Consider the following 57,671-nt stretch of genomic DNA (forward strand, 5'->3'; position numbering starts at 1 on the left):
CCAGGTCCCCGGCGCCGAGCAGGCCCAGCAGGCTCTGGCCCAGCACCGAGCGCGACTTCGACAGCCGTCCCCGCAGCCGTTCGAGCCGCCCGGTGGTCGGTGCGATCTCCTCCCGGGGCGCGGGCACCTCGGGGGCCGCCGGAACAGCGGGGGCTTCGGGGGCTTCGGCTTCCGGCCTGGCGGTCTCGGTTTCGGGCACGACCGGGGTCTCGGGCTCGGTGACGGTCGCCGCCTCCGCATCCGGCAGGACCACGTCGACGATGCCACGCCGGGGCGCGTCCCTCGGGACGGAAGCGTCGTCGCCGACGCCGGGCTGGCCGTCGACCTCGGTGCGCTCACCGGCGGGGTGCGGTGGGGCTGTCGCCTGTTCACCACCAGGCGCCAGGGCGATACCGCCGCCCGCCTGGTAGCCACCGCCTCTCGGCTTGATCTCACCCTTCGGCGGCTCGGGCCTGCGCAGGCTGATCCGGCGCCGCCGCGCCACGGTCAGGCCCGTGACCAGCGCGATCGCCAGCAGTACCGCGACTACCAGGAGGATCCAAAACCACAGGTTGGGTGTCACATCGCCATCCTCGCATCCGCCTTCCGACCGGCGGGAACGCCCCGCCCCCGGATGCGTCCAAGGACCGGAAAACTATTCGGACAAGTTCTCACCCGATGCCTTGCATCCTGGTCAGTAAAGGACTAGACCACTCGCTCATGACCATGCGCGTGATGGGGCTCATCTCCGGCACGTCGATCGACGGGATCGACGTGGCGGTTGCCGAGCTGTCCCGGCACAGGGAGGAAATCCGCCTCACCCCGCTGGGCGCGCTCGAGGTCGCCTACCCCGAGGACCTCCGCTCCGCACTGCTCGCCGCGCTCCCGCCCGCCCCCGCCAGCGCCGAGTTGCTGACCCGGCTCGACACCCGGGTCGGCCAGGCCTTCGCCGAGGCCGCGCGGCAGGGCCTCGACCACGCCGGGCCCGCCGCCCTCGTCGCCTCGCTCGGCCAGACCATCTACCACTGGGTGGAAGATGGCCGGGCACTCGGCACCCTCCAGCTCGGGCAGCCCGCTTGGATCGCCGAGCGCACCGGCCTGCCCGTAGTGTCCGACCTGCGGGCCCGCGACGTGGCGGCGGGCGGCCACGGCGCCCCGCTGGCCAGCACCCTGGACCGCCTGTGGCTGCGCTCGCTGGCCGAATCGGACGGCAGGCCCGCGGTGGCCCTCAACATCGGCGGGATCGCCAACATCACCGTCGTCCACCCCGACGGCACCACGATCGCCTACGACACCGGGCCCGGCAACGCCCTGCTCGACCTCGCGGCGCGGCGTACGACCGGGCAGCCGAGCGACCTCGACGGCGCCCTGGCCGCCCGGGGCACCGTCCGCGAGGACCTGCTCGCCCGGCTGCTCGCCGAGCCCTACTACGCGGCCGAGCCCCCCAAGTCCACCGGCAAGGAACTGTTCCACGCCGGTTACCTCGACGACCTCGGCGACCCCGGCACCGAACCTGCCGACCTGCTCGCCACCCTCACCGCGCTGACCGCCCACACGATCGCCGACGCCTGCCTGAAGCACGGCGCCGGTACCGTGGTCGCTTCCGGCGGCGGCGTGGAAAACCCGGCGCTGATGCGGGCCCTCGACGCCCGCCTGCCCGGTGTCCGGCTGCTGACCAGCGACGAACTCGGTCTGCCCCGGGCGTCGAAGGAGGCGTACCTGACCGCCCTGCTCGGCTGGCTGACCTGGCACGGCCTGCCCGCCAACGTGCCAGGCGCCACCGGGGCACGCGGCCCCCGCCTGCTGGGCAGCATCACGCCCGGTGACGGTCCCCTGACCCTGCCCCGTCCCCACGCCGGACCCGTCACCCGCCTGCGGGTCGACCGCGGTTCGCCCGAAGAGTAGGAGAAACAGATGCATCCCGCTGATCTGGCCATCATCGTGGTCTATCTGGCGGCCATGCCCGCCATCGGCGTGCTCGTCGGGCGCAAGCAGAAGTCGGCCGCCGACTACTTCATCGGCGAGCGCAGCCTGCCGTGGTGGGCCGTGTGCTTCTCGATCGTGGCCACCGAGACCTCGACCCTCACCGTGATCAGCACCCCCGGCCTGATCTGGGCGGCCTCCGGCAACTACAACGGCTTCACCTACCTGCAGTTGCCGTTCGGCTACATCCTCGGCCGCACGCTGGTGTCGTTCGTGCTGCTGCCCCGCTACTTCAAGGGCAAGCAGTCCACCGCGTACGCGTTCCTCGGGGAGCGGTTCGGCCCGGCCATGCAGGGCGTGTCCTCGATCGCGTTCATCGTCACGCGGCTGCTCGCCGAGGGTGTCCGGCTGTTCGCGGGCGCCATCCCGATCCAGCTGATCCTCTCCCACTACGGGCTGCACACCCAGTACTGGCAGATCGTGGTCGCGCTGACCGCACTGACGGTGGTCTACGCGCTCGTCGGCGGGATCAAGGCGGTGGTGTGGGTGGACGTCATCCAGCTGACGGTCTACGTCGGCGGCGCGATCATCGCCATGATCGTGCTGGCCACGAAGCTGCCCGCGGGCTGGACCTCGAAGGCCGCCGACGCGGGCGTGTTCAAGCTGTTCGATTTCGACTTCTCCGGCCTGCACCTGCTGACCAGCCAGTACGCCTTCCTGACCGCGGTGGCGGGCGGGGCGATCTTCACCATGGCCTCGCACGGTGCCGACCAGCTGATCGTGCAGCGGTTCCTCGCCTGCCGCAGCGTCGCGGACGGGCGCAAGGCCCTCATCGGCAGCGGGATCGCGGTCACCCTCCAGTTCGCGCTGTTCCTCATGGTCGGCGCGATGCTGTGGGCGCACAACGGGTTCCGCAACCTCAAGCAGCTCGGGGTCAAGAGCGACGACATCTTCACCAACTTCATCACCAGCGAACTGCCGGTCGGCATGGCCGGGCTGCTCATCGCCGCGATCCTCGCCTCCACCATGGGGGCGCTGGCCTCGGCGCTCAACGCCCTGTCGAACTCCACCGTCGCCGACCTGTACCAGCGGTTCACCAAGCGGAAGCCGGAGGACTCGAAGCTGCTGCGGCACGGCCGGATCTGGACGCTGGTGTGGGCGGTGGTGTTCGCGATCTTCGGTTCGGCGTTCAGCAGCCGCAACAACCCGGTCATCGAACAGGGCCTGTCCATCACCGGCTACACCTACGGCGCGATGCTGGGCGCGTTCTTCCTCGGCATGTGGGTCAAGCGGGCACGCCAGCTCGACGCGATCATCGCGTTCGTGGTGACCGTCGCGGCGATGGCGGTGGTGGTGCTCGCGGTGAAGATCCCGCCCGCCCCCGGCGCCAAGCCGGTGGGCCTGGCCTTCCCCTGGTACACGCTGCTCGGTGTGCTGATCACCCTGGTGGTCGGCGGCGCGCTGTCGCTGCGGCACCGCAGCGCCGACCCGAGGATCGGCGCCGAGCCGGAACCGGCCCCGGAACCGGCCGGTTCCTGACCTGCTCGGCCCCGGTTGCGCAGGCACCGCTACGTAAGCTGCTCCGCAACAGGCCTATCAGTGCGTGAAGCGGCGGAGCCGCTTGCTGCGGGCCGTCAGCTTGCACCGCCGCGGGTTCTGAGGCGGTTCCTGGCGAGGACCGCACTGCTACCCAAGCCGCTCCGTTATGGATTTCGCCCGCAAGGGGGCGCTGACCGCGTGCAGGTGCCGCAGCACCTGCAGGTAGGAGCTGAAGGCGCTGGACTGGTGGTAGGGCAGTCCCAGACGGCGGCAGAAATCCTCCACCAGCGGCTGCGCGCGCCGCAGGTTCGCGCGCGGCATGCTGGGGAACAGGTGGTGCTCGATCTGGTAGTTCAGGCCGCCCAGCGCGAAGTCGGTGATCCGCCCGCCCCGCACGTTGCGCGAGGTGAGCACCTGCTTGCGCAGGTGGTCCAGCTTCTCGCCCGCCTTCAGCGTCGGCATGCCCTTGTGGTTCGGCGCGAACGAGCAGCCCATGTACAGCCCCCACAGCCCCTGGTGCACCGCGATGAACGCCAGCGCCTGAAGCGGCGTCAGCACCAGGAACACCGCGGCGAGGTAACCGGCGAAGTGCGCGGCGAGCAGCACCGCTTCGAGCCGGCGGGCCTTGACGCGGCCGCGGAGGACGGCCACCGCGCTGGAGTTGTGCAGGCTGAGCCCTTCCAGCAGGAGCAGCGGGAAGAACAGGAAGGCCTGGTACTTGGTCATCCAGCGAGAGAATCCGCGCTTGTCCGCGGCCTGCTGCTCGGTGAACGCGAGCACCGCGATGTCGAGATCGGGGTCGTCTTCCTCGTGGTTGGGGTAGGCGTGGTGGCGGTTGTGCTTGCTCACCCACCACGCGAAGCTCATCCCCACGAGTGCCCCGAGCAAATAGCCCGCGACGTCGTTGGCGCGCCGCCCGGCGAAGACCTGCTTGTGCCCGGCATCGTGTCCGAGGAAGGCCAGCTGCGCGTAGACGAGCGCGAAGAACGCGCCGGTCAGCAGGTTCCACCAGGAAGCCCCGACGAGGGCGAAGGCGACCCAGCCGAGGACGAACAGGGTGGCGTTGAGCGCGAGCTTCCAGGCGTAGTCACCGGGGCGCCGCCGGAGCAGGCCCCGTTCCTTCACGGCACGCATCAGTTCGGCGAAATCGCTTCCACGGCGGACGAAGCTGTACGTCAATTCAGTGATCACCGGTTACCGGTCGGGGACGCGGAGGTCGCCGATCCGATCGGCCGGTTTGTTCCGTTCGTCCGAGTGGGCTCCTGATGCGGCCACGGTACCCCAGGAGGTTTGCGGTCAGTCGGCGGGTGGCGCCGCCGCACCTACCTGTGAGTAGATCGTGTACCGCGCGCTCGACCAGGACGGTGCCCCGCCGATCGGTTCGATCCTCACCTGCACGGCCTGCTTCCCCGCGGTCGCCCAGGCCGGCACGTCGAAAGCGTCTTCCAGCCAGCGCGAGAACGCGTTGCCCAGCGGCTGGTACCACTCGCCGACCAGCCGGTCGTCGACGTAGACGTTCGCCTGCTGGAAGGGCAGGGCCTGATCGGAGGTCCGGCGCAGGCGCAGCCCCCGGTTACCCGGGTCGGTCTTCGCGGTGAAGCGGATCGTGCCGGTGGCGTAGGTGACGCCACCGGTCACCGGCGTCCGGTCGCCCTTGCCCTCGAAGGTGGAGGTCAGTGTGGTGCGCGTCTCCCCTTCGGCGGAGTACCCGTGCGTGGCGCGGCTGCCGTCGTCGGCCAGGTCCACCGTGTCGCCGCTCCGCAGCGACAGGTCCGCCTGCCCGTACCAGTAGGCGGTGGAGCTGTACTCCGCGGGCATCGACGAGCGGTCGCCGTGTTCGATGTCGAACTCCACACCGTCGCCGAAGGGGACGGCGTCGGCGATCATCAGCCGGTAGGCGCCGAGGCAGACGTACTGGCAGCCGTCGGCCGCCGTTTCGTGCCCGACCATACCGGCCTGCGGCATCGCGTACGGCACGCCTTCGACGGCCCCGTCGCGGGCGTCCTGGAAGTACCAGCCGGACTCGTAGAAGTCCTCCGAACCGGTGCCGTACATCGCCGGACTCGCCGAGCCGTCCGGGTACATCCGCTCGTCGCCTTCGAGGTAGTTCAGCTGCGAGACCGGCCCCGGCGGGATGTGCCCGCGCATGGTCGTGGTGACCCCGTAGAACAGGCCGCGGCCCGAGGCGTTCAGGAAGGACCAGTCCTGGCCGTCCACCGTGTCGCCCCGGCGTGCGGTGGCGTGGAAGTAGCCGAGCGCACCGCTGCGCAGGCCGTCCACAACGGACGGATCGGGAGCGGAGGTCACGGCGAGCCGCCCGTCGCCGATCGCCACCCCCGAACCGTTCACCAGTTCCACCGTGGCCTCCCGCGCGTAGGGCATGGGCCACCAGGACGTGAAGGCGCCGTCTTCGGCGGTGTCGATGGAATGCAGGAGTGTGCGGGAGGCGTACTTCCCGAGGCCGGAACCGAAGAACTCGCCGACCGGGGCGTCCACCGTCGTCCTGCCGTCGAAGGTGATCCGCAGCCGCAGCCCCGCCAGTACCGCCGCCGAGGCGGCGACCCGGTCCGCGGGCACGGGATAGCGGAACCAGCGCAGGCCCGCCCAGGTGGCGCCGGTGATCCGGTAGCCGTGCACGGCCTCGTCACTGACGTGGTTCGGCCCGACGTCCATGACGTCCGTGCGCACCCACTGGCCGCCGATCCTGCTGTGGATCTCGTAGCGGAACTCGTTGAAGTCCACGTCGGAGGAGACGAAGGTGTTCGTCAGGCGCAGGCTCGACCGCCCGGCGGTCATCGACGCCGGGATCTCGATGGTCTGGTCGGCCCAGGTGCCCGGCGCGGCCGCGCCCGGCGCCCAGTCCCCCGCCTGCCGCCCGTCCACGGCCAGGCTCGCCCGCTGGTTCCCGATTCCCGCGTCGTACCTCCTGGTCACCCGCACCCCCTGGTTGCCGGGGGCGATGGCCGCGGTGAACTCGCTGCGGCCCGGCCCGAAGGCGCGGCCGTCGTCGTACACCGCCGGGGCGGCGCTCACCTGGGGCAACCGCAGCTCAAGCCGGGTCAACTGCCGGGCACCCCCGGTCACCGGCAGGCTCAGCGAGGCCCCGGGAGCCAGCGCCACCCCACTGTCCTGTGTGGATGCTCGCGGTGCGGGCGGTTTCGGATCACGGATCCCGTACCCGCGCAGGCGGGCGAGCACGTCGAGCGCCTGGTCGCTGGGATCGAAGGTGTGTACCCCGGTCGCGTCGGCGAACTGGCGGTAGGTCACGTGGTAGAAGTGCGGATTGTTCTGCGTGGTGATCCGCATCGAATTCGTGTACGGCATCGGGACCTTGATCACCGATCCGCCCATGGTGTCGGCCGGATTTCCCACCAGCGGCCAGACGAACGGCGCGCCCTTCCGCCCGTCGACGATGTCCTGCAACGATCCCTGCAACACGACACGGCCGTCGAGTTCCACCGTGATGCCGCCGATCGCGGCCACCGAATCCGCGGCATAGGTGAACCACATCGAGGAGATTTCCCCGGCGCCGTGCGCTTCGGCGATCACGCATTCACCGCCGGGCTCGTGCCGCAGGCACGAATAGGTGCCGTTGAAGCCGTCGTCGTTGCCGCCGGTGCGGTCGAAGCTGGAGAACTGCTTCACCTGCTCCCCCGGCCGCAGCCGCGCCAGGCCCGACAGCGACCGGTAGGTCTCCCAGCCGACCGGCCCCTTGTCCGCCCCGGCGGCGACAGTGGCGCTGTCGGCGCTGTCGGCGCTGTCGGAGCCGTCGGGACTGTCGGAACCGCGGGCCACGGCGGGCATCGCCGCCGTGAGCCCCGCGACGAGCAGCAGCCCGAGGGCGACCAGGCTCGGCCTTCGCCAGTTTTCCGGCATGACAAAGGAAGGCTTCGGCATGGGAAGGGCTCCTGGCTCGACACGGGTAATCGATTGCCGAGCCAGTAAAGGCCACCCTGGGCCGGGCTGTCCATCGGCCACGCGAGTGGTTCGGACAACCACCCGGCCCGGGGAACCGGAGGAGACCGGGACGGGTGAAACCGAGCGTCAGACCGGCGTGTCTGCGCGGGCTTCGATCTTGTCGGCGCGCAGCCGCTGCGAAATCACCTTCGTGATGCCGTCGCCCTGCATGCTCACCCCGTACAGCGCGTCCGCGATCTCCATGGTCGGCTTCTGGTGGGTGATGATGATCAGCTGCGAGGACTCGCGCAGCTGCTCGAGCAGGCTGATCAGCCGCCGCATGTTCGTGTCGTCCAGCGCGGCTTCGACCTCGTCCATCACGTAGAACGGTGAGGGCCGGGCACGGAAGATCGCCACCAGCATGGCGACCGCGACCAGCGATTTCTCCCCGCCCGAAAGCAGCGAGAGCCGCTTGACCTTCTTGCCCGGCGGCCGCGCCTCGACGTCCACGCCGGTGGTGAGCATGTCGCCGGGCTCGGTGAGCACCATGCGGCCGTCACCACCCGGGAACAGCACCGAGAAAACGATCTCGAACTCGCGTGCCACGTCGTGGTAGGCGGCGGTGAACACCTCGAGGATCTTGTCGTCCACCTCTTTGATGACCGTCAGCAGGTCCTTGCGGCTGGCCTTGAGGTCCTCCAGCTGCGTGGAAAGGAACTTGTAGCGTTCCTCCAGTGCCGCGAACTCCTCCAGCGCCAGAGGGTTGACCTTGCCCAGCAGGGACAGGTCCTTCTCGGCCCGCTTCGCGCGGCGCTCCTGCGTGGCCCGGTCGTAGGGCATCGCGGGCGGCGCGCTCACCTGCTCGCCGCGCTCCCTGGCCTCGGTGTACTCGGCCATCTCCCCGGCGCTCGGCGGCACCGGCACGTCCGGCCCGTACTCGGCCACCAGCTCGTCGAGCGCGATGCCGAAATCGTCGGAGATCTTGGTCTCCAGCTGTTCCAGCCGCAGCCGCTGCTCGGCGCGCAGCACCTCGTCGCGGTGCACCGCGTCGGTGAGTTTCTCCAGTTCACCCGCCAGTTCGCGGACCCGGCTGCGGATCTGGGCGAGAGCGGTCTCCCGCTGCTGCCGGGCGGCCTGCGCCTCGTCCCGTTCGGCGGCGGCACGCTGCACGGACAGCTCGATCCGCTCCAGCGCCAGCTCTCCGGCGTCGACCACGGCGGAGGCGATGGCCGCCCCCTTCTCGCGGGCGACCCTGGCCTTTTCCGCCCGCTCCCGCGCCTGCTGCTCGGCGTGGGCCGCGCGCCGCAGCGACTCGGCCCGCCCCGCGATGCTGCGCGCCCGCTCCTCGGCGGTGCGCAGCGCGAGCCGCGCCTCGACCTCCTCCTGGCGGACCACGGCGAGCTCTTCGGCGACCTGGTCGCGCTCACTGGTGTCCGGATCCTCGTCGACCGGCTGGTCGGCCACCGCGGCCAGGCGCTCTTCGAGTTCGGCGAGCTTCACGACCGCTTCCTCACGGCCGGCCTCGACCTTCGCGCGCTGCTGGTGCAGCCTGCTGACCTCGGCCTCCGCCGAGCGTGCCGCCTGCTGCAGCCGGTTGAGCCGTTCCGCCGAGCGCGCGTTGCGCACCCGGGCCTCCCCCAGCGCCTCCTTGGCCTGGCCGACCTCGTCGCGGCGGGCCTGCTGCTCGGCCCGCGCCCCTTCCAGCTCGGCGGCGGTCCGTTCGAGGAGGCGTTCCGCGGCGAGCAGCCGGTTCTGCGCCTCGTCGACGGCGGCCTGCACCTCGATCACGCTTTCGCTGCGCGCCGCGGACCCGCCCGCCGCCCAGTGCGCACCGAACACGTCGCCCTCGGCGGTGACGGTGCCGACCTCGGGGTGCACGGCGACCAGCCGGCGCGCGGCGTCGAGAGTGTCCACAATGGCCACCAGCGCCAGCGCCCGCTCCACGGCGGGACGCAGCACTTCCGGCGCGCTGACCACCTCGCGCGCCCAGCGCGCACCCTCGGGCAGCGCGGGCCACGAGGAGGTGTCCACTGTGTACTCTTGCCCGCCGAGCAGCACACCGGCCCGCCCGGCATCGTTGTCCTTCAGGTACTTCAGCGCGGCGAGCGCGTCCTCACCGCCCCGGACCGCGACCGCGTCGGCCACCGGTCCCAGCGCCGCGGCCAGCGCGACCTCGTACCCCGGTTCGACCGTGAGCAGCGCGGCCACCGAACCCAGCAGGCCGGGCAGGCGCTCGCTCACGGCGAGCAGCGCGCCCGCACCGTCCTTGCGCTTGAGCCCCAGGGAAAGCGCGTCCACCCGCGCCTTCTCCGACGCGATCTCCCGCTCGGTGGCCCGCTCGGCCTTCACCAGCTCCTCGACCCGGGCCTTGGCGGCGTTGTTCGCCTCCACCGCCCGATCGTGACGCGCCTGCAACTCCGCGTCGCCGGACTCTTCGGCGCCGCCCGCGGCCTTCGCCTCTTCCAGCTCCTCCACCGCGATCTCGGCGCGGGCCGCGGCCTCGTCGATGGCGGCGGTGAGCCGGTCGACCTCGTCGGAGGTGGCACCGTTCTTGCTGCGCAGCGCCTCGACCTGCCCGGAGAGCTTCGCCAGTCCCTCGCGGCGGTCGGCGATCGCCCGCACGGCCGCCATATGCGCCTTCTCCGCGGCCCGGACCGCGTGTTCGAGCTGCTCGCGGCGCTGCACGGTCTGTGCCAGCAGTGCCCGTGCCTCGACGACCGCCTCGTTGAGTTCCTCTTCGCGCTCGGCGACCTGCTCGGCCTCGGCGAGCAGCTCCTCCGGATCCCGGCCGCCGGAATGCGCCTCCACCGCCGACGACAGGTGCCGCTGGCGCTCGACCGCCAGGCGCACGGTGCCCCGTAGCCGCTCGGCGAGCGCGGACAGCTTGTACCAGGTGTCCTGCGCGGCGGTCAGCCGCGGCGCGTCCTCGGCCAGCAGGGCCTCGAGCTGGGCCTCCTCCGCGGAGACGATCTCCAGCTCCTGCTCGACCTCGGCGCGGCGCGCCCTGGCGCGGTTCTCGTCCGCCTCGTCCCTGGCGATCGCGGCGCGCTGGGTCACCAGATCGTCGGCGAGCAGCCGCAGCCGCGCGTCCCGCAACTCGGCCTGCACCGTCTGCGCCTTGCGCGCGATCTCGGCCTGCTTGCCCAGCGGTTTGAGCTGGCGCCGGAGTTCGGCGGTCAGATCGCCCAGCCGGTCCAGGTTGCCCTGCATCGCGGTGAGCTTGCGGAGAGCCTTTTCCTTGCGCTTGCGGTGTTTGAGCACCCCGGCCGCCTCTTCGATGAAGGCGCGGCGCTCCTCGGGCTTGGACTCCAGGATCTGCGCCAGCTGGCCCTGCCCCACGATGACGTGCATCTCGCGGCCGATACCGGAGTCCGACAGCAGTTCCTGGATGTCGAGCAGACGGCAGGTACTGCCGTTGATCTCGTATTCGCTGGCCCCGTCCCGGAACATCCGGCGGGTGATCGAAACCTCGGTGTAGTCGATGGGCAGGGCACCGTCGGCGTTGTCGATGGTGAGCGTGACCTCGGCACGGCCGAGCGGGGCGCGCCCGGAGGTGCCGGCGAAGATGACGTCCTCCATCTTGCCGCCGCGCAGGTCCTTCGCCCCCTGCGTACCCATCACCCAGCGCAGCGCGTCCAGCACGTTGGACTTGCCGGAGCCGTTCGGGCCCACCACGCAGGTGATGCCCGGCTCGAACCGCAGGGTGGTAGCCGAGGCGAAGGACTTGAAGCCCTTCAGCGTCAGACTCTTCAGGTGCACGAGGCGGGGACCCCTCCAAACCGCTGAAGACCGTGGAAAAAGCGCTGCCAGTCGGGTGAGTCTAGCGGCCCACCCGCTGTGGGCGAGGGACGCGCCGCGTGTCCCCCGTTCAGCGGCGCGCTTTCCCCGCCCGGCGGCGCACTTCCCGCGTCCTGGCTACTTCTCGTCGAAGCCGGTCAGCCCGCCCCGCGCGGCCGACCAGTGCTCGACGACCTGATCCACACTTCCGGGTGAGGCGCCGGAGCGCAGGGTGGCCAGAAGCTGCTCACAGTGGTTCCGGCGACCCTCCGCAATCACCTCGACCCGGCCGTCGGGCAGGTTCTCCGCACTGCCCACCAGACCGAATTCGAGCGCCCGGCACCGGGTCCACCAGCGAAAACCGACCCCTTGCACGCGGCCGCTCACCCAGGCGGTCAGGCGAACCGGCTCATTTCCCGTCTCCACGGCCCCCATCGTGCCGTACGCCGGCGATTGCGGAGTGTCAACCCTGAGCACCGCATCGCTCGCCGCCCGTCAGGCCACAGTGCTACCGTGCCTGCCGATCAGCCGCTTGGGCTAATAGACTCCCCCTATCCCACAGGCGGATTTTCCTCGGCAAGGAGCCACCATGACCCAATCGGGGTCACGTCCGGGTCGGCGCACGGAAGTGGCGCCGCCGCGCGATTCCGCGTCGCGGGCCAAGCGCAACGGCTACGCCCTGCTCGCGATGAGCGGTGTCGTCCTGGCCACGGCCTTCGGCGGCCTCGCCGAACTCGCCGCGCCCACGACCCAATCCGCCAGCGGTGGAATCACCAGCGGCAACAGCACCTCCTCGGGCCCGGAGATGATCCCGGGCAGCGCGGTCCCCGGCCAGACGACGGTCGCCGGCACCTCCCTGCCCGGTACCACCGCCGCCACCACGCCGACCGCCGTCGTGCACGTCGGCAAGGACGGCAAGACCACGGTCACCCTGGTGCCGCCGCCGGGCAGTTCCAGCGCCCCGGTCGTGCTCCCGCCCGGCAGCCCCATCCCGCCCGGCATCCCGGTCACCACCACCGACCCCGGTGGCAGCGTTCCTCCCACCGGGCCGGGCAGCACCCACTCGAGCACGTCCCCGGATCCGTCGAAGTCCAGCTCGACCGGAAGCCCGTCGAGTTCGACCACGACGACGAGTCCAGCGGCCAGCACCACCACCGCTGTTCCCGCTCCGACCACCTCGTCCTCACCCACCGCCTGACCCCTTCGGCGCTCAGGCTTCGAAGCGGTAGCCCATCCCGGGTTCGGTGAGCAGGTGGCGGGGCCGGGAGGGCTCCGGCTCCAGCTTGCGGCGCAACTGGGCCAGGTACACGCGCAGGTAGTGGGACTCGTTCTCGTACGCCGGGCCCCACACCTCGCGCAGCAACTGCTTCTGGGAGACCAGCCGCCCGGGGTTGCGGACGAGGAGTTCGAGCACGCCCCACTCGGTCTTGGTGAGGTGCACCTCCTCGCCGCCGCGCCGCACCTTCTTCGCCAGCAGGTCGACGGTGAAATCGTCGGTGCGCACCACGGCCTCGGCCTCGTCGCCACCGGAGACCGCGGACCGGCGGACGGCGGCGCGCAGCCGGGCCAGCAGTTCGTCCATGCCGAACGGTTTGGTGACGTAGTCGTCGGCCCCGGCGTCGAGGGCGTGCACCTTGTCCGGCGAGTCGCCGCGCGCGGAGAGCACGATGATCGGCACCGTGGTCCAGCCGCGGAGCCCGGCGATCACCTCGTTGCCGTCCATGTCGGGCAGCCCCAGGTCGAGCACCACCACGTCGGGTCTGGTGTCGGCGACGGCACGCAGCGCGGCCGTACCGTCGTGTGCGGTGACCACCTGATAGCCGCGCGCCGCGAGGTTGATCCGCAGTGCGCGCACGATCTGCGGTTCGTCGTCCACCACCAGCACCGTCGGCGCCGTCATCCCACCCGCTCCTCGCTCACCCCGGCTACCGGAGCGGGAAGCACCGAAGACGGCCGGTGGGCCGGCAGCGAGACGACCACGGTCAGCCCGCCTCCCGGGGTGTCCTCGGTCCTGATCGTGCCGCCCATCGCCTCGGTGAACCCCTTCGCCACGGAAAGTCCCAGCCCGACCCCCGGCGTGGCGTCCCGGTCGCCGAGGCGCTGGAACGGGGCGAACGCCGAGGACTCGCTGTGCTTCGCCAGTCCCCGCCCATGATCCACAATCCGGAGTTCCACGTGTTCGGCGTGCGTGCTCCCGCGCACCGACACCGGCTCGGGCCCCTTGCCGTGCCGCAGCGCATTGTCCACCACGTTGGCGACGACGCGTTCGAGCAGGCCGGGATCGGCCAGTACCGCGGGCAGCCGCTCGTCGACCTCCACCCGCACCGAATCCCGGGCGGGCACGCCGGACAGCGCGTGCGCCACGATCTCGTCGTAGCCCACCGGGCGCAGTCGCGGCCGGACCGCACCGGTCGCCAGCCGCGAGGAGTCGAGCAGGTTGTCCACCAGTCCGGCGAGCCGGTCGGTGGATTCGTCCGCGGTGGCCAGCAGTTCCCCGACGTCTTCGGCCGACAACTCGATGTCGTGGGCCCGCAGGCTGCCGATCGCGGCCTTGATCGAGGTCAGCGGGGTGCGCAGATCGTGCCCGAGCGCGGACAGCAGTGCGGTGCGCAGTTCGGTCGCCTCCGCCTTGCGCTCGGCACGCGCGGTGGCCGCCGCCAGGCGCTGCTGCCGCAGCGCGAGCAGCGCCTGCCCGGCCGCGGCCTCCAGCGCGTTGCGCTCCGCGGTGGGCAGTGCCCGGCCCCGCAGCGCGAGCGACACGTCGGCCGTGACCGGGACGGTGATGTCGGCCTGGCCCGGATCTTCGCAGGGATCGTGCCCGGCGCACGCCGCCCGCTGCCAGGTTCCGTCGAGCTTTTCCAGCAGTGCCACGGACTCCAGCCCGAAGTTCTCGCGGACCTTGGCCAGCAGGCGCGGCAGCGGCTCCGGATCGGTGAGCACGGTTCTGGCGTAGGACGACAGCAGCGAGGCCTCCGTTCTCGCCTGTGCCGCCTGGGTGGCGCGCCGTGCGGCCGCGTCGACCACCAGTGCCACCAGTACCCCGACCAGCACCATCGCGATCAGCGTGATCACGTTGCTCTGCGCGTGCACGGTCAGCGTGTAGAAGGGCTCGGTGAAGAAGAAGTTGAGCAGGCCCGCGGAGAGCACCGCCGCGACCAGCGCCGGGCCGAGCCCGCCGACGAGGGCGACCACGACGGTGGCCAGGAAGTAGTCCACCACGTCGGTGGAGAAGTCCAGCTGGGGCCGCAGCAGGGCCCCGATCACGGTGGCCAGCGCCGGTACGACCGGTGCCAGTGTCCATCCCGCCAGGCGACGCCACGCGGGCAGCGGGCTGCGGCGGTCGAGCCACGAGCGGAACCGCCCGCCCGCCTCCCGGTGGGTCACCATGTGCACGTCGATCGGGCCGGACCGTTGCACCACGCTCGCCCCGATGCCCTCGTCGAACAGCCGGGCCAGCCGGGAGCGGCGGGAGGTGCCGAGCACCAGCTGGGTGGCGTTGACCCCGCGGGCGAACTCCAGCAGCGCGCCCGGCACATCGTCGCCGACCACCGTGTGGAAGGTGGCGCCGAGTTCCTCGGCCAGCTTCCGGTAGCGGCCCAGGTCGGCCGGGCCCGCTCCGGCCAGGCCGTCCCCGCGCAGGACGTGCAGCACGAGCAGCTCGCCGCCCGCGCGGGCGGCGATCCGGCTCGCCCGGCGGATCAGCGTCTCGCTCTCCGGCCCGCCGGTGATGGACACGACGATCCGCTCGCGGGTCTCCCAGGTGTCGGTGATGTGCTGCTGCGTCCGGTACCGCTGCAGTGCCAGGTCGACCTGGTCGGCGACCCACAGCAGGGCCAGCTCGCGCAGCGCGTTGAGGTTGCCGGGACGGAAGTAGTTGGCCAGTGCGGCGTCGATCCGCTCGGCCGGGTACACGTTGCCGTGCGCCAGGCGCCGCCGCAGCGCCTCGGGCGTGATGTCCACCAGTTCGATCTGCTCGGCCCGCCGCACCACCTCGTCCGGCACGGTCTCCCGCTGGGGCACCCCGGTGATGCGTTCGACCACGTCGCCGAGGCCCCGCAGGTGCTGGACGTTCACCGTCGACAGCACGTCGATGCCGGCGTCCAGCAGTTCCCGCACGTCCTGCCAGCGCTTCTCGTTGCGGGAGCCCGGGATGTTGGTGTGCGCGAGCTCGTCCACGACGGCCACTTCGGGCCGCCGCGCGAGCACCGCGGCCACGTCCAGTTCGGTGAACTCCCGGCCCCGGTAGGTGCCGTGACGGCGGGGCAGCACCTCCAGGCCGTCCAGCAGCTCCGCGGTCCGGCGGCGGCCGTGCGTCTCCACCAGCCCCACCACCACGTCGGTGCCGCGTTCCCGGCGGCGCCGTGCCTCGGAGAGCATGGCGTAGGTCTTGCCGACCCCGGGGGCCGCGCCCAGGTACAGGCGCAGCTCTCCGCGGCGTGGTTTCTCCGGCACTTCGTCCACGGTTTCAGTGTGCCTCCGATGCGCTGCCGACCCGCCGATCAGCGTGCTCCGGGGAGGGGACTCGCCGGGGCTTCCTGACGCGACCTTGACGCGGACCCACCGGACCTTTGCGTGTCCTTGAGGGGGTGGGAAAAATTCACGCACTGTGCGTAATCGGAAAGACACACCGGGCAATTCGGGCTGACGGCGGCGCGATCCTGTGTTACCACGGTGTTACGCATACTTGTACGTGCTAAGCATTCGGGAGGCAGTGGCATGTGCGGAATCACCGGCTGGGTTTCCTTCGACTCGGACCTGAGGCGTGAACCGGCCGAGGCGGTGACCGAGGCCATGACCGCCACCATGGCCTGCCGCGGCCCGGACGACGCCGGACTGTGGCTCGGCCGCCACGCCGCGCTCGGCCACCGCAGGCTGGCGATCATCGACCTGCCCGGCGGGCGCCAGCCGATGTCGCTGCGCACCCCGGAGGGCGAGATCGCGCTCGTCTACAGCGGCGAGACCTACAACTTCACCGAACTGCGGAGCCGGCTGGAAAAACTCGGCCACAGCTTCCGGACCGACAGCGACACCGAAGTCGTCCTCCACGGCTACCTCGAGTGGGGCGAGTCGGTCGCCGACCACCTCAACGGCATGTACGACTTCGCGATCTGGGACGACCGCGAGGACAAGCTGGTCATGATCCGCGACCGCATGGGCATCAAGCCGTTCTACTACGCCCGCACCCGCGACGGCGTGCTGTTCGGCTCCGAACCCAAGGCCATCCTGGCCCACCCGGCCGCGAGCAAGGTGGTCGACACCGCGGGGCTGCGGGAACTGATGGCCATGACCAAGCAGCCGGGCTGGTCGCTGTGGCGCGACATCACCGAGGTCGAACCGGGCACGATCGTGCGGGTCGACGCCGGCGGGGTGTCCACCCGGACCTACTGGAAGCTCACCGCCGTCCCGCACACCGACGACCGCGAGACCTCCGTGGCCAGGGTGCGGGAGTTGCTCACCGACATCGTGCGGCGCCAACTGGTCGCCGACGTGCCGCGCTGCGTGCTGCTCTCCGGCGGTCTCGACTCCAGCGCCATCACCGGGCTGGCCGCCGCCCGGCTCGGGGAACAGGGCGAGCAGGTGCGCACGTTCTCGGTGGACTTCTTCGGACAGGAGGAGAACTTCCGGCCCGACGAAATGCGCGACACCCCCGACTCGCCCTTCATCCGGGACGTCGCCGGGCTGGTCCGCTCCGCGCACCGGGACGTGATGCTCGACCCGCAGGCACTGACCGACCCGGCCGTGCGGCGCGCGGTGATCACCGCCCGCGACATCCCCGCCGGGCTCGGTGACATGGACGCCTCGCTGTACCTGCTGTTCAAGGCGATCCGGCAGGAGTCCACAGTGGCCCTTTCCGGCGAATCGGCCGACGAGGTGTTCGGCGGGTACCGGTGGTTCCACGACGGAACCGCGCAGAGCGCCGACACCTTCCCGTGGCTGGCGTTCCGGACCGGCCACACCGAGCGCGGCACCGTTCTCCGGCCCGAGATCCGGGCACGGCTCGACCTCGACGCCCACACCGCCGACGAGTACCGCACCGCCCTCGACCAGGTCGAGTACCTCGACGGCGAGAGCGATTCCGAGCGGCGGATGCGCGCGGTCTGCCATCTGCACCTGACCCGGTTCGTGCGGATGCTGCTCGACCGCAAGGACCGCATGTCCATGGCCGTCGGGCTGGAGGTGCGGGTTCCCTTCTGCGACCACCGCCTCGTCGAGTACGTCTACAACACCCCGTGGTCGCTGAAAACCTTCGACGGCCGGGAAAAGAGCCTGCTGCGGCACGCCACCGCGCACGTGCTTCCCCAGTCCGTCGCGGACCGCGTGAAAAGCCCCTATCCGTCCACACAGGACCCGGGCTACGCCGCGGCCCTGCAACAGCAGGCCAAGGAGATCCTCGCCGAGCCGGGCAACCCGGTGTTCGACCTCGTGGACCGCGACTGGCTGACCGGTGCCGTCGAGTACGACCCGGCCACCATGACCAGCCTCACCCGCAACGGCATCGACCGGGTCCTCGACCTCTACCACTGGCTGGACCTCTACCGCCCGGAGATCCGGCTGGACTGACCGCCGGGCAGCCGCCGGTGGCAGCGCACCTGAAAAATGCCTGTGAAAACCCGGCATAAGGCACAACAGGGCCGCGGTGGGCGTTGAAGCAGGCAGAGAGGTGAGACAGATGACCCAAGCCTTCACGCAGACCGCCTTCACGAACGCCCCTGCGCGCCCGCAGCTGCCGACCCCGCCCACCGGCTGGCCGATCGGTTCCTACGCGTCCTACGAGGAAGCCCAGCGAGCCGTCGATCATCTTGCCGACAACGACTTCCCCGTGGCCGAGGTGACCATCGTCGGGGTGGAGCCGATGCTCGTGGAGCGCGTCGCGGGCAAGCTCAGCTGGGGACGGGTCCTCGGCAGCGCCGCGGTGTCCGGCGCGTGGTTCGGTCTCTTCGTCGGCCTGCTGCTGAGTATGTTCAGCGCGGGAGCCGGAGTGCTGCCGATCCTCATCGGACTTCTCGCCGGCGTGGGTTTCTCCATGGTGTTCGCCGCGGCGAGCTACGGCACCACCCGCGGCCGCCGGGACTTCGTCTCGCACAGCCAGCTGGTGGCCCGCCGCTACGACGTGCTGACCCAGCCTCGCAGCGCCGAGCGCGGCCGGGAACTCCTGGCGAACCTCGCCGCCCGCACCGCCTTCACACACTGAGGACCCGCACGACGCCGAAAGCCCCGCCGCCGAATCCGTTCGCGGCGGGGCTTTCCCGCTTGCCCAGGCCCTTGATCAGGCCACGCGCGGCCGGGGCTGGCATCGCGGGCAGAAGTAGGACGAGCGGTTCATGAACGGCTCGCGGCGGATCGGCGTGCCGCAGCGGGCACAGGGCCGCTCGGCCTGGCCGTAGACGTTGAGGGAACGGTCGAAGTAGCCCGACTGGCCGTTCACGTTGACGTAGAGGGCATCGAAGGAGGTGCCGCCCGCGCGCAGCGCCTCGGACATCACTTCGGTGGCCGCGGCCAGCAGCGCCGCCCCCTGCACCGCGGTGAGCTTCGCCGTCGGGCGCGACCAGTGCAGCCGGGCCCGCCACAGCGCCTCGTCGGCATAGATGTTGCCGACCCCGGAGACCAGGGTCTGGTCGAGCAGCGCTCGCTTGACCTCGGTGCGCCGCGAACGCAGCGCCCGCACCGCGGCGGCCGGATCGAAGGCCGGGTCCATCGGGTCGCGGGCGATGTGCGCGATCGGCGCGGGCACCAGTGTGCCGCCCGTGTCCACCAGATCGGCCAGCGCCAGCCCGCCGAAGGTGCGCTGATCGACGAAACGCAGTTCCGGTCCGCCGTCGGCGAACCGCACGCGCACCCGCAGATGCTTCTCGTCCGGCGCCCCCTCCGGCTGGACCAGCATCTGCCCGCTCATGCCCAGGTGAGCGAGGAGCGCCTCGGTGCCGGACAGGTCCAGCCACAGGTACTTGCCGCGCCGCCGCGCCGCGTCCACCCTCGCGCCGGCCAGCCGTCCGGCGAAATCCTCGGATCCGGCCGCATGCCGGCGGATCGCCCGCGGATGCAGCACCTCGACCCTGGTGATGACCCGGCCCGCCACATGCGCCTGCAATCCGGCGCGGACCACCTCGACCTCGGGAAGTTCTGGCACGGGACCAGCGTAGGGGCCCTCTCCCCTCCCCCGTTCCGTGCCCCGCGCAGGCCGCGGGAACGCGGCGGTGAGGGGTCGGTCCCCCCTGCAAAGCAAAAAGGGCCGTGAGGGGAACCCTCACGGCCCGTGCCGTGGCCGTGGCCACTAAGTCGCTAAGCCGATTTCGTGCCTTCGGTGCCGTTCGCGGGGTTGAGCTCCTCGCTCAACTGCCGCCAGGCGCTCTCGGCCGCCTTCTGCTCGGCTTCCTTCTTCGTGGTGCCGTCGCCGTGGCCCAGATCGCGGCCGCCGACGAGCACCGTGGCGCTGAACTCCTTGCGGTGATCCGGCCCAGTGTCCTCGACCTTGTACTCGGGCACACCGAGCCCGGCCGAAGCGGTGAGCTCCTGCAGGCTGGTCTTCCAGTCGAGCCCGGCACCCCGCAGCGGCGCCTCCGCCAGCAGCCCGTCGAACAGCCGGTGCACCAGTCCGCGACCCGCTTCGATGCCGTGCTCCAGGAACACCGCGCCGATGATGGCCTCGAGGCCGTCGGCCAGGATGCTGGCCTTGTCCCGGCCACCGGTGAGTTCCTCGCCCTTGCCCAGCAGCAGGTGGGCACCGAGCCCGCCGTCGCCGAGGCCGCGCGCGACCCCGGCCAGGGCGTGCATGTTCACCACACTGGCCCGCAGCTTCGCGAGCTGGCCTTCCGGCAGCTCGGGATGCGTGCGGTAGAGGTGATCGGTGACGACGAGTCCGAGCACGGCGTCGCCGAGGAACTCCAGCCGTTCGTTCGGCGGCAGGCCGCCGTTCTCGTAGGCGTAGGAGCGGTGTGTCAGGGCGAGGGTGAGCAGCTCGGCGTCGAGAGAGACGCCGAGCGCTTCGAGTAGTGGTGTTGGGTCGGTCGCCGATCCCGGCTTCGACTTACCCCCCATCTCGGTCAACCTCAGGCGGGCTCTACGACCTGACGACCGCCGTACTGGCCACAGGTCGGGCAGGCCACATGCTGCGGCTTCGGCTGCCGGCAGGCGCGGTTGGAACACGGCACCAGGACAACCGGGGCCGCTTTCCACGACGACCGGCGGGTGCGCGTGTTGGCTCGCGACATCTTCCGCTTCGGGACGGCCACGACTACATCTCCTCGTCAAGGTTCGCTCGCTGCCGCGAGCCTGCTTACGTGCTTTCGGGCTGCTGCCCGTCAAGCTTCCCGGCCCGGGCCGCTCGCCGGAGAATCATCGAAACGCTCGACCAGCGCGGCCCACCGAGGGTCTATGGTCTCATGCCCGTGTCCGGGCTCGAGATCGGCCCACTTCCCACCGCATTCCTGGCACAGTCCGGCGCAGTCTTCGTCGCACAGCGGCACCTGGGGAAGCGCGAGGACCAGTGCGTCGCGGACCACGGGCTCCAGATCGATGCGGTCGTCCACCAGGCGCGCGATTTCGTCCTCGTCCGTGGTGGCCTCGGTGGCCGAATCGGGGTACGCGAACAGCTCGGTGAGTTCGATCTCCACCTGGCCCTCGATCGGGTCCAGGCAGCGCGAGCACTGCCCGGCGGTCGGCGCGACGGCCGTGCCGCTGACCAGCACACCCTCCACGACCGACTCCAGCAGCAGGTCGAGCTCGATCTCCGCGCCCGAGGGCACGACAATGACGTCGGGCACGCCGAGCTCGGTGCTCACCGGGACCTTCCGGTGCACGGTGCGGCTCAGGCCCGCGCGGCGCCCCAGTTCGCGGGTGTCGATCACCCAGGGATTGCGGGTGTCGAGGGGAATCTTGTCTTCAGCCATGGCCTTACCAGCCTAGCCCAGGCGCGCGCGCCCATGCCGCCGGAGCGGCGGCCGGTCAGGCCTGGAAGTCGTAGAGCTTGCTGCGGCCGCCGAGACCGGGCTGGGGGCGCAGGTGGTTGCGGCCCGTGTCCACCGTCCGCAGCGTGGTGGCCAGCAGTTCGGAGAACTCCGCGAGCTTGCCGTCGACATAGGCGTCGCATTCGGCGCGCTGCCGGTCGGACTCGGTATGGGCCTCGTCGACGATGCGCGCCGACTCCGCGTGGGCCGCCTGCACGACCTCGGTCTGCGAGACCAGGCGAGCCTGCTCGTGCCGCCCGTCCTCGATCGCCCGCTCGTAGGCCTCGCGCCCGGCCTGGATCATCCGTTCGGACTCGGCACGGGAACGCTCGACGAGGTTCTGGTACTCGGCCTGGCCCGCGGCGATCATGCGTTCGGCCTCGTCGTGCGCGTCGCCGAGGATCTTCTCGGCCCGGGCCTGTGCGTCGGCGAGTAGCCGGCGGGCCTCCTCGTTGGCTTCGGCCAGCGTGCGCTCGGCCTCGGCGTTGGCACTGTCGACGGTGTCCTCGGCCTCGACGCGGGCCTTGTGGATCAGCTCGTCACGCTTGTCGAGCACGTCCTGCGCGTCGTCGACCTCCTGCGGCAAGGCGTCCCGCACGTCGTCGAGCAGCTCGAGCATGTCCCCGCGGGGTACGACACAGCTCGACGTCATCGGCACTCCGCGTGCCTCTTCCACGATCGTGACGAGCTCGTCGAGAGCCTCGAACACCCGGTACACGGCAACTCCCTCGCCTGGCCCTGCCCCATGCGGGCTCCAGTCTGCCGCTTCCCGGCGCAAAGGCCACGGAACCTGCCCCCGGGCGTGTCAGCCGCGAAGCGGGTGGGGAGGGCTGTGAAGGGGGTCAGGCGTCGCGGTGCGCGAGTTTCGCGGTGAGCCGCTCGAAGACCGCGCCCGGCACCAGGTTCTTCACGTCGCCGCCGTAGGTGGCGATCTCCTTGACCAGCGAGCTCGACACGAAGCCGTAGACCGGGTTGTTCGACATCAGCAGGGTCTCCACCCCGGACAGCTCCCGGTTCATCTGCGCCATCTGCAACTCGTAGTCGAAGTCGCTGACCGAGCGCAGGCCCTTGGCGATGGCCGCGATGCCGTGCTGGCGGCAGTAGTCGACCAGCAGCCCGTGCCAGGAGTCCACCCGGACGTTGGGCAGGTCGCCGGTGACCTCCCGCAGCATCTCGAGGCGTTCTTCGATGGTGAACAGGCCCTGCTTGTTCTTGTTGATCATCACGGCCACGACGACTTCGTCGAAGAGCTTGGAAGCCCGCTCGATGATGTCCAGATGACCATTGGTCGCCGGGTCGTAGGAGCCGGGACACACCGCACGCCGCATGGCGCGGACGTTACCCTGCTCTCACCCTGCGCGGCCCGGCGAAGTGACGTACTCGGCCCAGTACAACGCCGTGTCGCCGTGCCGCATCACGCGGAACGGCTCGAAACCGGCGGGCCAGTCCGGTTCCCCGTCCCGCGCGGCCCGCTCGATGATCACCAGCCCGTCCGGCGCGACCCACCCGCCCGCGGCCAGCGCGGTCAACATCACACCGAGGCGGGCGCCGTCCACCGCGTAGGGCGGATCGGCCAGCACCAGGTCGAACGGCCGTTCCGGGGCCTGCACCAGTGCGCTGTCCACGGACGTGGCGAGCACCACCCCGCCCAGGGCGAGTTCCGCCACATTGCCCCGCAGCACCTGCACGGCGCGGCGGTCCGATTCGACGAACACCGCCTCGGCCGCGCCGCGGGACAGCGCCTCCAAGCCCAGTGCGCCGGACCCGGCGTAGAGGTCCAGCACCCGGGAACCCCGCAGCTCACCGGCCGCTTCCAGCGCGTTGAACAGCGCTTCGCGCACGCGTTCGGAAGTGGGCCGGGTGCCCTGCGGCGGCACCTTCAGCCGCCTGCCACCGGCGGCGCCCGCGACGATCCTGGTCACCGGCCCATCCTCTCAGCACCCGTGTTTTCCGCCGGGACCCGGTGAAGCGATTCGCGGGCGCGCGTAAAGTCGTTCTTCCTGTTGCCGGCGACCAAGCTGTAGGAGCGGTGCGTGTCGGAACCTCGGGTCAGACGGGCCGAGATCGCCATCGAGCAGAGCCACGTCGACCTCGTCTACACCCGTCTCGCCGAGTTGCGGTCCCAGGCGGAAGCGATGCGCGCCAAGGGCTACGAGATCGGGCACGGCGCCCAGCGTGAAGCCGTGTTCGAGCAGGCGTCGATGCTCTTCGAACGCGACATGATGGTCTTCCACGCCAACCAGACCCTCCAGACGCTGGACGCCGAGTACGAGGGCCTGGTCTTCGGCAGGCTGGACCACACCAGCGGCGAAAAGATCTACGTGGGCAGGCTGGGCATCCGGGACGCGGAGTTCGACAACCTGGTCACCGACTGGCGCGCCCCCGCGGCCGCCGCCTTCTACCAGGCCACCGCCGAGGAGCCGATGGACGTGGTGCGCCGCCGCGTCATCCGCTGCTCCGGGCAGACCGTGCTCGACGTCGACGACGACGTGCTGATCGCCGACGCCGTCCCCGAGGACATGCAGATCGTCGGCGAGGGTGCGCTGATGGCCGCGCTGGGCCGGTCCCGCGGCGAGAAGATGCGCGACATCGTCGCCACCATCCAACGCGAGCAGGACGAGGTCATCCGGGCGCCCTGGCGCGGGGTCACCGAGATCACCGGCGGGCCGGGCACCGGCAAGACCGCGGTGGCCCTGCACCGGGCCGCCTACCTGCTCTACCGGTACCGCCGCCAGCTCGGCGGCGCCGGGGTGTTCGTGCTCGGCCCGTCCGGGGTGTTCACCAGCTACATCTCGCGCGTGCTGCCCTCGATGGGCGAGACGAACGTGGAACTCCGGGCGCTCGGCGAGGTGCTCGACGGCATCGCCGCCACCCGGCAGGACCCGGCCCCGCTGGCGGCGATCAAGGGGTCGCTGCGGATGCGCAAGGTGCTGGGCAAGGCCCTGCGCGACACGCCGCCCGGGGCGCCCGACGAGATGCGCATCGTCTACAAGGGCGAGGTCCTGAAGCTGGGCCGCAAGGAGCTGGACAAGGTGCGCCGCAAGGTGCACGGCCACGGCGGGCCGCCGAACCGCTCCCGGGTGCGTGCGGCGGAAACGCTTCTGGAAGCGCTGGCCGACCGCGCGGAGGAAAACGCGCGCACCGACGGCCGGACGATCGACCGCGCCGAACTGATCATCGATCTCGGCGAGCGGATCGACTTCCACCGCTTTCTGGTGGTGTGGTGGCCGGTGCTCTACCCGGCGGAGATCCTGCGCTGGCTCGGCGATCCGGCCCGGCTCACCCGGGCGGCCAGGGGCGTGCTGTCCCGCGACGAGGTGGACCTGCTGGCCGCGTCGTTCGCCGGGCGCGACCGGGACTGGTCGGTCGCCGACGTGGCACTGCTCGACGAGCTGCGCGTGCTCGTCGGCCCGCCGCCCAAGCGGCGCCGCCGCCCCCAGCAGATCGAACTCGACGCCGCACCGCCCGTGCGGGGCTCGGACGGGCACGGCACGCACCGCCCGGAGCACTACGACGAGTACTCGCACATCGTGGTCGACGAGTCGCAGGACCTCTCCCCCATGCAGTGGCGCATGATCGGGCGTCGCGGCAAGTACGCGAGCTGGACCGTCGTCGGCGACCCGGTGCAGAGTTCGTGGCCCGACCCGGCGGAGGCGGCGCAAGCCCGCGACCAGGCCTTCGGGGCCCGCACCCCGCGGCGCCGCTACACGCTGCGCACCAACTACCGGAACTCGGCGGAGATCTTCGATCTCGCCGCGCGCGTGGTCGCCGGGCACGCGGAGGACGGAGAGCTGCCGAAGGCGGTCCGGACCACCGGGCTCGAGCCCGAGGTGCGCGTGGTGGAGCGGACCGGGGTGGAAAGCTCGGTGCAGACCGCGGCCAAGGAACTGCTCGACGCGGTCGAGGGCACCGTCGGGGTGATCTGCGCGATGGACCGGGTGCCCGAGGTGCGGGGCTGGCTGGCGGCACAGGCCGACGAGCGGCTCAAGATCGTCGGTAGCCTCGACTCGAAGGGCCTGGAGTACGACGCGGTGGTCCTCGTCGAGCCGACCGAGCTGATCACCGAGTCCACCACCGGCCGCCGTGTGCTCTACGTCGCGCTGACCCGCGCCACGCAGCAGCTCACCGTGGTCGCCTCGGACCGCGACTGGCTCTGACGAAGAATTTCGCGTGGTTCGCGCTCCGAACCGGCCTCGGCCGGGAAGGTTGCCGGAGGCGGAGGCGTTGCCCGAAGGGTGAGTTCCCTGACCGATGTCAAGCTGTCCGTACTCGACCTGTCGCCGATCCCGGCCGACGGAGACGCCGGTACCGCGCTGCGCAACACCCTCGACCTCGCCCGCCAGGCCGAACGCCTCGGCTACCACCGGTACTGGCTGGCCGAACATCACAACATGCCCGGGATCGCCAGTTCGGCGACGGCCGTGCTGATCGGGCACGTGGCTTCGGCGACGGAACGGATCAGGGTGGGTTCCGGCGGGATCATGCTGCCCAACCATTCCCCGCTGATCGTGGCCGAGCAGTTCGGCATGCTGGAGGCGTTCCACCCCGGCCGCATCGACCTCGGCATCGGCCGCGCGCCGGGCACCGACCAGCGCACCGCGCTGGCGGTGCGGGGTTCGATGGCCGCGCTGGGCGCGGAGGACTTCCCGCAGCAGCTGGCCGAGCTGATGGCCTACTTCGAACCGAACGAAAACCGCGTGGTCAACGCCTTCCCTGCGGTGGGCCACAAACCGCCGTTCTGGCTGCTGGGGTCCAGCGGGTTCAGCGCGCAGCTGGCCGGCGCGCTCGGCCTGCCCTTCGCCTTCGCGCACCACTTCAGCGCGCAGAACACGCTGCCCGCGGTGCGGTTGTACCGTGAATCGTTCCGGCCTTCGGAGACCCTGCAGAAGCCGTACCTGATGCTCGGGGCGGCGGTGATCTGCGCCGAGACGGACGAGCGGGCCGAATGGCTGGCCGGACCGAGCGGCCTGACCTTCCTGAGCCTGCGGCGCGGCAGGCCGATCCCGCTGCCCACGCCGGAAGAGGCGGCCGAGTACCCCTACACCGATCTCGACCGGCAGTTCCTCCAGGAACGCTTCGGCAGCAACATCATCGGCTCGCCCGAGACCGTGCGCAAGGGACTGGAGAAGCTGGTGTCCGACACCGGCGCCGACGAACTCGTCATCACCACGATGGTGCACGGCCACGCCGACCGCGTCCGCTCCTACGAACTCGTCGCCGACCTGCTGCACTGACTTTGCCGTGAGGGGTCCCCTCACGGTCGATACGACTGTGAGGGGACCCCTCACGGCCCTGGGCCGGGGTCAGGACAGCAGGGCGGTGCGGGTGCGGGGCATGCCGGAAGCGCCCTGGGCGCCCGGTTTGACCGCGAGCACCTGGTTGATCCCGATGGAGCCGCGCTCGAAGGTCAGCGCACAGGCGGCCATGTAGAGCCGCCAGACCCGCGCGCGGCCTTCGCTGGTGAGGCGCACCGCCTCCGCCCAGGACGCCTCGAGGTTGGCCACCCACGCGCGCAGCGTGAGCGCGTAGTGCTCACGCAGGGATTCCACGTCCCGCACCTCGAATCCGCTCTCCTCGATGGCGCCGACCATCACCGTGAGCGGTTCGAGTTCCCCGTCGGGGAAGACGTAGCGGTTGATGAACGAGGTGCGGCCCAGGTTGCCCGGAATTCCCGCCTTGCGCGAGATCGCGTGGTTGAGCAGCCTGCCCTCGGGGCGCAGCAACGCATACAGCGCGCTTGCGTAGGTGGGCAGCATGGCTTCCCCGACGTGCTCGGCCATGCCGATGCTGGCGATCGCGTCGTAGGGCCCGTCCCGGACTTCGCGGTAGTCCTGGACGCGGATCTCGACCCGGTCTGACAGGCCCTCCTCGGCGACCCGTTTGCGCGCGAACTCCGCCTGTGCCTGGGAAAGCGTGATTCCGACGGCGCGGGCGCCGTACTCGCGGGCGGCATGGATGACGAAGGCGCCCCAGCCGCAGCCGACGTCGAGCACGCGCATCCCTTCCCGCAGCCCGAGCTTGCGGGCGACCAGGTCGACCTTCGCGGTCTGCGCGTCCTCCAGGGTTTTCGCCGCGTCGTCCCACACCGCACACGAATACGTCATGGACGGCCCCAGCACGAGGCGGTAGAAGTCATTGCCGACGTCGTAGTGGTGGCTGATCGCCCGCGCGTCACGGCCGCGGGAATGCCGTCGGCCCCCGAGCCGGATCTCCTCGGCGGGCGGCCTCGGTGGCAGGCCGAGCACCCCCAGCCGCAGGCCCGCCCGGAGCATCTCCCTCTTGGTGGCGGCGTCCACCTTCCACGGCCCCGAGCGGTCCCCGATGATCCGTTCGAGATACGACAGGCTTTCGAAGAAATCGGTTTCGACGTCGAGGTCGCCGGAGACGTAGGCCCGGGCGAGCCCCAGTTCGCTGGGCGCCCACAGCAGACGGCGCAGCGCGCGCCGCCGTCGCAGGACGAGCCGGACCGGAGCGTCCGGCGGGCCGGCCTCGCTGCCGTCCCAGCACCGGATCATGAGCGGAATCTCGCTGCCCAGCACCGCACGCACCAGGGCGTGCACGGCACCCGCAGCGTTGCGCGAGGTGTCCACGCACTTCATTCAAGCACTCATGCGGGTTTTACGCCGGGCCGTGTAAAGGGATTCGCCCGAAGTGCCGCATAAGCCCCGGTGATCTCCGACGCATTCCCCCACCCGGGTCAACGGCCGGAAAAACGGGAAGGCCCGGGCGCGGCACGCGCACCCGGGCCTTCCGGCATAGCCGCGGCGGTCGGTTACTCCAGCACGAGCAGCAGGTCCCCGCCTTCGACCTGCTGGACGGCGTTGATGGCCAGCCTGCCGACCCTGCCCGACGACGGCGCGGTGATGGCGGCCTCCATCTTCATCGCCTCGATGGTGGCCACGGTGGCACCGGCCTCCACCGTGCCGCCCTCGGCCACCGACAGCGTCACCACCCCGGCGAACGGGGCGGCGACGTGCTTCGGGTTGGCCTTGTCGGCCTTCTCGGCGGTGGGCAGGTCGGAGGCTACCGAGCGGTCCCGTACCTGGATCGGCCGCAACTGGCCGTTCAGCGTCGCCATCACGGTGCGCATGCCGCGTTCGTCCGCCTCACCGATCGCTTCGAGTTCGATGAGCAGCCGCACGCCGGGCTCCAGGTCGACCGAGTACTCCTCCCCCGGGCGCAGCCCGTAGAAGAAGTCCTTGCTCGGCAGCACGCTGGTGTCCCCGAAGGCTTCGCGGTGCGTCCGGAACTCCTTCGTGGGCCCGGGGAACAGCAGGCGGTTCAGCGTGGCGCGCCGATCGCCCGCCAGCGCCTCGCGGTCCTCTGTGGACAGCTCGGCCACCGGCTTCGGTGCGGCACGGCCCTGCAGCGCCCTGGTGCGGAACGGCTCCGGCCAGCCCCCCGGCGGGTCGCCCAGCTCGCCGCGCAGGAAGCCGATCACCGAGTCGGGGATGTCGAACTTGTTGGGCTCCTCCTCGAACCGCTCCGGGGAAACCCCGGCACCGACCAGATGCAGTGCGAGGTCACCGACCACTTTGGACGAGGGGGTGACCTTGACCAGGTGGCCGAGGATGCGGTCGGCCGCGGCGTACATCGCCTCGATGTCCTCGAACCGGTCGCCAAGCCCCAGCGCCCGCGCCTGCGTGCGCAGGTTCGACAGCTGGCCGCCCGGGATCTCGTGGTCGTACACGCGCCCGGTGGGCGAGGCCAGTCCCGCCTCGAACGGCGCGTAGATCTTGCGCACGATCTCCCAGTACGGCTCGAGGTCCCCGATCGCCCGCAGGCTCAGCCCGGTCGGCCGCTCCGAATGGTCGGTGGCCGCCACGATCGCCGACAGGGAGGGCTGCGAGGTGGTGCCCGCCATGGAGGCCACCGCACCGTCCACCGCGTCCGCGCCCGCGTTGATGGCCGCCAGGTAGGTCGCCAACTGGCCGCCCGCGGTGTCGTGCGTGTGGATGTGCACCGGCAGGTCGAACTCCTTGCGCAGCGCGGTGACCAGCTTCGCCGCGGCCGGCGCCCGCAGCAGGCCCGCCATGTCCTTGATGGCCAGCACGTGGGCGCCCGCGCCCACGATCTGCTCGGCCAGCTTGAGGTAGTAGTCCACTGTGTACAGCTTCTCGCCCGGGTCGGACAGGTCCGAGGTGTAGCACAGCGCCACCTCGGCGACCGCCGTCCCGGTTTCGCGCACCGCGTCGATCGCCGGGCGCATCTGCTCGACGTCGTTGAGCGCGTCGAAGATCCGGAAGATGTCGATCCCGGTCTTCGTGGCCTCCTCGACGAAGGCGCTGGTCACCTCGGTGGGATAAGGCGTGTAGCCCACGGTGTTCCGGCCGCGCAGCAGCATCTGCAGGCAGATGTTCGGCACCGCCTCACGCAGCCGCGCCAGCCGCTCCCACGGATCCTCGGCGAGGAACCGCAGCGCCACGTCGTAGGTCGCGCCGCCCCAGCACTCCAGCGACAGCAGTTGCGGCGCGGTGTGCGCCACGACCGGCGCGACGGCCAGCAGGTCCTTCGTGCGCACGCGGGTCGCCAGCAGGGACTGGTGCGCGTCGCGGAAGGTGGTGTCGGTGACGCCCACGGTCGACGATTCCCGGATCCAGCGGGCGAAACCCTCCGGACCGAGTTCGGCCAGCTTCTGCTTCGACCCGGCGGGCGGGGCGCCCTGCGGGATCTTCGGCAGCTTGCTCGCCGGGTCGATCAGGTGCGGACGCTCGCCGTGGGGCCGGTTCACCGTCACGTCGGCCAGGTAGGTCAGCAGGCGGGTGCCCCGGTCGGCGGAGTGCCGCGCGGTGAGCAGATGCGGACGCTGTTCGATGAACGAGGTGGTCACGCGGCCGGCCTGGAAGTCAGGATCGTCGAGCACCGCCTGCAGGAACGGGATGTTCGTGGCCACGCCGCGGATGCGGAACTCGGCGACGGCACGGCGCGCGCGGCGGATCGCGGTGGCGAAGTCGCGGCCCCGGCAGGTCAGCTTCACCAGCATCGAGTCGAAGTGCGCGCTGATCTCGGTCCCGGCGAAGGCGGTGCCGCCGTCGAGCCGGATGCCCGAACCGCCGGGCGAGCGGTAGGCGCTGATCATCCCGGTGTCCGGGCGGAACCCGTTCGCCGGGTCCTCGGTGGTGATGCGGCACTGCAGCGCCGCGCCCCGCAGGTAGATCTTGTCCTGCGACAGCCCGAGATCGGCCAACGTCTCGCCGGAGGCGATGCGCATCTGCGCCTGCACCAGATCGACGTCGGTGACCTCCTCGGTCACCGTGTGCTCGACCTGGATGCGCGGGTTCATTTCGATGAAGACGTGGTTGCCTTCGCGGTCGAGCAGGAATTCGACGGTACCCGCGTTGCGGTACCCGATCCTGCGCGCGAACGCGACCGCATCGTCGCAGATCCTCTGGCGCAGCGCCGGATCGAGGTTGGGCGCCGGGGCCAGCTCGATCACCTTCTGGTGCCGCCGCTGCAGCGAGCAGTCGCGTTCGAAGAGGTGGATGACGTTCCCCTCGCCGTCCGCCAGGATCTGCACCTCGATGTGCCGCGGATCGACGACCGCCTTCTCCAGGAACACCGTCGGGTCGCCGAAGGCCGATTCGGCCTCGCGCGCGGCGGCTTCGATGGATTCCCGCAGGTTCGCCGGGTTGTCCACCCGGCGCATCCCGCGCCCGCCACCGCCCGCCACCGCCTTGACGAAGACCGGGAAGCCGATCTCCTCCGCCGCGGCGACCAACTCGTCCACATCGGCCGAAGGCCGCGACGAACCCAGCACCGGCACACCCGCCTCGCGGGCCGCCGCCACCGCGCGGGCCTTGTTCCCGGTCAGCTCCAGGATTTCCGCGCTCGGGCCGATGAAGGTGATGCCCGCCTCGGCGCAGGCGCGGGCCAGATCGGGATTCTCGCTCAGGAATCCGTAGCCCGGATACACCGCGTCGGCGCCGGCCTTGCGCGCGGCGCCGACGATCTCCTCCACGGACAGGTAGGCCCGCACGGGATGACCGGGTTCGCCGATCTCGTAGGCCTCGTCGGCCTTCAGCCGGTGCAAGGAGTTGCGATCCTCGTAGGGGAACACCGCCACCGTTCCCGCGCCCAGCTCATAGCCGGCGCGGAAGGCGCGGATGGCGATCTCACCACGGTTGGCGACGAGTACCTTCCGGAACATGCCCGGTCCTTCCTCGGATGTCGGATCGGTTGGAGGCTGACGGGTGACGTTACCTTGCTGATCCCGCGAAGCGGGAGTTTTGTCCCAGGACCTGGGACATCATGACCGGGATCACTCCGGCGCGGTCCCGGCCGAGGGCACCACCATTCCAGCACGGCGACGGCCCGCAGGGCGAGCCGGACGAGGACGAATCCACAGGCAGGAGGCGGAAAAAAGCGGAAAGCGGCCCCCTTGCGCATACCGCGAGCGCACTCACCGCACCGGAACGGACACCCAGCGTGCCGCGGGCGGTCCCGATCCGGCCGTGGCGGGTCAGGACTTGTCGAGGTACTCCGCGCGCTCGTCGTCGATCACCGCGGACACCATGCCCGCCAGCCCCGGGTGCCCGGCCAGCCCCGGGTCGCCCGCGACGATCTCCTGCGCCCGCGCCCGGGCCTCGGCGATCAGTTCCTCGTCCTGCAGCAAGGAAAGGAGCTTGAGGCCCGAGCGCTTGCCCGACTGGGCCGAGCCGAGGATGTCGCCCTCTCTCCGCAGCTCCAGATCCAGCCGTGACAACTCGAAACCGTCCGTCGTGGACTCCACCGCGGCCAGGCGTTCCCGCGTGGAAGTACCGTCGAACGCCTCGGTCACCAGCAGGCACAGCCCCGGAACGGAACCGCGGCCGACCCGCCCGCGCAACTGGTGGAGCTGGCTGACGCCGAACCGGTCCGCGTCCATGATCACCATGGCGGTCGCGTTCGGCACGTTCACGCCGACCTCGATCACCGTCGTGGCCACCAGCACGTCGAGCTTCCCGGCGGCGAAGGCCCGCATGACCTCGTCCTTCTCGTCGGCGGGCAGGCGGCCGTGCAGGATCCCGAGCCGCAGCCCGGCCAGCGGCCCCGCCTCCAGCTCGGCCGCCACGTCGAGCACCGCCAGCGGGGGCCGCTTGTCGCCGCCGTTGCCGTTGGACGGCGGCTCGTCCCCGATGCGCGGGCACACCACGTAGGCCTGGTGCCCCTTGGCGACCTCCTCGGCGACGCGCTGCCACACCCGGTTCAGCCAGCTCGGCTTCTCCGTCACCGGCACTACCGTGGTGGAGATCGGCGAACGGCCCGCCGGCATCTCCCGCAGCGACGAGGTCTCCAGGTCGCCGTACACCGTCATCGCGACCGTCCGGGGAATCGGCGTGGCCGTCATGACCAGCACGTGCGGGCTGGTCTCGTTCGCGCCCCGCGACCGCAGCGCGTCCCGCTGCTCCACCCCGAACCGGTGCTGCTCGTCCACCACGACGAAGCCCAGATCCGCGAAGGACACCGAGTCCTGGATGAGCGCGTGCGTGCCCACGACGATGCCCGCCGCGCCGGAAGCCGTGTCCAGCAGGGCCTGCTTGCGCTCCTTCGCCGTCATCGACCCGGTCAGCAGGGTGATCCCGGTGGCCTCCTCGGCCGCCCCGAGCTCCCCGGCCCGGCCCAGCTCGCCGAGCATTTCGCGCAGCGACCGGGCGTGCTGCGCGGCCAGCACCTCGGTCGGCGCGAGCAGGGCCGCCTGCCTGCCCGCGTCCACGACCTGCAGCATCGCCCGCAGGGCCACCACCGTCTTGCCGCTGCCGACCTCGCCCTGCAGCAGCCGGTTCATCGGGTGCACCCCGGAAAGGTCCTCGGCGATGTGCTCGCCGACCTCGCGCTGCCCCTCGGTGAGGGTGAACGGCAACCGACGGTCGAAGGATTCGAGGAGCCCCCGGGGTTTGCGGGGGCAGGCAGGCGCCGGCCGCGACACCGCCGAATGCCGGCGCTGCGCGAAGATCAGCTGGAGGGCCATGGCCTCGTCCCACTTGAGACGCTCGCGCGCCGCCTCCAGCGCGGCCCAGTCCTGCGGGCGGTGGATGCCGTGCAACGCGTCGAACAGGTCCACCAGGCCGTAGCGCGCCAGCAGCGCCGCGGGCACCGGATCCTCTTCACGCTCCAAAGTGTCCAGCACCTGCCGGACGCAGCGGGCGATCGACCACGACGGCATCCCCGCCGCGGCGGGGTAGACCGGGATGAGCGCGCCGAGGAACTCGTCCATTGTGGACGCGCCCTGCTCGTCCTCGAACATCTGGTACTCGGGGTTGGCCAGCTGCAGCGCGTTGCGGAAGGCGGTGACCTTCCCGGCGAACAGACCCGTCTTGCCCACCCTGAGCTGCCGCTCGTGCTGGTGCACCTTGCCGAAGAAGGCGCACTGGAGCCGGCGCTGCCCGTCGGTGATGACCAACTCCAGGAGCCAGCCCGGCTTGTTCCGCATCTGGCGCTTGGTGGCCTTCTCGATGCGAGCCAGCACCGTGGCGTGCTCACCGATCTCCAGGCCGGCGATGTCGGTCAGCTCACCGCGCTCGGCGTAGCGGCGCGGGTAATGCCGGAGCAGGTCGCTGACCGTGTGGAGGTCGAGCGCCTCGGCCAGCGCCGTGGCCGTCTTGCCGCCGAGCAGCGGTGTCAGCTTGTCGCCCAGCACAGTCATCGGTTCACACTGCCCCTGTTCCGCCTCATTCCACGCCGATCAGCAGCACGGCCTCGGCCTGGCCGCCCGGGTAGCTCACGAACTCGATCTCCGGGCGCGCCTCGCGCAACTCCTCGGCCAGGCGCCGCGCCACCCCTTCGGGGGCACTCGCCCCCGTCAGCACGGTGACCAGCTCGCCGCCGGCGGCCAGCATCCGGTCCAGCACGGCCATCCCGGTGGCCACCAGATCCCGCTTCGCGGCCGGTTCGACGAGCACCACCTCGCCGTCCACGAAGCCGATCAGGTCACCCGGGTGGGCCCGCCCCACCCAGGTTATCGACTCCTCCTCGGCGAGGACGAGCTCGCCGCGCCGGGTCGCCGCGGCCGCTTCCGCCATCGCCACCACGTCGTCGTTCGCGCGCCGTGCGGGATCGTGCACGGCGAGCGCGGCCAGCACCTGCACCGGGGAGGCGCACGGGATCACCACCACCTCGCGATCGCCGATCATCGGATGGCCCGCGGTGGCGTCCGCGGCCGCGGTCAGCCGCGGGTCGGCGGGCAGGATCGTGACGTGGCCGACCGCGCGCTCGGTGATCAGGCCGAGCATCTCCTCCACGCTCGGCTCCCCGCCGCCGGACACGGAGAGCACCGCCACCCCCTCCCCGCGCAGCAGGTCGGCCAGCGGCTCGCCCCGCACGAGCGCGACCACGGCCCGGTCCGGCCCGGTGGGCGGGGGTAGCGGGGTGGGGGTGACCAGCGGTTCGACCCGGATGGCGCGGGGACGCCCCACACCGAGCCCCGCTTCGATGGCGGTGCCGATGTCGGCGCAGTGGACGTGGACGGCGTAGCCACCCGAGCCGTCACCCGCCACCGTGACACTGTCACCGAGGCCGCTGAGCACCCGGCGGAAGGCGGGCAACTGCGGTTCGGCCACCCCTTCCAGCAGGTACATGACCTCCCAGGCGTACGGGGCGGGCTCACCCGGCTCCCCCGGGGCTGGCGGCGCTTCACACGAGTGCCGCGGCTCGGCGGCGGTGCCGGTCACCACCCCGGCGAGGGCGTCGAGGACGGCGACGAGACCGCGGGCCCCGGCGTCCACCACACCGGCTGAGGCCAGCACAGGCAGCTGCTGTGGCGTCTGCTCCAGGGCCGTCGACGCGGCCTTCGCGGCGACCGTCGCCACGTCGGCGAGGCCGCGCTGCCCGTCCCCCACGGCGGCCGCCACGGCACTCAGCACCGTCAGCATCGTGCCCGCGACCGGCCGGGCGACCGCCTCGGTGGCCACCCGGTCGGCGTGGACGAGGGCGGCGGCGAGACCCGGGCCCTCCACCTCGGCGGCGCCGCGGGCCGATTCGGCCAGCCCGCGCAGGACCTGGGAGAGGATCACACCGGAGTTGCCCCGCGCCTGCCGTACCGCGCCGCGGGCCAGCGCGGCCAGGGCCTGCCCGGCCTCGGGCACGGCACCGCCCTCGAGCAGGGCGTCCCGGGCGGCCGTCATCGTGTACAGCAGATTGGAGCCAGTGTCGGAGTCGGCGACGGGATAGACGTTGATGTCGTTGATCGTGGGACGCAGCACCTCGAGGCTGTGCACGCACGCCGAGGCCCAGGCCGCCACGGCTGCCCCATCCAACGCCCGCACTCGCCCGACCTCCTCGCCCCGGTTCCTGGCAGGGTATCGACCCGGGCGCGACGGGCGCGCACACAGTCGTTACTATGGTCGAGTTGCTCAGCCCGCCTGGGCATGATTTGTCTTCCCTGATTCGTCAAAGGAGTTCGACGTGGCTGCCGTGTGCGACGTCTGTGGCAAGGGACCCGGCTTCGGCAAGTCGGTCTCGCACTCCCACCGGCGTACCAACCGCCGCTGGAACCCGAACATCCAGACCGTGCACGCCAAGATCGGTCTGTCCCAGCGCAAGCGCCTGAACGTGTGCACCTCGTGCCTGAAGGCCGGCAAGGTCGTCCGCGGCTGACCGTCCCCCTTCGCAGGCCCGGGTGGACTCCACGTCCCCCGGGCCTTTCGCGCTGCCCAGGGGCGGGGGATGCGGCGGGTTCGCAGGGCCGTGAAGGGATACGCGCCCTCAAGGCGACCTTCAGAGTCATAAACGCCCTGAAGGCGACCCTGAGGGCCATGGGAAACAGTCATCCCGGCTGGTCCCAGGTCACGGCGGGGCGCGGGCGCGCAGCGGCGGCGGCATAACCGGCCCTCAGTTCCGCGATAACACCTGCCGGATCGGTTTTCAGCCGCGCAGGCAACGTCTGCACCACGACGATCCCGGCCGCCGCGTAACGAGTGTTACGTCGGAGTGTTCGCGCATACCCGTCGCGGGAGTAGTGGAACTGGACGGAATCGATCTCCCAGGCGAGCGCGACGTCGTCCCACCAGGCGTCCGGACAGCCCACATAGTGGCCTCCGGCGTCGTAGACGTTCACATTCCATCGACTGGGCTGAATCGTCAGTCGTCTGCTCAACGCCTTCGCAGCGGCTTCGGCCGGAGAACGCAGATATGCTACTTCCGACAGGACCCGTCGTGGCAATGCTGTGCCCCGAGTAGTGCCAAGATCGAATTCTTCCCGCAATGCCGCGGGCGAACATCGTCCCCCCTGAATCGCTTCGATCAGCAACCTTTCCACCGGCTCGACGTTTCTCAGCCTGCGAGCCGCATCGGTGACCGCCCTGATCAGGGGAGCTATCGGACTTCCATTCCGCCACGACGGGTCGGGCAGCCGGACCGTGCGCTCGATCGTGAGAAAGCCGGTACTGGCGGTTTTCTGCTCGTGTGGCACCAACACGTGCACGTGCTCTGGGTCCGGAAGCTCGCTCCTCCTCAAACCGTGATCGAGACAGGCCTGCGATCCCGTGACCACCGCGCGCGGACCCGCGAGCAAGAGGGACGCTGTCACTCGCTGTTGTTCGGAAGCCACGCCATTGCTCAGCAGGACAATTCCTGGGAGAAGCCGCTGCCAGGGGCCGCCGGGTTGACATCTTCGCCAGATCGTCTTGTTTTCCAACCCCAGCGATCGCAACGTCGCGGACTTGATGACGCCTGCTCGGCTGTGTGCCAGCAACAGTGGGTGCTGAGAACAATTCGCTCGTTTCACCCCAGCATCGTCCGTCTCCCAGGTACAGCCGTCGATGCCCGATTGCGCCTCCTGTGGACAACCCTTCCCTTGTGGACAAGGTCCGGCGTCCAGCCCTCAAGGTCGCCTTGAGGGCGTTTATGCCCCTGAAGGCGACCTTGAGGGCGCGACGCGGAGCGCAGCCCCCGCGGGGGTTAGGGGAGTTTCCAGTCGATGGGGGGGCAGCCTTGGGACTCGAGGAGGTGGTTGGCGCGGCTGAAGGGGCGAGAGCCGAAGAAGCCGTTGCGCGCCGACAGCGGGCTGGGGTGGACGGACTCGATGCACGGCACCTCGCCCAGCAACGGCTTGAGGCTGCGGGCGTTGCTGCCCCACAGGATCGCCACGAGCGGGCCGCCGCGGGCGGCGAGCGCGCGGATCGCCTGCTCGGTAATCTCCTCCCAGCCCTTGCCCTTGTGCGAGTTCGGCGCGCCGGGGCGGACGGTCAGCGCCCTGTTCAGCAGCAGCACGCCCTGCTCGGTCCACGGGGTCAGGTCCCCGTTGGACGGTGCCGGATGCCCCAGATCGTCCGAGTATTCCCGGAAAATGTTGATCAGGCTCTTCGGCAGGGGCCGCACGTCGGGCGCGACCGCGAAGCACAGGCCGATCGGGTGGCCGGGAGTCGGGTACGGGTCCTGCCCGACGATGAGCACCCGCACGTCGGCGAAGGACTGCTGGAAAGCGCGCAGCACGTTGTCCCCCGACGGAAGGTACCGCCGGCCTGCCGCGATCTCCGCGCGCAGGAAATCCCCCATCGCCGCGATGCGGTCGGCCACCGGGGCCAGCGCCTGCGCCCAGCCTTCTTCCATGATTTCCCGCAGCGGTTTTCCGGTCACGGGCAGGGACCTTAGCGCTTTCCCGCTCCGCCACCGCAGCGGGTTCCCACCGGGAAAACGCGCGTCAGCCGTCGAGGCGGCGGAGCTGCTCGCGGAAAAGCGCCGCCCGCTCCACGTAACTGTCCACCACCTGCCGGATCGAGTCGGGGCCGAACGAGGTGTTGGGCCGGGTCTTCGCCGGAACACCCAGTGCGATGTGGCCGGAGGGCACGTGCGAGCCGTAGGACAGGACCGCGCCCGCTCCCACCATGCCGCCGTCTTCGACCACGCTTCCGTTCAGCACCACCGAGCCCGAGGCGATCAGACACCCCGTCCCGATCCTGGCCCCTTCGACGTGCACGGAATGCCCGATCGCCGAGGAGGGTCCGAGGATCGTCGGGTCCTGCCGGGTGCAGTGCACCACGCACCCGTCCTGGATGTTGGACCGCTCCCCGATCTCGATGTACCCGTGGTCGCCGCGCAGCACGGTCTGCGGCCACACCGAGGCGAACGCGCCGATCCGCACGTCCCCGATCACGGTGGCGTCCGGATGCACATAGGCCTGCGGGTGGATCCGGGGTTCCCGGTCCCCGAGCGCGTAGATCGCCATCAGTTGCCCTTCTCGACAAGGTCCTTGCCGAAGCACAGGCTCAGCGCGTCGTCCCGGTAGTACCCGAACTTCGGGATCGCGGTGTAGCCGGACGAGGTGTACAGCGCGATCGCCTCCGGCTGTTTGAGACCGGTCTCCAGCACCGTCCTGGTGTGCCCGGCCGCCCGCGCGGTGCGTTCCAGCTCCGCCAGCACGCCACGGGCGAATCCTCTGCCCCGCACGGATTCCTGCACATACATCCGTTTGATCTCGGCGTCGCCGGCGCGCAGTCCGTCCGGCGGGTCCTCGTGCGCCCGCCAGCCGCCGCAGGCCACCGGCACGCCGTCGAGGTAGCCGACCACGAACAGGCCCCGCGGCAGCGCGAACTGGGCGGGATCGGTGGGGGTGCGGTCGAAGTCGCCGTAGCGCTGGACGTACTCCTGCTGGACCTCCTCGATCAGCTTCACCGCGTCCGGATGGTCGAAGGGCTGCACACGGAGATCCACCCCAGCATGCTAACGAGTCATCTCCAGTGCTCCCAGCCACCTTCGTCGTGGTACGGCTCACCATCCACGGTGAGCCCGGAGCCGGGCACGGTGACCGAGCCGATCCGGCGCCAGCCCTCGGGCAGCTCGGCGAACGGCGGGAAGGCGGCCGCGAGGGCGTGGTCCTCACCGCCGGTGAGCACCCACCGCAGCGGGTCGGCGCCGAGCGCGGTGCCCACCTCGACCAGCCGGTGGCTGATGTCCAGCGCGTCGGTGCGGATGTCGATGCCCACCTCCGACGCCTCGGCGATGTGCCCGAGATCGGCGATGAGCCCGTCCGAGACGTCGATCATCGCGGTCGCGCCCGCCTCGGCCGCGGCGGGACCGGCGGCATAGGGCGGCTCGGGGAAACGCTGCGCGTTGACCACGCTGACCGGGGAGCGGAACCCGCGGTGCAGCACCGCCAGCCCCGCCGCCGCCCAGCCGAGCCGCCCGCACACCGCCACGATGTCCCCTGGGCGGGCACCGGCGCGGGTCACCGGCTCCCGGCCGTGCAGGTCGCCCAGCGCCGTGACGCTGATCATCAGCTGGTCGGCCTGCACCGTGTCGCCGCCGACCAGGCCCGCCCCGGCCGCGCCGGCTTCCGCCCACATGCCGTCGGCCAGTTCCGTGATCAGCGCGGCCGGGGTGTCGCCGGGACACGCGAGCCCGACCAGCACGGAGGTCGGCACCGCGCCCATCGCCGCCACGTCGGCCAGGTTGACCGCGACGGCCTTCCGGCCCACCTGCTCGGGTGTGGACCAGTCGAGCCGGAAGTGCACACCCTGCACCAGCACGTCGGTGCTGGCGACGACGCGGCCGTCGGGGGTGGCGATCAGTGCGGCGTCGTCTCCGGGGCCGAGCAGTGTGCTCGCCGGCTGCCTGCGGTTGTCGTTCACCGCCCTGATCAGCCCGAACTCACCCACCTCGGCGACGGTCTTCGCGCCGGTGTCGTGGTGTGACGTCACTCGCGCACTCTCTTCCGTAGTAGCTCAGAAAGTCGGATTACCTATCGTCCCCGGGGAGGGTAGGTTCTTCTGACGTTCCTACCTTGCGCTCGACGAAGAAGACGAAGGGGCACGCCGTGGTCCACGCATACATCCTCATCCAGACCGAAGTCGGCAAGGCCGCCGCGGTCGCCGCGGAGATTTCCGGCATCCCCGGGGTCACCAGCTCCGAGGACGTGACCGGCCCCTACGACGTGATCGTGCGGGCCGAGGCGGAGACGGTCGACCGGCTCGGCCAGCTCGTGGTCGCCAAGGTCCAGGGTGTGGAAGGCATCACGAGGACACTGACCTGCCCCGTCGTACATCTCTAGGCTGGTGCATTGTTAGAGGCGTGCCCGAAACGGAGACCACCGGGGCCCCGCCACGACGACTGATCGTGCTGGCCTCGGTCCTCGCCCTCGCCCTCGCCGCCGGTGTCGCGGTCGCCGGTGTGCTCGGCTCCCGGTCCGGCCCGTCCGGAAACGGCCCGCTCGCGCTGGTGCCGGTGCCCGCCCCGCAGGCGGACAGCCCGGAGTGCGACCGGATTCTCGCCGCGCTGCCCGCCGAGCTGGCCTCGGACGGTACGAAGCTGTCGCGGCGGGAGCTGGCCCAGCCCGCCCCGCCCGCGACCGTGGCCTGGGGTTCACCGGAGGCGGTGGTGGTGCGCTGCGGGCTGGAGCGGCCGGGGGACCTCACTCCGACCAGCTCCCTGCGGGCGGTCTCGGGCGTGCAGACGCTGCTGGCCGAAGGTGACGGCTCGTCGACCTGGTACGTGGTCGACCGGGCCGTCTACCTGGGGGTGACGGTGCCCGCCTCGGCGGGCACCGGACCGCTCCAGCAGCTTCTGGAGACGGTCTCGAACACGCTCCCGGCCGTCCCGCTGCGCCTCTGAGCCCGGGCCGGTACCGGCCCGGTGAAAGGCTCAGCGCAGGCCGGTACCGCGCGCGAGGGCCGTCTCGATCAGGGTCGTGAGCAGGGAGCGGTAGTCCACGCCCGTGACGGCCCACATCTTCGGGTAGGCCGAGGTGCTGGTGAACCCGGGCATGGTGTTCACCTCGTTGATGGTCAGCTCGCCGTCGTCGCCGACGAAGAAGTCCACGCGCGCCAGGCCCTGGCAGTCCAGCGCCTGGAAGGCCCGGACCGCGAGCCCGCGCAGCCGCTCGGTGACGGCGTCGTCGAGCTTGGCCGGGATGTCGAGTTCGGCGTCCTCGCCGAGGTACTTCGTCTCGAAGTCGTACCACGCGCCGGGTGCCTCGGACAGCACGCGGATCTCGGCGGGCAGCGAAGCCTCGACGCGGCCGTCCGGGAACTCCAGCACCCCGCACTCGACCTCGCGCCCGGAGACGCCCGCCTCGACGAGCACCTTCGGGTCGGTCCGGCGGGCGAGCGCGATCGCCTCGTCCAGCTGGTCCCAGCCGGTCACCTTGCTGATGCCGATGGACGAGCCCGCACGGGCGGGCTTGACGAACACCGGGAGGCCCAGGTGCTCCCGGTCCGTTTCGGACAGAGTGGCCTGCCCGCGGCGCAGCGCGGCATAACGGCCGACCGGAAGGCCCTCGGCGGCCAGGAGTTTCTTCGCGTACTCCTTGTCCATCGCGGCCGCGCTGGCGAGCACTCCGGCGCCCACGTAGGGGATCCCGGCCATTTCGAGCAGACCCTGGATCGTGCCGTCCTCGCCGAAGGCGCCGTGCAGCACGGGAAAGACCACGTCGACCCCGCCGAGCGCCTCGGTGCCCTCGTCGATGCCCACCAGTTCCCGGCGGGTCGGGTCGCCCGCCAGCACCAGCGCCTTGCCGTCCTCGACCGAGGGCAGTTCGCGGCCGCGGATCTCCAGCGACGCCGGGTCCGAGGTGCCCAGCACCCAGCCGCCTTCGCGGGTGATGCCGATGGGCACGATCTCGAACCGGTCGCGGTCCAGATTCGCCAGCACACTGCCCGCCGACACACAGGAGATGGTGTGCTCGGTGCTGCGGCCGCCGAACACCACGGCCACCCGCGTCTTGCGTGCGCTCATGAGCCGTCACCCTACCGGGCTCTTGCGGCTATCGGATCAGCGCAGTAAGTCGACCAGGACAGGCAGCGCGTCGCGCAGCGCCTCGCGGGAACAGCCCGCGTAACCGAGCGCGGCACCGAACTGGGTCGGCACCCCGGAGAAGTGCCTGCCGAGCCCGTCGAAGAGGATGCCGTGCGCGGCCGCCGCCTCGAGGCGCTCCCGCTCGACCTCCGCCGACGGGAACGGCACCACCAGATGGGCGCCTGCCTCGTCGCCGAGCACCCGGACGTCGCCCTCGCGCAGGGCGCTGACCAGCAACGTCCGCCGTTCCGACAGTTCCCGCCGCAGTTTGCGGAGGTGGCGGCCGAGATCGCCGTTCCGGGCCAGTTCGACGAGCACGCGCTGCCCGGCCGGGGACGGGCGGGTGCCGGTCCGCTCCCGGTAGCCGAGCACGGCCGAAGCCACCGCGGGCGGCGCGACCATCCAGCCCGCGCCCAGCGTGGTGGTGAGGATCTTGCTCGTGGTGCCCAGGTGCACCACGACGTCCGGCGCCAGCGCGGCCAGCAGCGGCAGCGGCGCGACGTCGAAGCGCAGCTCCCCGTCGTAGTCGTCCTCAATGATCAGGAAGTCCTCGGCGCGGGCCCGCTCGATCAGCTCGACGCGGCGCGCGGCGCTCATGCGGCCGCCCAGCGGGTACTGGTGGGCGGGCGAGCAGTACACGGCGCGGACCCCGGACGGGATGCGGTCCGGCCGCAGCCCCTCCGCGTCGACCGGCACCCCCAGCACGCGCCGTCCGGCGCCCCGGAACGACTGCACGGCACGCTGGTATCCCGGTTCCTCCATCGCGACCGCGTCACCGGCGGCGAACACCGCGGTCGCGAGTTCCACGACCGCGGCCGTGGTGCCGCCGGTGGCGAGCACGGATTCGGTGCCGACCGCGAGACCGCGGTGGCGCAGCAGGTGTTCGGCGATCGCCGCCCGGTATTCGGGCAGGCCCGCCCGGTGCGGCTGGGACAGCGGGGAGGTGTCCGCGGCGGCCCGCCACGCCCGCCGCCAGGCGGCGCGGTCGAGTCCGGCGGCCCACGGAGCACCGGGCATGAGGTCGAGGTGCCCGTCGGGTTCGGCCCACTCCTCGGCGATGCTGCGCGGGACCGGCCGGTCGCTGGGCGGGGAGGTGGTGACGTAGGTGCCCGAACCATGGCGCCCGGCGATCCAGCCCTCGGCATGCAGCTGTTCGTAGGCGGCGGAGGTGACGGTGCGGCTCACGCCCAGCCGTTCGGCGAGCGCCCGCGTGGACGGCAGCCGGTCGCCGCCGCGCAGATGCCCGTTGGCGGCGGAGGTGCGCAGCGCGTCGGCGAGCTGGACGGCCAGCGGGACCGGGGACTCGCGGTCCAGTGTCACGGGCAGCACGGTCCCGGAACGAGCCACGGCGACCTCCTAAGTGGACTTCTCAAACTGCTCTTCAGTGGCTATTTTACGATGCCACTTGAGAGACCACCATCGAGGTCATGACCCCGCTTTCCCCCACGCCGCGCAGCACACTGACGCGCTACCGCGAGCGTGCGGCCACCGACCGGCAGGCGCTCTACGACCTGCTCGACGAAGCCATGATCTGTCACGTCGGCCTCGTGCTCGACGGATCGCCGGTGGTGCTGCCCACCGGTTTCGGCCGTGACGGCGACACCCTCTACTTCCATGGTTCCACCGGATCCGGGAACATGCGCGCGGCCGCGTCCGGCGTGGACGTGTGCGTCACGGTCACGCTGCTCGACGGCCTCGTGTACGCGCGTTCCCTCAACAACCACTCGATGAACTACCGCAGCGCGGTGGTGCACGGCCGGGCCGAAGCCGTCACCGGGCGGGAGGCGAAACTGCGCGGTCTGCGCGCCATCACCGACCACCTCACGCCCGGTTCCTGGGACCACGCACGGGAGGTCAACGCCAAGGAACTGGCCGGAGTCGCGGTCCTCGCGCTCAGCCTGGCCGAAGCCTCCGTGAAGACGCGGCGCGGCGAACCGGGAGACGACCCGGAGGACCTCGGCAACCACGCCGTCTGGGCGGGTGTGCTACCGGTCCAGACCACCTTCGGCGAACCGGTCCCGGCCGGCTACCACCCGGCGGGCGCCCCGATCCCGGACCACGTCGCCCGCCGGGCGGGCCGGACTCAGTCCCGCACGGGTCCGCTCAACGGATCCAGGTGATAGGGCCGCATCACCCGGCCACCCACGCGGTACACGTGGATGCTGATCGCGGGATCGCTCCCGGCGTTGCGCACCTGGTGCACGTAACCGGGCCCGAACACGCGGGACTGACCGGTGCCGAGGTCGTGGTACTCGCTGATCGCCCGGCCGTCGGGCGCGACGCGCGCGACCGTTTCCGACAGCCGGCCACTGACCACGGTGAAGGCACCGGTGGACGGGCCGTGGTCGTGCAGATCCGTGTGCTGGCCGGGAAGCCAGCCCATCAGCCAGACCTCTTCGGCCTCGGTGCGGTCGATGAGGGTGGAAAACCGGCGGTCGGGGTCGTAGCGGAGCCGGTCGCGCCAGCGTTCCCGCTCGGCGGCGTACTCCAGGGCGACCCGGACCGGGTGGCGCAGGGCGGTGTTTTCGGCAAGAGCGACGGTGTTGTCCGGAACGGCGAACATGAAGAAGGTGTCCTTGGCGGAAAGGGGAAACAGGGCCGGGATGGGGTGGATCACCGGCAAGGACACAACGCGCTGGCGACCCGGCGAAGGCGAATCTCGCCCCGCCGCCGGATGCCGCCGCACGTGAACATGGCCCCAGAAAACCAGCGGGCCCCGGCACCGTCAACCGAGTCCCACCCAGTGGGCGACACTCCGCCACCGCTGGGCATTGCGCCGTGAAGGGTCGCTTCACAGTCGATTCGACCGTGAAGGGACCCTTCACGGCTCCTCACAGCCGCGTTGAAGGCCACAGGGGGCCGGTCAGGACCATTCGTGTTTGCGTTCGCGGCCGAGCAGTTCGGCACCGACCTTCGCCGGGTCCGCGCCCTCGTGGCACACCCGGTGCATCGCGTCGGTGAGCGGCATGTCGACCCCGTTGGCCCGCGCCAGCTCCCGGATCGACGAGCAGGACATCACGCCCTCGGCCACCTGCCCGCCGGTGGCGCGCTGCGCCTGTTCGAGGGTCTCCCCCCGGCCCAGCCGCTCCCCGAAGGTGCGGTTGCGCGACAACGGCGACGTGCAGGTCGCGACGAGGTCGCCGACCCCGGCCAGCCCGGCGAAGGTCAGCGGATCGGCGCCGAGTTTCACGCCCAGCCGCGCCATTTCCGCCAGGCCGCGGGTGATCAGCGTGGCCATGGTGTTCGCGCCGTAGCCCATGCCCGCGGCCATGCCGCAGCTCAGCGCGATCACGTTCTTGCAGGCGCCACCGAGTTCGCAGCCGATCACGTCGGTGTTGGTGTAGGGCCGGAAGTACGGCCCCGCGCTCGCGTGCTGGATGGCGACCGCCCGCTCGTGGTCGGTGCAGGCGAGCACGGCGGCGGCGGGCTGCTCCTGCGCGATCTCCCGGGCCAGGTTCGGCCCGGACACCACCACGATCTCGTGCTCCGGCCGCTCGGTGATCTCCGCGATCACCTCGCTCATCCGCTTCAGCGTGCCCAGTTCCACTCCCTTGGCGAGGCTGACCAGGATCGCGCCGGCGGGCAGCAGGCCGCGCCATCCGGTGAGGTTCGCGCGCAGGCTCTGGCTCGGCACGGCCAGCACGACCGCCTCCGCCCCCGCCAGCGCCTCCGCCGGATCGGCGGTCGCGGTGAGCCGGTCCGGAAGCCGCACCCCGGGCAGATAACCGCTGTTGACGTGCTCGTCCCGGATCTCCCGCGCCACTTCGGGCCTGCGGGCCCACACCGTGACGTCCCGGCCCGCGTCCGCGAGCACCTTGGCGAAGGCGGTGCCCCACGAACCGGCACCGAGCACGGTGATGCGCTGGAGGACCATCAACGACCGTCCACCGTCTCCGCGCTTTCCGGCTCACCCTCCGGTTTGCCCTCCTCCGGCTTGCGCCGCGGCGGTTCCTCGCCCCGGATCCCGGCCAGCAGCCCGGTCACCCGGTCCATCAGCAGCTCCGTCACCTCGCGCAGGACGGCGGCGGTCTGTTCCTTCCCGCGGTAGGCGGACAGGTCGATCGGCTCGCCCACCGCGTGCGTGACCGTCCTGCGGGGCAGCAGCCGGAGCTTCTTGTGGTAGAAGTCGAGGATCTCGCTGGTGCCCCAGCGCGCGACCGGGATCACCGGCACGTCGTTGTCCAGCGCCAGCCGCGCGGCACCGGTGTAGGCGCGCTTGGGCCAGCCCTCCGGATCCTTGGTGATGGTGCCCTCGGGGTAGATCACCACCAGCTTGCCGTCGCGCAGCGCCTGGTGCGCCGCGCGCAGGCTGTCCCCCGCGCTCGCGGAACCGCGGTAGACGGGGATGCCGCCGGAGCCGAGGAAGATCCGGCCGAAGATCGGCGCCTTCGCGACGCTGTCCTTGGCCAGAAACCGCGGGACCCGCTTGTTGCGATGCACGAACACCGCGTCGACCGCGGGATCCATGTGGGAGACGTGGTTGAGCACCAGCAGGGCCGGGCCCTGCCGCGGGATCCGTTCCGCCCCGACGTAGACCCGCCGGCCGATCAGGCTGACGGGGTAGAACAGGGCAGCGGCGGCTCCGACCCAGAACCCACCCTTCTCACGACCGGCCAAGGCTCCTCCTGCTGTGGTCTGCGTTGCCTCCCGCTGATCCTAGGGTGCGGAATCGGGGAAGATGGGTCGCGTGCCCACACCGGTGGATCTGATCGTCCCGCTCAAGGCGCCGCGCGCCGGCAAGTCGCGGCTCCGCGGTGCGGTGGACGATGCCGTCCATCCCGCACTGGTCCTCGCGCTGGCCTCGGACACGGTGGCCGCGGCCGTCGCGGTGGCCCGCCGGGTGGTGGTCGTGGCGGCCGAGCCGGAGACGGTCACGCCGCTGAAGGAGTTCGGGGTGGAGATCCTCGCCGAAAGCGGGCCCGGCGACCTCAACTCCGCCTTGCGGCAGGGCGAACTACTGCTGCGGGCAGACGATCCGGCCGCGGTGATCGGCGCGCTGCAGGCGGACCTCCCCGCGCTGCGCCCCGCGGACCTGACGGCGGCGATAGCGGAGGCCCCGGGCCGCCGCGCGTTCGTCGCCGACTGGGCGGGGACCGGCACCACCCTGTTGCTGTCCGCACCCGGGGGCTCACTCGATCCCTGGTTCGGCGCCGGCTCGGCGCGCGCCCACGCCGTTTCGGGTGCCGTGGCGCTGCGCGCGCCGGCCCCGGGACTTCGGCGGGACGTCGACACCCCCGCCGATCTGGCCCAGGCACGGGATCTCGGCCTCGGACCGGCGACGGCGGCACTGCTCGGCGAGCGGGAACAGCCGCAGCGCGGAGGGCGCTGAGCGGAATCGGGAGGACGCGGGCGTGAACATCCGGCGGATGGCGGGCGAAGCGCTGCTGATCCTGGTGCGGACCGGCATGTCCTTGGCCGCCGCAGCGATCGACGTAACAGCATCGGCGCGCGAAGTAAGGAACAATGCTGGTGTGAGCAGCGACGATACGATCCCCGCGGACCCCACCAGCCAGGCGCAGGGCACCCCCGGCACGCCCAGCGCCGCCACCCGGCAGACACAGCAGTTTCGCGCCGTCCCCTCCGCACCCCCGGCCGTGACCGCCCCCGTCATTTCCGCGGAGGAGGCCCTCCCCGACGACCGCTACTTCAACCGCGAGCTGTCCTGGCAGGACTTCAACGCCCGCGTGCTGGCACTGGCCGAAGACGCCTCCCAGCCGCTGCTCGAGCGGGCCAAGTTCCTCGCCATCTTCGCGTCTAATTTGGACGAGTTCTACATGGTGCGCGTGGCCGGGCTGAAACGGCGTGACGAGACCGGGCTGCCGGTGCGCAGCGCGGACGGCCTCACCCCGCGCGAACAGCTCGCCTACGTCGCCAAGCGCAACCAGGACCTGGTGGAACGGCACACGCTCGCCTTCGAGGAGCACATCCGGCCCGCGCTGGCCGAGCACGACATCCGGATCGTCGGCTGGTCCGATCTGGACGTGCCGGACCAGTTGCGGCTGTCGCACTACTTCAGCGAGCAGATCTTCCCCGTGCTCACCCCGCTCGCCGTCGATCCCGCGCACCCCTTCCCGTACATCTCGGGGCTCTCGCTCAACCTCGCCGTCACGGTCCGCGATCCGGAGGGCGGCACCGAGCGCTTCGCCCGGGTCAAGGTGCCGAACAACGTGCACCGGCTGGTTCGCGTGGAACAGCAACGGGAAAGCCGGACCGCCACCTTCCTGCCGATGGAGGAGCTGATCGCGGCCCATCTGGGCGAGCTGTTCAGTGGGATGGAGGTCACCGAGCACCACGTCTTCCGCGTCACCCGCAACGCGGAGGTCGACGTCGAGGAGGACCGCGACGAGGATCTCCTGCAGGCGATGGAACGCGAACTCGCGCAACGCCGGTTCGGCCCTCCGGTGCGGCTGGAGGTCGCGCAGGAGATGAGCGAGCACATGCTCGACCTGCTGCTGCGGGAACTGGAGGTCGATCCCCGCGACGTGGTCAGGATCCCCGGCCTGCTGGACCTGACCTGCCTGTTCCAGTTGTCCAGTTTGGACCGCAAGGAGCTCAAGGACCGGCCGTTCGTGCCCGCCACCCACCCGGCCTTCGGCGAGCGGGAGACGCCCAAGAGCGTCTTCGCCGCCCTGCGCGAGGGCGACGTGCTGGTGCACCACCCGTACGACTCGTTCTCCACGAGCGTGCAGCGGTTCATCGAGCAGGCCGCGCACGACGACAAGGTGCTCGCCATCAAGCAGACGCTCTACCGGACCTCCGGCGACTCGCCGATCGTCAACGCGCTCATCGACGCGGCCGAGGCGGGCAAACAGGTGGTCGCGCTGGTGGAGATCAAGGCCCGCTTCGACGAGGAGGCCAACATCACCTGGGCGCGGGCGCTGGAGCGGGCGGGGGTGCACGTGGTCTACGGCCTCGTCGGGCTGAAGACCCACTGCAAGGTGGCGATGGTGGTGCGCCAGGAGGGCTCGACCATCCGCCGCTACTGCCATCTGGGCACCGGCAACTACAACCCCAAGACGGCCCGGCTGTACGAGGATCTCGGGCTGCTCACCGCCGACCCGGCCATCGGCGCCGACCTGACGGACCTGTTCAACGTGCTCACCGGCTACTCGCGGCAGGAGAGCTACCGCAACATCCTCACCTCGCCCAACGGGATCCGGCGGGGCATCATCCGCCTGATCGCCGAGGAGATCGAGCACCGCAGGGCGGGCAAGCCCGCGGGCATCCGCATCAAGTGCAACTCGCTGGTGGACGAGCAGGTCATCGACGCGCTCTATCGCGCCTCACGGCAGGGTGTGCCGGTCGAAGTGGTCGTGCGGGGCATTTGCGCGCTCAAACCGGGGGTGCCGGGATTGAGCGACAACATCACCGTCCGGTCGATTCTCGGCCGGTTCCTGGAGCATTCCCGCATCTTCCATTTCCGCGCGGGAGGAACCCATTGGATCGGCAGCGCCGATATGATGCACCGGAATCTGGACCGGCGAATCGAGGCACTGGTCTGCGTGCAGGACCCGAAATTGACCGCCCAGCTCGACCACATCCTCGATTCGGCCCTCGACCCGGCCACCCGGTGCTGGGTGCTCACCGCCACCGGTGAGTGGTCACCGTCCCCCGCGGACGGCTCCGAAGTCCGCGACCACCAGGTCGAACTGCTCATCCGGCACGGGGCTGCCGGGTGAGTACGGCCGCTTCACCCATCCACGCGGCCGGTGCGGTGCTGTGGCGCGCCGGTGACGGCGGGATCGAGATCGCCCTGGTCCACCGCCCGCACTACGACGACTGGTCGCTGCCCAAGGGCAAACTCGACCCGGGTGAGACGATCCCGGCCGCGGCGGTCCGGGAGATCCGGGAGGAGACCGGCTACACCGCCGTACTGGGCCGCCACCTGCGGACCGTGCGGTACGCGGTGCGGGGGCGCCCCAAGGTGGTGGACTACTTCGCCGCCGTCGCGACCGGCGGCGTGTTCGTCCCCAACGAGGAGGTCGACGAGTTGCGCTGGCTCCCGCTCGCGGAAGCCGGGGCGAAGCTCGGCTACGCGTCGGACGTCGAAGTGCTGAGCGCGTTCTCGGCCCTGCCGTCGCCGCTGAGCGCCGTTCTGCTGGTGCGGCACGCCAAGGCGGGCAAGCGCGAGGACTGGCGCGGGGACGACGATCTGCGGCCGCTTTCGCCCGCCGGGGTGCGCCAGGCCGCCGCGATCCGGAGGTTCGCGCCGTTGTTCGGAGTGGACCGCGTGTTCTCCGCACCACGCCTGCGCTGCGTGCAGACCGTGCACGGGATCGCCGAGGATCTGGGCGTCGAAGTGGGCCACGAGCCGCTGCTGGCCGAGGAGACCTACTGGCGGGACCCGGCGCGGGGACTGTCCCGGTTCCTCGCGCTCGTCGCGAACGGCGGCACGCCGATCGTCTCGTCGCAGGGCGGGGTCATCCCGGATCTGGTGACCACGCTGGCGCGCCGGGCGGGCATCACCGTGCCGCTGGGCAAGGACGGCGCCGCGCCGAGCAAGAAGGGTTCGGTGTGGGTGCTGTCCTTCCGGGGCGGCACGGACAACGGCGGTCCCCGCCTCGTCGCCGCCGACTACCACCCGAGCGTCCTGCCCCACCCCGCCCCCGCACTGTCCTAACCCCACGCTCGCGGGAGTCCCACTCCGGGGCAGCTCGGAGTGGGACCCGCGCGGCGGAGCGTGGGACACGGCAGGGCCCCCGCGGGGATCGCGGGGGCCCTGCCGAGAAGAGGTTCTGCGGAACTACTTCTTCTTCCGGGTGGCGGCCGCGGTGGTCTTCTTCGCCGCGGTCTTCGTGGTGGTGGCCGCCTTGGCCGCGGTGGCCTTCGGCGCCGCCTTGGCGGCGGTCGTCTTCTTGGCCGTGGTGGCCTTGGCCGCGGTCGCCTTCGGCGCCGCCTTGGTGGCGGCGGCAGCGGTGGCCCGCGTACGCGTGGCGGTGGTGGTGCGGGTCGCCGTCGGGCGGGTCGCGGTGGCGCGGGTGGAGGTCGCGCGCGTGGTGGTGCCGCGGGTGGCGGTGGTGCCGGCGGCGGCGCGGGTCGTGGTGGTGGCACGCTTGACCGCGGTGGCCTTCGGCAGCTTCTTCGCGCCGCTGATGACATCCTTGAACGTCGTGCCGGCGCGGAACGCGGGGACGTTCGTCTTCTTCACCCGCACGGTCTCACCGGTGCGGGGGTTGCGCGCGGTCCGGGCCGCACGGGCGCGCTTCTCGAACACACCGAAGCCGGTGATGTTCACCTTCTCGCCCTTGTTGACCGTACGGATGATGATGTCGACAAGACCGTCGACGGCCTCCGACGCAACCTTCTTGTCGCCCAAACGCTCGGAGAGCGCCTCGATCAGCTGGGCCTTGTTGGCCATTCCAGTCCTCCATGAAGAACTACTTGTCACACGGCCACATCGGCCGACTTGCGCACACGGTATTACCAACCGGCCGGAAATTCCAAACGGCGCGCGGAATTTTTCCTGCCCGCCAGGGTGGTTTCCGCCCTCCGAGCGACCCCTCAAGGGGGCTCCGCGCGCCGTTCGGCGTGGTGTGGTGTGCCCGCGATTCCCTTGCTGAGCAGGGAATCTACGACTACGAGGTGGCCGTTTCGGTCGTCACCGGCAGCCAGCGGGGACGTTCGGCCTCGAACCGGGCGATGTCGTCGGCGTGGCGCAGGGTGAGAGCGATGTCATCCAGTCCCTCGAGCAGCCGCCAGCGGGTGTAGTCGTCGATGGCGAAGGGGGCGACGAAGTCCTTGGCCCGCACGGTCTTCTCCTCGAGGTCGACCGTGACCTCCGTGCCGGGGTCGTTCTCGAGGATCTTCCACAGCTGCTCGATGTCGGACTGCTCGCACTGGGCGGCCACCAGACCCTGCTTGCCGGCATTGCCCCGGAAGATGTCGGCGAACCGGGACGAGAGGACGACCCGGAAGCCGTAGTCCAGCAATGCCCAGACAGCGTGTTCGCGCGAGGATCCGGTGCCGAAGTCCGGGCCTGCCACCAGCACGCTGCCCGCCTTGAACGGCTCCTGGTTGAGGATGAAGCTCTCGTCACCGCGCCAGGCGGCGAACAGGCCGTCCTCGAAACCGGTGCGCGCGACCCGCTTCAGGTAGACGGCCGGGATGATCTGGTCAGTGTCCACGTTGGACCTGCGCAGCGGCACTCCGATGCCGGTGTGAGTCTTGAACGGCTCCATGGTGGTTGGCTCCTTGTCCGGGTCTGTGGGGTCAGTTCGACGCGGTGGTGGCGGGCTGCAGGTCCTCCGGGGAGGACAGCGTGCCGCGGACCGCGGTGGCGGCGGCCACCAGCGGGGACACCAGGTGGGTGCGGCCGCCCTTGCCCTGCCTGCCCTCGAAGTTGCGGTTGGAGGTGGACGCGCTGCGCTCGCCGGGCTTGAGCTGATCGGGGTTCATGCCCAGGCACATGGAGCATCCCGCCTGACGCCACTCGGCCCCGGCGTCGGCGAAGATCCTGTCCAGTCCCTCGGCCTCCGCGGCCTGCCGCACCCGCATCGAGCCCGGCACCACGAGCATCCGCACCCCCTCGGCGACCTTGCGGCCCCGCAGGACGTCCGCGGCGGCCCGCAGGTCCTCCAGGCGGCCATTGGTGCAGGAACCGAGGAACACGGTGTCCACGCGGATGTCGCGCAGCGGGGTGCCCGGCTCCAGATCCATGTAGGACAGGGCCTTCTCGGCGGCCAGGCGCTCGTTCTCGTCGGCGATGGCCTCGGGGTCGGGGACCGAGGCCGACAGCGGCAGGCCCTGCCCGGGGTTGGTGCCCCAGGTGACGAACGGGGTCAGCTCGTCGGCGTCGAGGTCCACCTCGGCGTCGAACTCGGCACCCTCGTCGGTGCGCAGCTGCCGCCAGTAGGCCACCGCGGCGTCCCAGTCGGCACCCTTCGGCGCGTGCGGGCGGTCCTTGAGGTAGGCGAAGGTGGTCTCGTCGGGGGCGATCATCCCGGCCCGGGCGCCCGCCTCGATCGACATGTTGCACACGGTCATGCGGGCTTCCATGGACAGTGCCTCGATCGCGCTGCCGCGGTACTCCAGCACGTAGCCCTGGCCGCCGCCGGTGCCGATCCTGGCGATCACGGCGAGGATGATGTCCTTGGCGGTCACGCCGGGGCGCAGCTTGCCGTTGACGTTGATCGCCATCGTCTTGAATGGACGCAGCGGCAGGGTCTGGGTGGCCATCACGTGTTCCACCTCGGAGGTGCCGATGCCGAAGGCCATGGCCCCGAAGGCGCCGTGGGTGGAGGTGTGGCTGTCGCCGCACACCACGGTCATGCCGGGCTGGGTGAGGCCGAGCTGCGGGCCGATGACGTGCACGATGCCCTGTTCCGCGTCGCCCATCGGGTGCAGCCGGACGCCGAACTCCTTGCAGTTGCGGCGAAGGGTCTCCACCTGGGTGCGGGACACCGGGTCGGCGATCGGCAGTTCGATGTCGACGGTGGGGACGTTGTGGTCTTCGGTGGCGATGGTGAGATCCGTCCTGCGGAACCCGCGGCCCGCCAGCCGCAGGCCGTCGAACGCCTGGGGGCTGGTGACTTCGTGCACCAGGTGCAGGTCGATGTAGAGCAGATCGGGCTCGGCGCCTTCGCCGCGGCGCACCGTGTGCGCGTCCCACACCTTCTCGGCCAGTGTGCGAGGCCGTGTCTCGGACATCCGCGCTCCTCCCAGGAGGTTGCTTGGGAGCAAAGGAACTCGGGTCACGGGTCCGCGTCGAGTCCGTGCGGGCGCGGAACTCGAGTCCGATGTTTCCCAGATAGTGGACTTCCCATGATTCGGGAAGCTAGTATCGCTTCGTGGGACAGCATAGCCCTTCTCAACAGCACAGCGGCATCGGTGTTCTCGACAAGGCCGTGGCGGTCTTGCAGGCGGTGGCCGAAGATCCCTGCGGACTCGCGGAACTGTGCAGCCGGACCGGTCTGCCGCGCGCCACCGCGCACCGGCTCGCGGTCGGCCTCGAGGTGCACCGGCTGCTGCGCCGCGGCCCCGACGGCCGCTGGCGGCCGGGGACCGCGCTCGCCGAACTCGCCGGGGGCACCACCGATCCCCTGCTCGACGCCGCCGCCTCGATCCTGCCGAAGCTTCGCGACATCACGGGCGAGAGCGTGCAGCTCTATCGGCGTGACGGAGTCCAGCGTATCTGCGTGTCCGCTTCGGAACCGTCCAGTGGCTTGCGTGACACCGTTCCCGTCGGCACCCGGCTGCCGATGACCGCCGGTTCGGGCGCCAAGGTGCTCGCCGCATGGGCGGATCCTCACACCCAGCGGGCGATCCTGGCCGACGCCGTCTACGGCGAACGCACCCTGCTGGAGGTGCGCCGCCGCGGCTGGGCGCAGAGCGTCGCCGAGCGCGAGCCCGGGGTGGCCAGTGTTTCCGCGCCGGTACGGGATTCCTCGGGTACCGTCATCGCCGCGGTGTCGGTGTCCGGTCCGGTGGAACGGATCGGGCGCAAACCCGGCGCCCGCTGGGCGGCGGATCTGCTCGCCGCGGCGGAGGCACTGCAGGAACGGATCTGAAGAGGCGGCGGGACGACCCGCCGCCCGCGAAGGGAGAACGCCTTGGTCCGCAGGCGCCATACCAAGGCTTCTCGCCTTGCCGCCGTGGTCACCGCGGCCACGACGGCGGCCTGCACCGCGGGCACCGCGCCGGCCGGTCCCACCGCCACGCCGCCCGCTTCTCCCCCACCGCAATCGCCATCGCAGCAGCAGGGCACGCCCGGCTGGGAGATCACGCATCCCGGGCCGGAACACGCGATCGAGGGGTACGCCGACCACACCTCCGTGTCGCCGGGCGAAGACGTGCGGCTGTTCGTGAGCACCACCGCCGCCCACTACACGGTGACCGCCTACCGGATGGGCGCCTACCGCGACTCCGACGCACTCGAAGTGTGGAAGTCTCCAGCGCAGCCCGGGCGGCGGCAGGCCGCCGCGACCGTGCAGAAACCGACCAGCACCGTCGTGGCCCCGTGGGAGCCCTCCCTGACCGTCGCCACCCGGGACTGGGCGCCCGGTGACTACCTCTTCCGGCTCGACGGCGACAACGGCGCGCAGCAGTTCGTCCCGCTGACCCTGCGAACCCCTTCCAACGCCGGGAAGATCGTGATCGTCAACGCGGTCACCACCTGGCAGGCCTACAACCGCTGGGGCGGCTACAGCCTCTACGACGCCCCGGACGGCAAACGCGCCAACCGTTCCCGCGCGGTGTCCTTCGACCGTCCCTATCAGGCCAAGGACATGCAGGGGGCGGGCGACTTCCTCTACTTCGAACTCCCGCTGCTGCGTTTCGCCGAGCGCGCCGGGCTGCCGCTGGGCTACGCCACCGACGTCGATCTGCACGCCGATCCGCACCTGCTGGACGGGGCGCGGGCGATGGTGACGCTCGGGCATGACGAGTACTGGTCGAGCGCGATGCGCGAGCACGCCACCCAGGCCCGCGACCGCGGCGTGAACCTCGCGTTCCTCGGCGGGAACGAGATCTACCGGCACATCCGGTTCGACGCCACCGGCACCGGGCCGGACCGGCTGGAGGTGGACTACAAGTCCTTCGTGGAAGACCCGTTCCACCTCACCGATCCCGCGGAGGCGACGCCGGAGTGGCGTTCGCCACCGATTCCCCGGCCCGAGAGCGTCCTGCTGGGCAACTACTACCACTGCAATCCCGTGCACGCGGACCTCGAAGTGGCCGACGATTCCCACTGGCTGCTGAGCGGGATCGTCCACAACGGGCAGAAGCTGCCCGGCCTGGTGGGCAACGAGTACGAGCGCGTCGACCTGTCCGTGCCCACGCCCCGGCCCATCCAGGTGCTGTTCCACTCCCCGCTGACCTGTGGCGGGCACGCGGACTTCGCGGACGTGAGCTACTACACCACCGCCAGTGGCGCCGCGGTGTTCTCGGCAGGCACCCAGTACTGGATCTGCGCGCTGGACGCGCACTGCCCCGCCAGTGGCGGGGACGCCGAAGCCGGCCGCGCGATCGGGGCGATCACCCAGCGGTTGCTGGCCGCCTACGCCGAAGGCCCGGCCGGAACCGCGCATCCCGCCCGGGACAACCTGGCCGCGCTGCACGTCCCCGGCGCGTGAGCCGATCCGTCACGGCGAGCGGGTCAGTTGATGCAGGCGACGCCGTCGGCGGTGATGGGCGGCGGACCGGAGGAAGGTGGCCCCGAGGCGGTGGAGGAAGTGTCGCCGAGCGCCGAACCACCGGAGGCGCTGCCCGCGGGCTGGAGGTCCGGACCGGCGTAGTCGGCGCCGAGATAGATCCGGATGCGCCCGGAGCCGAGCGCGGAATCGGCGACCGCCGTCACGCCGTCGCCGAGATACCGCGCCAGTTGCTCGGCGTTGGCCCGCTGCCCGCTCGCGTAGTCCACGACGGTGGTGCGGCGGGCCGCGATGGTCGCCTGGATGCCGGTGCCGTAGCCGTGTGCGCTCAGATCCTGCAGCAGGCGGGCGCCGAGGCCGGTGACCCCGCTGCCGTTCTCCACGTCCACGACCACCCTCGAAGCGGGGCGCGGCAGCGTCGCGGACCCGACGGAGGGCACGGACGGCGAAGACGACACTGTGGACGATGACGGGGCGGACGACGGGTCCACGTTGGCGATGGCGGTGCGGATGAACTCCCGGATCTGCACCGGATCGACCTGGATCGAGTCGCCGTCGGAGGTCTTGTAGTCGATGTTGACCACCGGGATGGTGTTGAACTGGATCTTGCCGCCGGACAGGTTCCGCAACTGCTGGGCGAAGCTCAGGATGTCCCAGCCCTGGTCCAGGACCACGGTCTTGCGCAGCGCGTCGATCAGGTTGCCCAGTTTCGTGGGATTGGTGAGCGTCCCCGCGGACAGGACGGTGTGCGCCATGCTCGCCATGAAGGCCTGCTGCCGCCGGATGCGGTCGAGGTCACCGTTCGGCAGGCCGTGCCGCTGCCGCACGAACGCCAGTGCCTGCGCCCCGGAGACGGTCTGCTGGCCCGCCGGGAAGTTTGCGCCGGAATAGGAGTCGTGCACGGGCGCGAGCAGGCACACCGGCACCCCGCCGATCGCCTCGCTCACGTCGTAGAAACCCACCAGGTTGACCGACGCGAAGTGGTTGATCTTGAGCCCGGTGAGCTGTTGCACGGTCTGGATCGCGTTCTGCGCGCCCGCCTGCGCGGCCTGCACGTTCAACTGCGGACCGCTGACCCCCTGCGCGCGCAGCCTGGTCATCGCCGCGACCTGAGCATAGGTGTAGGCGGAGTTGATTTTGTGCTTTCCGTAATTGCCCGCAAGCTGTACGTAGGAATCGCGGGGGATGGAAAAGGCGACCGCGTTCCCGCCGCCCGCGGGAAGGTGCACCAGGATCATGGTGTCGGTGTTGTCGCCGCCGTCGCTGGCGTCCCCGGCGTGCAACTGGTCCAGGATGTCCTGCGGCAGCGGGTTGCCCTGCGCGTCGGTGCGGGTGTCCAGGCCCACGAGCAGGATGTTCTGCTCGTCGGTGGGACTGGTGGACGCGCCGGGGTCGATAACGTCGGCCGTGGACAGGCTGCTGGTCAGCCGGTGGACCTGGAACCAGCCGGCCCAGGTCCCGGCGAACACCGAAAGGGATACCAGCGCGATCACGGTTCTGCCGATGATCCGCGCCGATCGAGACGCACTCACGCCCTGAGCAAAGCATCGATTACCTGCGAACGGGGTGAAAAAACGCAAAGATCCTGGTCACTTTCCGGCCCGAGGCCGGGATCTTTCACCTGAACTGCCCTTTTCGGCCCGTCCCGAGACGGGTGGTGCGGCTACCGGGACAAGCGCGCTCCTGGCTGACGGCCGCCCGGCGAAGCCATGATCGCGATATGAAAGCCGCTGTATTGAACGCGTTCGGCGCACCGCTGTCCGTCGAAGAAGTCCCCGATCCGGTCCTCGGCACGGGTGAGGTGATCGTGGACGTGGCGGCG

At 70.9% G+C, this 57,671-nt stretch carries 49 protein-coding genes (2 of these 49 cut by a window edge); 16 read left to right on the forward strand and 33 right to left on the reverse strand.

Annotated features, from left to right (window positions below; translation table 11 throughout):
• Window positions 1-562, reverse strand: the 5' end (the start) of a protein-coding gene (gene ftsY, locus ORV05_RS25160; RefSeq protein ID WP_268754474.1) for a signal recognition particle-docking protein FtsY. It extends 830 nt beyond the left edge of the window; only the first 562 of its 1,392 coding nucleotides appear in the window; it begins with the start codon at window positions 560-562; its stop codon lies beyond the left edge, outside the window.
• A 137-nt stretch (window positions 563-699) separates the two neighbouring features.
• On the opposite strand from ftsY, the gene ORV05_RS25165 reads away from it, so the two are divergent.
• Both ORV05_RS25165 and ORV05_RS25170 read left to right on the forward strand, forming a co-directional pair.
• The gene (locus ORV05_RS25165; protein ID WP_268754475.1) at window positions 700-1,884 is read left to right on the forward strand and encodes an anhydro-N-acetylmuramic acid kinase; all 1,185 of its coding nucleotides are present in this window, start codon (window positions 700-702) and stop codon (window positions 1,882-1,884) included.
• A gap of 9 nt (window positions 1,885-1,893) precedes the next feature.
• Window positions 1,894-3,441, forward strand: a complete 1,548-nt coding sequence (locus ORV05_RS25170) for a sodium:solute symporter (RefSeq protein WP_268754476.1) — start codon at window positions 1,894-1,896, stop codon at window positions 3,439-3,441.
• 147 nt (window positions 3,442-3,588) lie between these two features.
• Here ORV05_RS25170 and ORV05_RS25175 read toward each other — a convergent pair whose 3' ends face one another.
• The 7 genes from ORV05_RS25175 to ORV05_RS25205 form a co-directional block, all read right to left on the reverse strand.
• Entirely contained in the window at window positions 3,589-4,629 is a 1,041-nt protein-coding gene (locus ORV05_RS25175) for a fatty acid desaturase family protein (protein WP_407652798.1), read from the reverse strand.
• Window positions 4,630-4,737: 108 nt separating this feature from the next.
• Window positions 4,738-7,338 (reverse strand): glycoside hydrolase family 172 protein, encoded by a 2,601-nt coding sequence (locus ORV05_RS25180; RefSeq protein ID WP_268754478.1) that lies wholly within the window; start codon window positions 7,336-7,338, stop codon window positions 4,738-4,740.
• 147 nt (window positions 7,339-7,485) lie between these two features.
• Entirely contained in the window at window positions 7,486-11,097 is a 3,612-nt protein-coding gene (gene smc / locus ORV05_RS25185; protein WP_268754479.1) for a chromosome segregation protein SMC, read from the reverse strand.
• Window positions 11,098-11,253: 156 nt separating this feature from the next.
• Window positions 11,254-11,550: an acylphosphatase gene (locus ORV05_RS25190; protein ID WP_407652799.1), complete on the reverse strand. Its 297-nt coding sequence runs from the start codon at window positions 11,548-11,550 to the stop codon at window positions 11,254-11,256.
• Between the two features lie 237 nt (window positions 11,551-11,787).
• The gene (locus tag ORV05_RS25195) at window positions 11,788-12,306 is read right to left on the reverse strand and encodes a hypothetical protein (protein WP_268754481.1); all 519 of its coding nucleotides are present in this window, start codon (window positions 12,304-12,306) and stop codon (window positions 11,788-11,790) included.
• A gap of 19 nt (window positions 12,307-12,325) precedes the next feature.
• A complete protein-coding gene (locus tag ORV05_RS25200; protein WP_268754482.1) occupies window positions 12,326-13,015 on the reverse strand; it encodes a response regulator in 690 nt (229 codons plus the stop codon).
• Window positions 13,012-15,576 (reverse strand): DUF4118 domain-containing protein, encoded by a 2,565-nt coding sequence (locus ORV05_RS25205; RefSeq protein ID WP_268754483.1) that lies wholly within the window; start codon window positions 15,574-15,576, stop codon window positions 13,012-13,014. Before ORV05_RS25205 ends, ORV05_RS25200 begins: the two co-directional genes overlap by 4 nt.
• A gap of 255 nt (window positions 15,577-15,831) precedes the next feature.
• On the opposite strand from ORV05_RS25205, the gene asnB reads away from it, so the two are divergent.
• The gene (asnB, locus tag ORV05_RS25210; RefSeq protein ID WP_268754484.1) at window positions 15,832-17,676 is read left to right on the forward strand and encodes an asparagine synthase (glutamine-hydrolyzing); all 1,845 of its coding nucleotides are present in this window, start codon (window positions 15,832-15,834) and stop codon (window positions 17,674-17,676) included.
• A 109-nt stretch (window positions 17,677-17,785) separates the two neighbouring features.
• Window positions 17,786-18,307 (forward strand): general stress protein, encoded by a 522-nt coding sequence (locus ORV05_RS25215; protein WP_268754485.1) that lies wholly within the window; start codon window positions 17,786-17,788, stop codon window positions 18,305-18,307.
• Between the two features lie 75 nt (window positions 18,308-18,382).
• Here the strand turns inward: ORV05_RS25215 and mutM are convergent, their stop codons facing one another.
• The 7 genes from mutM to rsmD all read right to left on the reverse strand — a co-directional run bounded on the left by mutM (window position 18,383) and on the right by rsmD (window position 22,981).
• The gene (gene mutM, locus ORV05_RS25220; protein ID WP_268754486.1) at window positions 18,383-19,243 is read right to left on the reverse strand and encodes a bifunctional DNA-formamidopyrimidine glycosylase/DNA-(apurinic or apyrimidinic site) lyase; all 861 of its coding nucleotides are present in this window, start codon (window positions 19,241-19,243) and stop codon (window positions 18,383-18,385) included.
• A gap of 152 nt (window positions 19,244-19,395) precedes the next feature.
• Window positions 19,396-20,151: a ribonuclease III gene (rnc, locus tag ORV05_RS25225; RefSeq protein WP_268754487.1), complete on the reverse strand. Its 756-nt coding sequence runs from the start codon at window positions 20,149-20,151 to the stop codon at window positions 19,396-19,398.
• A gap of 11 nt (window positions 20,152-20,162) precedes the next feature.
• Window positions 20,163-20,345 (reverse strand): 50S ribosomal protein L32, encoded by a 183-nt coding sequence (gene rpmF, locus ORV05_RS25230; RefSeq protein WP_144588680.1) that lies wholly within the window; start codon window positions 20,343-20,345, stop codon window positions 20,163-20,165.
• Window positions 20,346-20,414: 69 nt separating this feature from the next.
• Window positions 20,415-21,002 carry a YceD family protein gene (locus ORV05_RS25235; RefSeq protein WP_268754488.1) on the reverse strand — a complete coding sequence of 196 codons (588 nt, stop codon included), beginning with the start codon at window positions 21,000-21,002 and terminating at the stop codon, window positions 20,415-20,417.
• Window positions 21,003-21,057: 55 nt separating this feature from the next.
• Entirely contained in the window at window positions 21,058-21,777 is a 720-nt protein-coding gene (locus ORV05_RS25240) for a DivIVA domain-containing protein (protein ID WP_268754489.1), read from the reverse strand.
• Window positions 21,778-21,901: 124 nt separating this feature from the next.
• Complete coding sequence (gene coaD / locus ORV05_RS25245) at window positions 21,902-22,387, reverse strand: pantetheine-phosphate adenylyltransferase (protein ID WP_268754490.1); 486 nt, start codon at window positions 22,385-22,387, stop codon at window positions 21,902-21,904.
• 21 nt (window positions 22,388-22,408) lie between these two features.
• On the reverse strand, window positions 22,409-22,981 hold the full coding sequence (gene rsmD / locus ORV05_RS25250; RefSeq protein WP_268754491.1) for a 16S rRNA (guanine(966)-N(2))-methyltransferase RsmD: 573 nt from the start codon (window positions 22,979-22,981) through the stop codon (window positions 22,409-22,411).
• Window positions 22,982-23,092: 111 nt separating this feature from the next.
• On the opposite strand from rsmD, the gene ORV05_RS25255 reads away from it, so the two are divergent.
• The gene (locus ORV05_RS25255) at window positions 23,093-25,216 is read left to right on the forward strand and encodes a HelD family protein (RefSeq protein ID WP_268754492.1); all 2,124 of its coding nucleotides are present in this window, start codon (window positions 23,093-23,095) and stop codon (window positions 25,214-25,216) included.
• Window positions 25,217-25,294: 78 nt separating this feature from the next.
• Window positions 25,295-26,293: an LLM class flavin-dependent oxidoreductase gene (locus tag ORV05_RS25260; protein ID WP_268754493.1), complete on the forward strand. Its 999-nt coding sequence runs from the start codon at window positions 25,295-25,297 to the stop codon at window positions 26,291-26,293.
• 69 nt (window positions 26,294-26,362) lie between these two features.
• Here the strand turns inward: ORV05_RS25260 and ORV05_RS25265 are convergent, their stop codons facing one another.
• The 4 genes from ORV05_RS25265 to ORV05_RS25280 form a co-directional block, all read right to left on the reverse strand.
• Window positions 26,363-27,574: an SAM-dependent methyltransferase gene (locus tag ORV05_RS25265; protein WP_268759890.1), complete on the reverse strand. Its 1,212-nt coding sequence runs from the start codon at window positions 27,572-27,574 to the stop codon at window positions 26,363-26,365.
• Between the two features lie 257 nt (window positions 27,575-27,831).
• The gene (locus tag ORV05_RS25270) at window positions 27,832-31,206 is read right to left on the reverse strand and encodes a pyruvate carboxylase (RefSeq protein ID WP_268754494.1); all 3,375 of its coding nucleotides are present in this window, start codon (window positions 31,204-31,206) and stop codon (window positions 27,832-27,834) included.
• A 312-nt stretch (window positions 31,207-31,518) separates the two neighbouring features.
• The gene (gene recG, locus ORV05_RS25275) at window positions 31,519-33,681 is read right to left on the reverse strand and encodes an ATP-dependent DNA helicase RecG (RefSeq protein ID WP_268754495.1); all 2,163 of its coding nucleotides are present in this window, start codon (window positions 33,679-33,681) and stop codon (window positions 31,519-31,521) included.
• A gap of 25 nt (window positions 33,682-33,706) precedes the next feature.
• Window positions 33,707-35,299, reverse strand: coding sequence for a DAK2 domain-containing protein (locus ORV05_RS25280; protein WP_268754496.1), 1,593 nt, complete (start codon window positions 35,297-35,299; stop codon window positions 33,707-33,709).
• Between the two features lie 139 nt (window positions 35,300-35,438).
• Between ORV05_RS25280 and rpmB the strand changes: the two genes are divergently transcribed.
• Entirely contained in the window at window positions 35,439-35,630 is a 192-nt protein-coding gene (rpmB, locus tag ORV05_RS25285) for a 50S ribosomal protein L28 (RefSeq protein ID WP_112272104.1), read from the forward strand.
• Between the two features lie 169 nt (window positions 35,631-35,799).
• Here rpmB and ORV05_RS25290 read toward each other — a convergent pair whose 3' ends face one another.
• From ORV05_RS25290 to ORV05_RS25310, 5 genes are all read right to left on the reverse strand, one after another.
• Window positions 35,800-36,726 carry a hypothetical protein gene (locus ORV05_RS25290; RefSeq protein ID WP_326938084.1) on the reverse strand — a complete coding sequence of 309 codons (927 nt, stop codon included), beginning with the start codon at window positions 36,724-36,726 and terminating at the stop codon, window positions 35,800-35,802.
• Between the two features lie 206 nt (window positions 36,727-36,932).
• Complete coding sequence (locus ORV05_RS25295) at window positions 36,933-37,610, reverse strand: uracil-DNA glycosylase (RefSeq protein ID WP_268754498.1); 678 nt, start codon at window positions 37,608-37,610, stop codon at window positions 36,933-36,935.
• Window positions 37,611-37,674: 64 nt separating this feature from the next.
• On the reverse strand, window positions 37,675-38,199 hold the full coding sequence (locus ORV05_RS25300; protein WP_268754499.1) for a gamma carbonic anhydrase family protein: 525 nt from the start codon (window positions 38,197-38,199) through the stop codon (window positions 37,675-37,677).
• Window positions 38,199-38,684, reverse strand: coding sequence for a GNAT family N-acetyltransferase (locus ORV05_RS25305; protein WP_268754500.1), 486 nt, complete (start codon window positions 38,682-38,684; stop codon window positions 38,199-38,201). Before ORV05_RS25305 ends, ORV05_RS25300 begins: the two co-directional genes overlap by 1 nt.
• 17 nt (window positions 38,685-38,701) lie before the next feature.
• Window positions 38,702-39,670: a thiamine-phosphate kinase gene (locus ORV05_RS25310; RefSeq protein WP_268754501.1), complete on the reverse strand. Its 969-nt coding sequence runs from the start codon at window positions 39,668-39,670 to the stop codon at window positions 38,702-38,704.
• Between the two features lie 116 nt (window positions 39,671-39,786).
• On the opposite strand from ORV05_RS25310, the gene ORV05_RS25315 reads away from it, so the two are divergent.
• Window positions 39,787-40,020, forward strand: coding sequence for an Lrp/AsnC family transcriptional regulator (locus ORV05_RS25315; RefSeq protein WP_144591717.1), 234 nt, complete (start codon window positions 39,787-39,789; stop codon window positions 40,018-40,020).
• 20 nt (window positions 40,021-40,040) lie between these two features.
• A complete protein-coding gene (locus ORV05_RS25320; protein WP_268754502.1) occupies window positions 40,041-40,580 on the forward strand; it encodes a DUF3515 domain-containing protein in 540 nt (179 codons plus the stop codon).
• Between the two features lie 30 nt (window positions 40,581-40,610).
• Here the strand turns inward: ORV05_RS25320 and ORV05_RS25325 are convergent, their stop codons facing one another.
• Together ORV05_RS25325 and pdxR are read right to left on the reverse strand one after the other, a co-directional pair.
• Window positions 40,611-41,702: a D-alanine--D-alanine ligase family protein gene (locus ORV05_RS25325; protein ID WP_268754503.1), complete on the reverse strand. Its 1,092-nt coding sequence runs from the start codon at window positions 41,700-41,702 to the stop codon at window positions 40,611-40,613.
• A gap of 36 nt (window positions 41,703-41,738) precedes the next feature.
• Complete coding sequence (gene pdxR / locus ORV05_RS25330; protein ID WP_268754505.1) at window positions 41,739-43,109, reverse strand: MocR-like pyridoxine biosynthesis transcription factor PdxR; 1,371 nt, start codon at window positions 43,107-43,109, stop codon at window positions 41,739-41,741.
• Window positions 43,110-43,189: 80 nt separating this feature from the next.
• Between pdxR and ORV05_RS25335 the strand changes: the two genes are divergently transcribed.
• Window positions 43,190-43,882, forward strand: a complete 693-nt coding sequence (locus ORV05_RS25335; protein ID WP_268754506.1) for a pyridoxamine 5'-phosphate oxidase family protein — start codon at window positions 43,190-43,192, stop codon at window positions 43,880-43,882.
• Here ORV05_RS25335 and ORV05_RS25340 read toward each other — a convergent pair.
• The 3 genes from ORV05_RS25340 to ORV05_RS25350 all read right to left on the reverse strand — a co-directional run bounded on the left by ORV05_RS25340 (window position 43,846) and on the right by ORV05_RS25350 (window position 46,379).
• Window positions 43,846-44,325 carry a cysteine dioxygenase gene (locus ORV05_RS25340; RefSeq protein WP_268759892.1) on the reverse strand — a complete coding sequence of 160 codons (480 nt, stop codon included), beginning with the start codon at window positions 44,323-44,325 and terminating at the stop codon, window positions 43,846-43,848. The two genes, ORV05_RS25335 and ORV05_RS25340, sit on opposite strands and share 37 nt — an antisense overlap.
• Window positions 44,326-44,625: 300 nt before the next feature.
• Window positions 44,626-45,636 (reverse strand): NAD(P)H-dependent glycerol-3-phosphate dehydrogenase, encoded by a 1,011-nt coding sequence (locus ORV05_RS25345; RefSeq protein WP_268754507.1) that lies wholly within the window; start codon window positions 45,634-45,636, stop codon window positions 44,626-44,628.
• A complete protein-coding gene (locus ORV05_RS25350) occupies window positions 45,636-46,379 on the reverse strand; it encodes a lysophospholipid acyltransferase family protein (RefSeq protein WP_268754508.1) in 744 nt (247 codons plus the stop codon). Before ORV05_RS25350 ends, ORV05_RS25345 begins: the two co-directional genes overlap by 1 nt.
• Window positions 46,380-46,449: 70 nt before the next feature.
• Between ORV05_RS25350 and cofC the strand changes: the two genes are divergently transcribed.
• The 3 genes from cofC to ORV05_RS25365 all read left to right on the forward strand — a co-directional run bounded on the left by cofC (window position 46,450) and on the right by ORV05_RS25365 (window position 50,382).
• Entirely contained in the window at window positions 46,450-47,091 is a 642-nt protein-coding gene (gene cofC / locus ORV05_RS25355) for a 2-phospho-L-lactate guanylyltransferase (RefSeq protein ID WP_407652558.1), read from the forward strand.
• A 142-nt stretch (window positions 47,092-47,233) separates the two neighbouring features.
• Entirely contained in the window at window positions 47,234-49,441 is a 2,208-nt protein-coding gene (locus ORV05_RS25360; RefSeq protein WP_407652559.1) for an RNA degradosome polyphosphate kinase, read from the forward strand.
• A complete protein-coding gene (locus ORV05_RS25365; protein WP_268754510.1) occupies window positions 49,438-50,382 on the forward strand; it encodes an NUDIX hydrolase in 945 nt (314 codons plus the stop codon). Before ORV05_RS25360 ends, ORV05_RS25365 begins: the two co-directional genes overlap by 4 nt.
• A gap of 123 nt (window positions 50,383-50,505) precedes the next feature.
• On the opposite strand, the gene ORV05_RS25370 is transcribed toward ORV05_RS25365, so the two are convergent.
• The 3 genes from ORV05_RS25370 to leuC form a co-directional block, all read right to left on the reverse strand.
• Entirely contained in the window at window positions 50,506-51,120 is a 615-nt protein-coding gene (locus tag ORV05_RS25370) for an HU family DNA-binding protein (RefSeq protein ID WP_268754511.1), read from the reverse strand.
• A gap of 217 nt (window positions 51,121-51,337) precedes the next feature.
• Window positions 51,338-51,940 carry a 3-isopropylmalate dehydratase small subunit gene (gene leuD / locus ORV05_RS25375; RefSeq protein WP_268754512.1) on the reverse strand — a complete coding sequence of 201 codons (603 nt, stop codon included), beginning with the start codon at window positions 51,938-51,940 and terminating at the stop codon, window positions 51,338-51,340.
• Window positions 51,941-51,971: 31 nt separating this feature from the next.
• On the reverse strand, window positions 51,972-53,408 hold the full coding sequence (gene leuC / locus ORV05_RS25380) for a 3-isopropylmalate dehydratase large subunit (protein ID WP_268754513.1): 1,437 nt from the start codon (window positions 53,406-53,408) through the stop codon (window positions 51,972-51,974).
• Window positions 53,409-53,548: 140 nt separating this feature from the next.
• Here leuC and ORV05_RS25385 point away from each other — a divergent pair, with 140 nt between their 5' ends.
• Window positions 53,549-54,268: an IclR family transcriptional regulator gene (locus tag ORV05_RS25385; protein WP_186382689.1), complete on the forward strand. Its 720-nt coding sequence runs from the start codon at window positions 53,549-53,551 to the stop codon at window positions 54,266-54,268.
• A gap of 42 nt (window positions 54,269-54,310) precedes the next feature.
• Window positions 54,311-55,831 carry a N,N-dimethylformamidase beta subunit family domain-containing protein gene (locus ORV05_RS25390; protein WP_268754514.1) on the forward strand — a complete coding sequence of 507 codons (1,521 nt, stop codon included), beginning with the start codon at window positions 54,311-54,313 and terminating at the stop codon, window positions 55,829-55,831.
• Between the two features lie 23 nt (window positions 55,832-55,854).
• Here ORV05_RS25390 and ORV05_RS25395 read toward each other — a convergent pair whose 3' ends face one another.
• Window positions 55,855-57,381, reverse strand: coding sequence for an LCP family protein (locus ORV05_RS25395; protein ID WP_268754515.1), 1,527 nt, complete (start codon window positions 57,379-57,381; stop codon window positions 55,855-55,857).
• A 188-nt stretch (window positions 57,382-57,569) separates the two neighbouring features.
• Between ORV05_RS25395 and ORV05_RS25400 the strand changes: the two genes are divergently transcribed.
• Window positions 57,570-57,671: the 5' end (the start) of an alcohol dehydrogenase catalytic domain-containing protein gene (locus tag ORV05_RS25400; protein WP_268754516.1), read on the forward strand. The gene runs 978 nt beyond the window's last position; only the first 102 of its 1,080 coding nucleotides appear in the window; it begins with the start codon at window positions 57,570-57,572; its stop codon lies off the right edge, out of view.

This window comes from Amycolatopsis cynarae (assembly GCF_026802195.1).
In the GTDB taxonomy this organism is placed as follows: Bacteria; Actinomycetota; Actinomycetes; order Mycobacteriales; family Pseudonocardiaceae; genus Amycolatopsis_E; species Amycolatopsis_E rhizosphaerae.

Bases quoted from the DNA above. Each gene is read 5' to 3' on its own strand.
- ORV05_RS25165 (WP_268754475.1), top strand. From the start codon at position 700: ATGACCATGCGCGTGATGGGGCTCATCTCCGGCACGTCGATCGACGGG.
- ORV05_RS25170 (WP_268754476.1), top strand. From the start codon at position 1,894: ATGCATCCCGCTGATCTGGCCATCATCGTGGTCTATCTGGCGGCCATG.
- ORV05_RS25180 (WP_268754478.1), bottom strand. From the start codon at position 7,338: ATGCCGAAGCCTTCCTTTGTCATGCCGGAAAACTGGCGAAGGCCGAGC.
- ORV05_RS25190 (WP_407652799.1), bottom strand. From the start codon at position 11,550: ATGGGGGCCGTGGAGACGGGAAATGAGCCGGTTCGCCTGACCGCCTGG.
- ORV05_RS25200 (WP_268754482.1), bottom strand. From the start codon at position 13,015: ATGACGGCGCCGACGGTGCTGGTGGTGGACGACGAACCGCAGATCGTG.
- asnB (WP_268754484.1), top strand. From the start codon at position 15,832: ATGTGCGGAATCACCGGCTGGGTTTCCTTCGACTCGGACCTGAGGCGT.
- ORV05_RS25215 (WP_268754485.1), top strand. From the start codon at position 17,786: ATGACCCAAGCCTTCACGCAGACCGCCTTCACGAACGCCCCTGCGCGC.
- rnc (WP_268754487.1), bottom strand. From the start codon at position 20,151: ATGGGGGGTAAGTCGAAGCCGGGATCGGCGACCGACCCAACACCACTA.
- ORV05_RS25235 (WP_268754488.1), bottom strand. From the start codon at position 21,002: ATGGCTGAAGACAAGATTCCCCTCGACACCCGCAATCCCTGGGTGATC.
- coaD (WP_268754490.1), bottom strand. From the start codon at position 22,387: ATGCGGCGTGCGGTGTGTCCCGGCTCCTACGACCCGGCGACCAATGGT.
- ORV05_RS25265 (WP_268759890.1), bottom strand. From the start codon at position 27,574: ATGATCCGGTGCTGGGACGGCAGCGAGGCCGGCCCGCCGGACGCTCCG.
- ORV05_RS25270 (WP_268754494.1), bottom strand. From the start codon at position 31,206: ATGTTCCGGAAGGTACTCGTCGCCAACCGTGGTGAGATCGCCATCCGC.
- recG (WP_268754495.1), bottom strand. From the start codon at position 33,681: ATGACTGTGCTGGGCGACAAGCTGACACCGCTGCTCGGCGGCAAGACG.
- ORV05_RS25300 (WP_268754499.1), bottom strand. From the start codon at position 38,199: ATGGCGATCTACGCGCTCGGGGACCGGGAACCCCGGATCCACCCGCAG.
- ORV05_RS25325 (WP_268754503.1), bottom strand. From the start codon at position 41,702: ATGAGCGCACGCAAGACGCGGGTGGCCGTGGTGTTCGGCGGCCGCAGC.
- ORV05_RS25335 (WP_268754506.1), top strand. From the start codon at position 43,190: ATGACCCCGCTTTCCCCCACGCCGCGCAGCACACTGACGCGCTACCGC.
- ORV05_RS25340 (WP_268759892.1), bottom strand. From the start codon at position 44,325: ATGTTCGCCGTTCCGGACAACACCGTCGCTCTTGCCGAAAACACCGCC.
- ORV05_RS25345 (WP_268754507.1), bottom strand. From the start codon at position 45,636: ATGGTCCTCCAGCGCATCACCGTGCTCGGTGCCGGTTCGTGGGGCACC.
- ORV05_RS25370 (WP_268754511.1), bottom strand. From the start codon at position 51,120: ATGGCCAACAAGGCCCAGCTGATCGAGGCGCTCTCCGAGCGTTTGGGC.
- leuD (WP_268754512.1), bottom strand. From the start codon at position 51,940: ATGGAGCCGTTCAAGACTCACACCGGCATCGGAGTGCCGCTGCGCAGG.
- leuC (WP_268754513.1), bottom strand. From the start codon at position 53,408: ATGTCCGAGACACGGCCTCGCACACTGGCCGAGAAGGTGTGGGACGCG.